We start from the raw sequence: 55,859 nt of genomic DNA on the forward strand, positions 1-55,859 counted from the left end.
CTGTTCGCGCTGTAGGACGCCGCCGACGACCTGGTCCGGCCGCTTCAGGATCGGCCGGTTCGGGTGGACCGCGAGACCCTCACCCTCGGCTACGCCGGCGTGTACTCCTCGTTCCTCCGCCACGCGGAGGCAGCGTCCGAGCGTTACGGCATCGACGTGCGCACCCTCCTGCTCGAGGTCGGGCGGCGCGCGCTCGTCGGCGGGCAGGAGGACATGATCGTCGACATCGCCCTCGACCTGCTGGGGGAACGTGCCGGCAGCCCGGCGTGACCTGGGATCCGCATACGCGCGGGGGCGGGTCTGTCACGAACGACAGACCCGCCCCGGTCGCTGCGCCGTCAGACGGCGTCGGTCCTCTTGGGTGTTCCCCAACTGCTGACGTCCACCACCGTTCCCGTCACGGTCGCGGAATCGTCACGGCACGCGAGATAGAGGTAGGCGCCCACGTAATCGTCGGGTTCCACCTCGATCTGCAGCGCGCCGTTGTCGCGCACCATCTGCCGGATCGGAATCGCATCGGCCACCGAGCGGTCGGCGAGCCCCATCGCGCCGGGCCCGCGCAGGTCGGTGGCCATGCCGCCGGGAGCGACCGCATTGACCCGAACCTCCGGGGCAAGTTCGTACGCCAGCTGCCGCACGAGTCCCACGCCGGCATGCTTGGACGAGACGTACAGCGGCCCACCGCCGCCCGGGAAGAAGGCCGCGTTGGACAGGGTGAAGATCATGCTGCCGCGGGAGGACTTCAGGTGCGGCACTGCGGCCTTCGCACCGAGCAGATAGCCCTTCACGTTGACGGAGAACAATTCGTCGAACCCGGTACCGAGTTCTTCCGGCGATGCGTCGAGCAGCGAACGACCGAAGTCCCAGACCCCGGCGTTACCGACGAAGGTGTCGAGAGCACCGAACTCGCGCACGGCGAGATCGGCTGCTTCCTTGTTGTCGGCGAACGAGGTGACGTCGCCCTCCAGGGTGCGCACGCTGGTCCCGAACGCCTCGCGCAGTGCGGTCAGCTTCGGCTCCGACCTGTCGAGCACGGTCACGCGACCGCCGTTCTCGACGAACCGTCTCACCAGGGCGCGGCCGAGTCCGGATCCGCCGCCGGTCACGAGAATCGACCTTCCGTCAAGCCGTCCCACTACGGGCTCCTTCCTTCAGTTCGTACGAGTCGGGAAGTCCGACGTGGATGTCGCCGCTCTCGGTACGGACCGGGTGCGTGCGGACCGCGGTCGTCGCGGGCGGACTCAGGGGCCGGCCGGTTCGGAGACAGAACTTCGCCATGTGGAGCGGGCATTCCACGACACAGTTCTCGATCCATCCGTCGGCGAGGGAGTACGTCTCGTGCGTGCACGTGTCGTCGACGCAGAAGTACTCCCCGTTCGACCTGAACACCGACACCGGCGGACGCGAGTCGAGCCGCACCGCGTCGTCGTCGTCGAGGTCGCCGACCGCGCAGACACGAACCCACCGCGTGTTCTCACTGGATGATTCAGCCGTCATCGTCGGATACCTCACAGGAAGATGCTGATGCTGGGGGCGAGGATCGTGGTCTGCTCGAGGACGATCCGGCGCTCGCGGATCTTGAAGGGCAGGGCGCCGCTGTGGTGGCGCAGCACATCGAAGCGCTCACCGACGAACCAGTCCTGGTGCCGCTCGAGCCGGCTGCGGTAGACCCAGAAGTTGCACACCACGTCGAGATCGCCGTCCTCGCGGTGCGCGACACGGACATTGGTCAGCAACCGCCGGGTGCGCGACGGTGGCTCCTCCGACCACGACAGGCCCGAGGTCAGCCGCCGGACCCTGCCCCGCAGAAAGGGGAAGTCGTCGTCGATGAACGCGCCCTCGTCCGGGCCGGAGATCTCGGCGTCGCGTTCCCGGAACGTGCGGGTCATGCGGGTGGGCGCCCAGTAGTGCACGTCCTCCCCGAAGAACTCGAGCCATTCGTGGTAACGGTGGTTGTCGAGGTGTTCCGCCTCGGCATACAAAAATTGCTCGACCGCGTGCTGCAGATGCACGTCGGCGCGCTGGACGGCCGCGGGCAGCCCGTCGGCGCTGCGGGTTTCGGTGGTCATCGGCTCTCTCCTGTGTGTTCGGAGCGCTTGGCCTCGTCGGCCCGGCGGAGGATCTCGTCCCACGGCAGGCCGTCGACGAGATCCAGCCACCGCCCGTAGAACCCGCGGGCGGCGGTTTCGCTATAGACATCGTTGGACAGGCCGGGAAGACCGTGACTGTCTCGTTCCTCGAATCCCATCCCCATCTGGACGTTGAACTCGGTGCTGCGCGACTTCCAGCCTCGCAACACCTGCTGAACCTCGGTCCAGTTCTCACCGTCATCGGTCTCGAAGACCCCGGCCGGGCTGAAGGACCGCTGGGTGCCCCGCCGCATCCCCTCCTTGGCCTCCGGCGACGCGTCCTTCGGGACGAACGTCCATGCCCACACTTCGATCTGTCCGGGACCGCGCGGATGCCACACGCGCATCGTGTTCACAGGTCCGAGCCAGGAGAAGTTCGGGAAGATCAGATTGTGCCCCGAGACCTTGACGGCGCGGTCGGCTCCGACCCGCCGGAAGACTTCGTCGCGATGTGCGGTCTGCCAGGCGCTGTACTCGGGACCTGCGTGCAGGTCGGGCCCGAACTCGGGGAGCCAGAAGCTCCCCGATCCGTGGCCGTCGCCGGCGAACTGCCGGCCCGGCGCGTCGGGCGGTGGGTTGAGCAGACCGTGGAAGGCAGGATCCTCGTGCAGGGCCAGCATCGCCGACGAATGCGAGATCGCCGCGTGATACATGTCGCTGGCGAACTGCTCCGCCGGCAGCTTCCAGTTGCAGTCGATGACCCACTTCGCGGCGCCCTTGACGAACTCGACACCGTTGTCCCATCGATCGATGGTCGCGTCGAAGTAGTACGCCATCTCGCCCAGATACTCGACGAAGTCCGGCACGTCCTCCGACCAGGTGCCGAAGTGGAACCCCCGGTAGCTCGCGATGCGGGGGACCTTCGTGGCGCCCCAGGAGGACTTGTCGATCCGGTCACGGTATCCGCGTTGCTGCTGCGGCACGTTGATCAGGTTGCCCTCGAGGTCGTACGACCAGCCGTGGTAGGTGCACGTGAACGCGCGACTCGTGCCCTCGTCCGATCGGCAGATGCGCATTCCCCGATGCCGGCACTGATTGAGGAACGCCTTCACCGAGCCGTCTCGCTGGCGCACGACCAGAACCGGATCCTCACCCATGTACGTCTGGACGAACGACCCGGGTTTCGGCAACTGACTGTCGTGCGCGAGGAAGAGCCAGGTGCGGCCGAACACCCGCTCGAGCTCCAGTTCGTAGATGCCCGGGTCGGTGTAGATGGTGGGGTTGAGCCGGCCGCCGGCGGGATCGACCAGCGCATGGATGTCACTCATCGTCGGCCCCCACTGCCACGGCGCTGGGGACGTCGGCAAGGACCTGATGGCCCCACGTGCTGGCCGAACGGTAGTGGCCGACCGTCCACGAGTCGTCGTCCACGAGTCTGCCGTTCCATCCGTACTCGATCGCGAACCCGGACGGTGTGGCCAGATAGAACGAGGTCATCTCGTCGTTGGTGTGTTCCCCGAGGGCGCGGACGACCTGCCCTGGCGTCTCCATCGCCAGATCGAGTGCACGGCCGACGGAGTCGAGGCGGCTGAGCTCGAGCATCACATGGCCGATCCCCGGTTCGAAGCCCGGGAGGGCGGCGAGCGCCACCGTGTGGTGACGCGGATTGCAGTGCAGGAAGACTGCATTGGTCGGGCCGAAGGCGATGGTGTCGCTGGGGCGGAAGCCCAGCATCGACTGGTAGAACTCGGCGGATCGCTGCGCGTCGGATGCGAAGAGGAACACATGCCCGAGGCCGAGATCGCCGGTGACGAAGTCGATTCCCCGCGGCGACACGAAGGGAGTGTGGTCGTGCGGATGGCCGAACACGACCTCGATCGGATTGCCGTCGGGATCCGCGAAGGCGATGAGCCGCTGCACATTCCGTGCACGTGCCAGATCGACGTCCTCCGAGACCGGGACCGAGTTCTCGTCCAGTCGGCGCACCAGCGCGTCGAGGTCCGCACTGGTCCGCGTCTCGAACCCGAGGGCGATCAGGGCGTCCGCCCCGGGGGGACCGTCCTCGACCGTCAGCCGGTACTCACGCTCGTCGAACCGGAATCGGGCCTCAGTGGGGTCGTCGGACGGTACGAGTTGGGCTCCGACGATGCGGGTGCCGAACTCCCTCCACTCGTCGACGGGGCCGCGCACCCGCAGGTATACAAGAGCCTTCACAGTGCTCACGGGATTTCCTTTCGTTGACATCTCAGATCCGACCGCGCAGGAACAGCGTGCTGAGCTGGACGAACCGATCGGCCTGTTCGATCTGCGCCCAATGACCGCAGTGCGGCATGACATGCAGGCGCGCGTTGGGGATTCGCCGGGCGAGCCATTCGCTGCTCTCGGCGGGGACCACCGAGTCCTCGCGGCCGTGGACCAGCAGGACATCATTGCGGATCCGCCGCAGCGATGTCTCCGGGACACGTAGGCCCGGAAGCCCGGGACCGGATTGCGGAAGCCCGAAGGTGAGGAGATGGGATCGGCGCACGTCCGGACGCAGCGCCGTCTCGAGCCGATCCCGGGCGATGGCATCGATCTCGTCGCCGAACAGGTCCGGATCGTGGAGCATGTACGAAATCAGCTGCTTCATGCTCTCGAGCGTGGGGTCGTTGTAGAACTCGATGAGCTTGAGCAATTCCCCGGTCGGGGCGGTGTTGCCGCCGCCACCGGCTCCCATTCCGATGACCTTCCCGATCCGGTCCGGGGCGACGGTCAGCATGTTCAGGGCGACGACCCCACCCAGCGAGTTCCCCACGAGGTGCACGCTGTCGAGGCCGAGGGCGTCGACCAGCGCCAGGTTGCTCAGTACGAGCTGCCGGACACGTCCGCTCGGGGGGAGCTCGGCCGGGTGACTCGAGTCGCCCCAGCCGACCTGGTCGATCACAAGACAGTCGTAGTCGTCCGCGAAGGCGGAAACGGTCGCGGCATAGTTCGACAAACCGGTGGCACCGGGCCCCGATCCGTGCAGGAACAGAATCGTCTCCCCGGTGCGCGGGCCGGCTCTGTTGAGCCGGATGCGGAAACCGCCGGCTTCGACGTCCGAAGTCTCCATTGTTGTCGTCATCGTCATCCTCTCTGCGTCCGGGTGTGCCCAGATTTCACCCCGGGCCGGAGCGGGCGGGGCCACGCCACGCCACGGGGCATTTGAAACGCCCCGGCCCGGGCGAATCTGGTTATGGAATAGATTCAGGTCGAGTCTGTTTCGGGATCACCCGGTGACGTCGATGTCGCGCCGGGTGTCCGGGCTCCTCAGCTCTCGGACCAGCCTGCGCAGGTCGGTACCGACGAACCGCAGTGTCTCGTCCGGAACTTCGATCCTGTTTTCCGCCAGAATTTTTGCCGATCGGACATCGCGCGGCTCGTCCAGGGCGGCTGCGGCGGCAACGCGCCCGTCGCGCACCCAGAAGGCCACGAATCCGGGTTCGGTGGTCGAGTCGCGGACAACCACGCGGTCGCCGGGCCGCCCGCGCCCGTACATCTGCAGCGTGTGCTGGTACTGGTGCGACCAGAAGTAGGGGATTTCGCGGTTGACGGTCGCGTTCCCCGCCATCGAGGCTCCGACGGCCGCACCGTGCCGGCGGGCCACGTCCCAGTGCTCGATCCGACCCCGGTGACCGAGGTGCGGGTTGACGTGCGCGGCGATGTCTCCGGCCGCCCAGATCCACGGGTCGCTGCTGCGGCCCAGGTCGTCGACGGTGATGCCGTCGGCGCAGGCTACTCCCGCCTGTCTCGCGAGCCCGTCGTTGGGGACGACACCGCATCCGACGACGACGGTTGCCGCGTCGAGACGTTCGCCGGTCGACAGCCGCACCGACTCCACTGCGCGCGAGCCCGCGAACGCGTCGACCGTACGGCGCGTCAGGATGCGCACTCCTCGTTCCGTGTGCAGCCGGCAGATGCGCCGGGCGATCTCCGGGCCGACGGCCGCCAGGAGGGGTAGCTCGCCGAGTTCGACGACGGTGACGTCGATTCCGCGGTCCACCGCGGCCGCAGCGACCTCGAGACCGACGAACCCTCCGCCCACGACGACGAGCGGCCCACCCGCCCTCAGCCGGGAGGACAAGGCCGCGGCGTCGGCCGCATCCCGCAGCGTGAGGATGTTTCCGAGGGCGGCCCCGGGAACGTCCAACCGCCGTGCCGCCACGCCGGTGGTGAGCAGCACCCGGTCCGCGACAAGCTCTTCCCCGTCGGATGTTTCGATGCGCCGGTCCGACGGTCGAAGCCGGCGCACTCCGACACCGAGGCGCAACTCGATGTCCAGGCGCCGGTACTCCGTCTCGGCCACTATCTCCCGCAGTGTCCGATCGGAGAGGTACTCCTTCGACAGTGGCGGGCGTTCGTAGGGTGTGTGAGGGTCGGCGTCGACGACGGTGATTCGACCGGCGAATCCGTTGTCTCTCATCGCCGACGCCGCGGCCAGGCCGGCGGCGCCGGCGCCGACGACGACGTGGTGCTCATTACGGGTCAAGGTGCCATCTCCTTCACGGAGCGGTTGGGAGGTGCCCCACTCCGCAGGCATGTTGTACGGATCACAGTAGGTTCGCGCGGACACCGCCGTCCATCGACTGTTCCGTGCGCCGGAACTCCAACCGGACGATCCCGTGAAGTGTGATGCCGCTTAGCATTTCTCTCATCTGCGGACCCGAATCGGCACGGCGAATCCGCCGGAGCACGGCCGTGGTCGAGCGTATGCTCACCGCCATGCCTGTCGAACGATCCGGGCGCGCTCAGTACACCGACATCCTGACTGCTCTTCGCGACATCGTCGCGGCCGACAGTGCCGACGACGTGGTGCGGGCGGCACTCACCTCGGCGCGCGCCACCGCGCGTGCCGACGCGGCGTTCTGGATGGACGCCCGCGAGGACGGTCTCCACATGGTGGCCGGGTCGGGTCTGAGTCAGCCCGAAGTCCATGCCCTGAGCCACATACCGCCCGACCGGGGGCTCGGAGGCGAGGTGCTGCGCAGCGGCGGACCGGTGTCGACACCCGACTACAGCGCGGACCCCCGGGCGATCCCCCGGATGCGGCAGCTGCTGGAACGAGAAGGACTGGTCTCGGCGGCGGCGGTGCCGGTGAGCGGAGCCGCACACGTCGACTCGGTGCTGTATGTGGTGTCGCGCGCACGCCGCCCTGTCGAGTCGGAGGAGCTGCGCGCGCTGGCCGGTCTCGCGTCGATGGCCGGGGAGCTGCGCGAGCGGGCCGTGGAACGAGCACGCGCCGCGCAGTACATGCGGACGCTCGAGGACGACCGCGAGCGGTCCCGCGCCGAGCGGGAGCTTTACCTGGCCACGGCCGAATCGATGCTCTCCGGTGCCGGCCTCGACCACTGTCTCGAACTCGCAGGCGACGCGTGGGGCGCATCGGTGCACCTCGAGGGGCCGAACGGCCGCCCGCCGCAGCCGGGCAACCCGACCGTCGACCGAAGCCGCACGACGGGGTGCGTGCGGCAGTTCCGCGTCCCCGGAACGGACAACGCAATGTTGACCCTGCGTGGGGCCGCCACCGGGGACGACTCGGTGCGCGTGCTGGCGGCTCTCGTCGGGATGGACCTCGCGCGGCACCGTGCCGCCCTCGAAACCGAGATCCGCCTCACCGATCACTTGGTGCGGAGCCTGCTGGACGGGTCGAAGGACGAGCTGCGCCGGCTGTGGCATCGGGCTCTGCTGGTCGGGCTCGATCTCGGCGTCCCTCGAGCGGTCGTCGCTGTGGGAGGTGACCGACACGTGGATCGGGCACTGCTCGACACCCTGGGTCGGCGGGTGCGGTCTCGGGTCCCCGACGCGCAGCTGACCACGTTCGAGGGCGACGCGTTCGTGCTGTGGCCCGTGCGCGGCGACGCGGAATCAACCGTCCTCGCAACGCACCTCGCTGCGATCGTCGAGGAGTGCCGTCCACACGTGCTCGGCGCCGGCATCGGTCCGGTCTGTCGCCGGGCCGAGGACTATCCCGCGGCCGTGCGCGAGGCCCGCTTCGCGCTGCGCGTCGGTGTCCACGGACGACGCGAACGCGCCGTCGTCACCGTCGAGTCTCTCGGAATGTACCGCCTCTTCGCGCACGTCGGCGGGGTCGACGCGCTGGCGGCCGCGGCGGAGGAATCGTTGGCTCCGGTGCTCCGCGCCGACACCCGCGACGGCTCCGACCTGCTGCACACACTGCAGACGTATCTGGAGAAGGACCGGCGAGCGGCGGAAACGGCCCGTGCACTGCACGTGCACGTCAACACATTGCGCTACCGCATCGAACGCGTCTGCAAGCTGCTCCGCGTCGATCTCGACGACCCGGATGCTCGCTTCTTCCTGCTGCTGGCCCTGCGGTTGAGCACCGTCGTGGGGCGCCGGGACGGCCGCTGACGCGGGCCGCGCGACCGCGCTCCTACGGGCCGGCGCCGCGGTCGGCGCCCTGGGCGACGATGTCGGCGCGCAACATCCGGTAGAGGGCGCCGATCTTGCGTTCGAGGTACGCCGCGTCCCCCCCGGACTCGATGACGGCGCCGCGCACGAAGGTCACGCTGGTCAGAGCGAGTTCGACCGCGAGCGCGCGCGGGTCCACCACACCGGCCTCTTGCGCGAACGGCTCGATGACGTCCACCAGCTGGTCGCGGGCATAGCCGGTGGCCTTCGCCACCACAGCGGCGAGTTCCGGGTCGGCCGCCCCGTGCCACACGATGTCCGCCTCGAGCTGGAAGTACGAGATGTGTTCGGCGATGGTTGCGGCCGCGGCCGACCAGTACGCGCGCATCGCCTCCTCGGTGGATCCGGAAATATCCACCGCTCGAGGAAGATTGGCGAAGAACTTCCGGCTTCCCCGCTCGATCACCGCGGCGAGCAGGCCGGACTTGCTCTTGAAGTGGTGATAGATCGATCCGACGGGAAGCCCCGATGCACGCCGGATGTCCGCGATGGAGGTCCGGTGGTAGCCCTGAGCCGCCATCAATTCCTCCGCGACGTTCATCAGGTGGTCGCGACTGTTCTGTGAAATTGCCTCCGCGCCGGCCATGGATCCGGTCCCCGCCTCCCTCGACTCGTCTAGGCAGATACGTAACGCGCCCCGAGCGACCGGCCGATCGCGGCCGACGCCTCCCGCAACGGCGAGACGAGTTGCTCTCCGGTGCCGTACCCGCTCGGAAACGCCACGGAGATCGCCGCGACCGCGTCGCCGCCCACCAGGACGGGAACCCCCACGCACGCCAGGCCTTTCGCAGATTCCTCGCGATCGAGCGCGTACCCGGAGATGCGGACGCGCTCGAGACACGTGCGCAGGTCGTCCGGACGCACGATCGTGCTGGGTGTGCGCGGGACGAGGACGGGAGATCGCGACGGCGCGGGGCCGATGGGTGTGTGTGCGAGCAGCGCCTTGCCGACCGCCGTGGCATGAGCCGGCAGCCTGCCACCCACCGAGGCCGGGGTCGATGTTGCACCACCGGTCATCTTCGCCAGATAGACCACGTCGTTGCCGCGCAGGACTGCAAGGTTCACGGTCTGCCTGGTGGCCCGGTGAATTCGTTCGAGGAACGGCAGCGCAGCGTCACGGAGTTCGAGCTCGGCGGAGCAGAGTCCCACCGAGAACAACCGCAGTCCCACCTGATACCGGTCGTCGATACGCTCGACGGCGCCCACCTCCTGCAGCATCGCGAGGAGACGGTGCGTCGTGGACTTGGGCAACCCGCTTCCGCGCGCGAGTTCGCTCAGCGTCATGGACCGTCGGGACTGAGTGAATACACCCAGGATCTCGAATGCCCGCCCGAGCAACGATGCGGTAGCCGCACGATCGTCCGGCGCCGAAACACTGCGGCATTCCAGTCCGGGACGAGGATCTCCTGCCATAACGCCTCCAAGCTGGCTAGAACGATCGTTCCAATGAGGCTATCCACCGACCGGCACCCTGTCAACGAATCACGCCCGCCGCACCGCCGGCGCCCCTCGGGGGCCGCGTCCACGCGCCCGCCGCCTCGAGTCGATGCCCACAACACCCGGCCCGATCGCTGGACGAGTCATCCATTGAGCACCGATCCGGGTCCGGCCACAGTCGAAGCCATGACATCCGAATCCCCCTCTCCCCCGGACCCGACCTCGGCGCCACGAATTCAGGTTGTGGTCGTCGGCGCCGGCCCCGTCGGACTCGTGGCGGCCCTCGCCGCGCACTCACACGGCCTCCGGACGACAATCCTCGAGGCTGAGGACAGCAACCGGCTCCGACCCGGAAGCCGCGCGACCTACCTCTACCGCGAGACGCTGGACCAGCTCGACGCCTTCTCCCCCGGCCTGGGCGCGCGGCTCGCCCGCGAGGGCGTGACCTGGCCGCGTATCCGTTCGACGTACCACGGCCGCACCGTGTACGAACGGACCTTTCCGCGCGCGCCCCACGGCGCGTTCGGCGCCAGCCTCTCGCAGCGGCTGCAGGAGCGGGCGATGCTCGAACACGTCGAGAAGGCCGGGATTCCGATCCGGTGGAGCAGCCGGGTCGGCAGCCTGTCGTCCACCGAGAACGGGGTCACCGTCCACCTCGTGGACGGCAGCACGATCGACGCGGACTACGTCGTAGCCGCCGACGGTGCGCACTCCGCGGTACGCACGTCGCTGGGAATCGACATGGAGGGTCCGCGGTCCGACGCGTCCTTCGTCATCGTGGACGTCGACGAGGTTGCCGACGACCCGCTGCCCCTCGTGCGGGAGTTCCACTACCGGCACCCGGCGGTCGAAGGACGCAACGTCCTCGTCCTGCCCTTCCAGGGCGGGTGGCGTCTCGACCTCCAGGCACGCCGAGACGACGACGTCGAGGCCCTCCAGTCGGCCGACGGCGCCGCCGCCTGGGTCGCGGCCATCCTCGGCGAACGCTACCGCGATCGCATCGCGTGGGTCTCGCGCTATCGATTCCACCGCGCGGTCGCCGCTCGATTCACGGACCCGCACAACCGGGTGTTCCTCGCGGGTGAAGCGGCGCACCTGTTCGCACCGTTCGGCGGCGGACGCGGATTGAACTCCGGAGTGCGCGACGCGCAGGCCGCGATCGAGGCGTTCGCCGCCGCAGCTCGCGACGGTGGGGACGCCGCCGCCCGGGAACAGGTCGGCGCGGCGGGCGAGACACGCCGCCGTGCAGGGCATTTCAACGCCGATGCCGCCGGTGGCGCGCTCGCCCAGATGGAGGCGAACACCGTGTTCGACCGTGCCGCACAATGGGGTGCGGCGTTCGCCGCGCGCTGGTGGAGCCGGCCGGGAATGTGGCTGGACAGCCGGGTGACGTCCGGTTCCGCCGCGCGCTTCTCGCCGTCCACTCGATTCTGACCATCACCGCACGCCGAGGACCATCATGATCGATCAACCTCATCCCAGCCCCGGCACCTCGAACACCAGCCTTTGGGACGTGTTCGCCCGCCGCGCCGCCGCCCACCCCGATCGCGAGGCCGTCGTGCACGGTTCGTTCCGCTGCACCTACGGCGAACTGCGGGATCAGGCCGAACGCACCGCCGCCGGTCTCGAAGCCCTAGGGGTGCGCCCCGGCGACCGGGTCGGCATGCTCTCGTACCCGCGTCCCGAAGTCGTCGCCGTCTATCTCGCGTGCGCCCGGTTGGGCGCCATCTTCCTCGGGATCGGGACGCGGGTGAACGAGAAGGAACTGGACTATATCCTCACGGACGCCACGCCCTCCGTCCTTGTCACCGTGGAACGATTCGAGGGCACGCAATTCGGTGCCCTCGTCGATCGGGCCGCGGAATGCCACGCCATTCACGCCGTCGTTCATCTCGGTGACGAGCCGGGCGGGCCAGTGCCCTTCGAGGCGGTTCCCGCACGATCCGTCGCGCGGCCCGTCGATCCCGACGCCCCGCTGTCCATCGTCTACACGTCCGGGACGACGGGGGACCCGAAGGGCGCCGTCGTGACCCATCGCGGCATCCTCACCTTCTCCGCGCTCCTGCGCCACACTCCCGTCGAGGCGCCACGCATCCTGTCGCTCATGCCGATCGACCACATCGGTGGTCAGGGCAACGAAGTCGTGTCCGCCATTCTGTCCGGCGGCACCCTCGTCCAGCTGCCGCGCTTCGAGGCCGGCGCCGCCCTCGCCGCGATCGAGCAGGAGAAGGTCACCCTCTGGCAGGGAGTCATCCAAACCATGCTCAACAGGCTCATGGCACACGATCGGTTCGAGACCGCGGACCTCGGCTCGCTCGAGCGATTGTGGTGGGTCGGACCGTTGCCGGTGAGCCTGGCGGAACGGCTCGCCGCCCGGATCCCCGTCGTCGGCGCCTCCTACGGCATGACGGAAGTCGGGTGCATCACCATGACCGATCGCGACATCACCCCTGCAGAGGCGACCCGCACCGTCGGCAAGCCGCTCGACGACATCGAAATCCGGATCGAACCGATCCCGGGGCACCGCCCCGGCGAACCCGGCGAGATCCTCGTACGACGCAACCCGTTGATGCAAGGGTATTGGGGAAAGCCCGACAAGACCGCCGAAGCGATCACGCCGACGGGATGGCTCCGCACCGGCGATCTCGGGTACTTCGAGGACTCGGGAAACCTTGTCCTGGCCGGTCGTTCGAAACTGCTCATCCGCTCGGGCGGCTACAACATCTCACCGATGGAGATCGAGCAGGCCGTCGAGAACCACCCCGGCATCCAGCTCGCCGCCGTGGCCGCCGTGCCGGATCCCGACTTCGGCGAGGCCGCCCACATGCTTGCGGTCCCGGCACGCGGGCACGCCCCGACCGAGGAAGAGGTGAAGAAGTTCCTTCGCGAGCGTCTCAGCTCGTACAAGATCCCCAAGAGCGTGCGGTTCTGCGACCAACTCCCGTTCCTGGCCAACTCCAAGCTCGACCGCCGGGGCGTGCAACAGATGCTCGACCCGAGATCCGACAGCCCCGCGCCCGTCCCGTCCCAGGAGGAACGATGATCGTCTTCGGCAGCACCGCCGATCTCACCCAGCACGTCGGCACACATCTGGGCTCCAGTCCGTGGGTGACGCTGGACCACCAGCACATCCGCGGATTCGGTGAGGCCACACACGACTTCAACTGGATCCACTTCGACACCGAGCGCGCCGCGGCGTCCCCGTTCGGATCGATCATCGCGCACGGCTACCACACGTTGGCGCTGATCGGCGGGCTCATCCAGCAGACCATCGATACGTCCTTCTGCGCCCTCGGACTCAACTACGGCCTCAACAGAGTTCGTTTTCCGGCCGCGGTTCCGGTCGACTCACGGGTACGGCTGGACCTGCACCTGGCCGAGACCGTGCCGTTCGACGGCGGCGTCGACGCCGTCTACCGGTGCGTCATCGAGATCGAGGACGGCGACAAGCCCGCCTGCGTCGCCGAGGTGATCTTCCGCTACTACGACTGATACCCGCCGCCCGTCACCCCTGCCTTCGGAGAACCAATGCCTGTCTTTCACGACGGTCTCGCCGAGACCGCTCCTCCTCGTGGCCCGGTCGTCGAAACCGACGTCGTCATCGTCGGGTCCGGCCCCGCCGGCGCCTCCGCCGCACTGTTCCTGTCCACGCTCGGCATCGACAACATCATGATCACCAAGTACCGGTGGACCGCCAACACGCCACGCGCTCACATCACCAATCAGCGGACGATGGAGATCTTCCGCGACGTGGGCATCGAGCAGCAGGTCCTTGCGGAGGCGTCCCCCCACGCCATCATGGGTGACACCGTGTTCTGCACCGCCCTGGCGGGCGAGGAACTCGGGCGGATCCTGGCGTGGGGAACCCACCCCGCCCGCGAGGCCGACTACGTGCTCGCCTCGCCGTCCCTCAACTGCGACATTCCCCAGACGCATCTCGAACCGATCCTCGTGAAGAACGCCACGGTCCGCGGTACACAGACGCGGTTCTCGACCGAATACCTCTCGCATTCCGAGGACGCCAGCGGGGTCACCGTCCGTGTTCTCGATCGGCTCGACGGCCGCGAATTCGACATCCGGGCCAAGTATCTGATCGGGGCGGACGGCGCCCGCTCCACGATCGCAGCCTCCCTCGACCTGCCGTTCGAGGGCCGGATGGACATTGCCGGTTCGATGAACATCACGTTCCGTGCCGACCTCACCGACCTCGTCGCGCACCGCCCCTCGGTGCTGTACTGGGTGGTACAGCCCGGCTCGGACGTCGGTGGCATCGGCGCCGGACTCGTCCGCATGGTGCGCCCGTGGAACGAGTGGCTCGCGGTGTGGGGCTACGACATCGAGCTGCCGCCACCGGAGATGAACGACGATCACGCCCGGGAGATCGTCCGCACCATGATCGGTCGCGACGACCTCGACGTGGAGATCACGGGCTACTCGCTGTGGGGCAACAACGAGATGTACGCCACGCACATGCAGTCGCATCGGGTCTTCATCGCCGGCGACGCGGCCCACCGTCACCCACCGAGCAACGGCCTCGGCTCCAACACCTCCATCCAGGACTCCTACAACCTCGCCTGGAAGATTGCCGCCGTGCTGGAAGGACGCGCCGGTCCGGGACTCCTCGAGACCTACTCGGTCGAACGTGTCCCTGTCGCCGAGCAGATCGTCAGGCGGGCCAACAAGTCCAGTCGGGAGTTCGTGGGAATCTTCGAAGCCCTCGGCACAACTCGGGCGACGACGGTCGAACACATGCAGGCCGAACTCGCCGAGCTCCGGGCCGACACACCCGAAGGTGCCACCAAGCGGCAGGCGCTCGCGGCGGCGATGGAGCTCAAGAACTACGAATTCAACGCCCTCGGCGTCGAGCTGGGGCAGAACTACGCCGGCTCCACCGCGGTGGCCGGGGACGGGAGCGCCCTGCCCGCCCCCGCGCGGGATCCGGAACTCTACTACGAGCCGCACACGTATCCTGGTGTGCGCCTGCCGCATTGCTGGGTGGGCAATTCGACGAGCAAGATGTCCACTCACGATCTGGCGAAGTACACGCAGTTCACTCTCTTCACCGGCAAGACCGGCCGGGCGTGGGCCGGCGCGGCGGCGAAGGTCTCGGAGGAACTCGGCGTCGACGTGGTCCCGATCGTGATCGGAGCCGGCGAGCAGGTACAGGACCTGTACTTCGACTGGAACACGCTGCGGGAGGTGGCGGAGGACGGTGCGGTCCTGGTCCGGCCGGACACCCACATCGGCTGGCGCGCACACCGCATGGCGGACGACCCGGTGACCGCACTGCGCGACGCCATGCTCCGCATCCTGCACCGGCAGGCGTGACCGATGGGACTGTCGTTCACCCACGAAACCCGTCCGCAGCGCGTGGTGTTCGAAGCCGGAGGCGCACACCGTCACCTCGCGACCGAGATCGACCGGCTCGGCGCCGCGCGGGTCATGCTCGTGGCGTCGGCGGCGGAAGACACCCTCGCCGACCGCATCGTCGGGGACCTGCCGGTGGTCCAGCACTGGTCGGAGGTCCATCCGCACGTCCCCGTCGAGGTTGCGCGACGAGCACGGCGGGCCGCAATCGACGCCGAGGCCGACGCCCTCGTCAGTATCGGCGGCGGATCGGCCGTCGGCCTGGCCAAGGCCGTCGCGATGACCACCGGCCTACCGATCGTGGCCGTGCCGACGACCTACGCCGGTTCGGAAGCGACCGACGTGTGGGGGCTGACCGACAACGGCGTGAAGACCACCGGCGCCGACAACGCGGTCCTGCCGACCTCGGTGATCTACGACTCCGAGCTGACCGTCACCCTGCCGGTCGATCTCAGTGTCGCCAGCGGTCTGAACGCGCTCGCCCACTGCATCGACTCGCTGTGGGCCCCGCGCGCCGATCCGATCAATGCCGCGCTCTGCCTCGAGGGCGCCCGTGCCCTCGCCACCGGCCTGCCGGAGGTTGTCGCGGACCCCGGCGGTATCTACGGCCGCGACCGCTGCCTGTACGGCGCGTACCTCGCTGCCGTGGGGTTCGCGTCGGCCGGCGCGGGCATGCACCACAAGATCTGCCACGTCCTCGGTGGCGCGTACGGTCTGCCGCATGCGCAGACCCACGCCGTCGTGCTGCCCCACGTGCTGGCCTTCAACGCCGCGTCGCTCCGCATGCTCGGCCGGCGCCTCGCCGGCGCGCTGGGATCCCCGACCCCGACGGATCCCGATGCGGCCTCCGCTGCGCTCGACGAACTACGGCGGCGCTTGAACGCTCCGACGTCTCTCGCCGAGCTGGGGATGCGCGAGGCGGACCTTCCCGACGCGGTGCAGCGGTGCCTCGCCGCCGTTCCCGACACCAATCCCACACCCGTCACGCCGCAGAACCTGACCGAGCTGCTGTCCGCGGCGTGGTCGGGTCGGCAGACCCGGAGGACTCCGTGAAATCCCCATCCGATCACCAGGCGTTCCACCCGACCGCCCACCCCCTCGACACGGCGCCCTCCGTATCGCCCGAACAGGCACGGCGCGAGCAGGACCTCGTCGACCGGGTCGTCGCGTCGTTCGACGACACCGGTTCGCCGCGCCTGCGTCAGCTCATGCAGGCGCTCGTCCAGCATCTGCACACGTACGTGCGCGAGGTACGGCTCACCGAGCAGGAATGGAGTACCGCCGTCGGCTTTCTCACCGAGTGCGGACACATCACCGACGACAAGCGCCAGGAGTTCGTCCTCCTGTCGGACGTCCTCGGGGTCTCGATGCAGACCATCGCCGTCAACAACGAGGCCATCGGCGACGCCACCGCGTCGACCGTGTTCGGGCCGTTCTTCGTCGAAGGGTCACCGCGCATCGAGACCGGCGGCGACCTGACGTTCGGCGCGAAGGGCCAACCGTGCCGAGTGCAGGGCACCGTCCGCGACCTCACCGGCCGGCCTGTGCCGGGCGCGCGCCTCGAGGTGTGGGAGGCCGACGAGGACGGACTGTACGACGTGCAGTACCGCGACGATCGGGTCGCGGCTCGCGCTCACCTGTTCACCGGCGACGACGGCCGGTACAGCTTCTGGGGACTGACCCCCACCCCCTACCCGATTCCGCACGACGGTCCGGTCGGGCGGCTGCTCGAAGCCGCCGGGCGGTCACCGATACGCGCGTCCCACCTGCACTTCATGGTGTCCGCGCCGGGACTTCGAACGCTCGTCACCCACATCTTCGTCGACGGCTGCGAATACCTCGACCGAGACAGCGTGTTCGGAGTCGAGGACTCGCTCGTCAAGGACTTCGTCCAGCACTCGGCCCAGGAGCCGCCGCCAGACGGACACGACCTCGCGGGGCGCAGCTGGGCGAGCGTCGATTTCGACATCGTGCTGGCGCCCGCCGAGTAGGCCGGCCGTGGCGATACCGACCCTCTCCTCCGAGCTCGTGCGGCGCGCGCCTAGACGCGGACGGTGACGTCCGGGTTCTCGGGGATGCGGATCCCGGCCTCGGCGAGACGCTGCGCCGCGTCCTCCGCGGTGGACGGCCGGCCGGTGGTGATGTAGCTGCCGGTCGGCACCACGGAGTGGACGATGGTGTCCGGGTAGACGTGCACGAGGTTGAAGCCCTGGGCACCGTCGTGGCCGCGCTGGCACCCGGCCGGAACGTTGAGGTCCTGGGTGTAACACGTCGAGGAGGCCACGGATACCGGGATGTCGGCGAAGGTCGCGGTCGTGGTGTAGTGCAGGTGCCCGGCGAGGATGGTGCGCACGTCGGTGTCGCGCAGCACCTCGGCGAGGCCGGCCTGGTCGCGCAGCTCGACGAGCACGGCCTGGTCGAACACGCTGGGCACCGGCGGGTGGTGCATGGCGAGGATGGTGCCGAAGCGCGCCGACGTCTCGAGTTCCTGCGCCAGCCAGTTCAGCTGTTCCTGCGAGATCTCGCCGTGGTGGAAGCCGGGCACCGAGGTGTCGAGGGTGATGATGCGCAGGCCGTTGACGTCGTATACGCGGTCGATCGGGCCGGTGGACGGCGCCTGATCCAGCAGCAGTTCGCGGAAGGTGGCGCGGTCGTCGTGGTTGCCCATGGCCCACACGATCTGCGCGCCGAGTGCCTGCGCGACGGGCTCGACGAGGCCACGCAGCTTCGAGTAGGCGTCGGGCTGGCCGCGGTCGGCGAGGTCACCGGTGAACACGAGCGCGTCCGGCTGTACCTGGGAGGCGCGGATGTCGGCGAGAATCTGCCGTACCCGGGCGTCGGCGTCGACCGTCCCGTAGAGCAGTTCGTCTCCGCCGACCAGGTGGGTGTCGGTGATGTGCAGCAGGGTGTGCGAGGGCCTCGGGTATTCGGCTATTCGCTCGGCCCCACGAGGGCTGCCCATGATCTCTCACTTCCGTTCGCCGACGTGCTCAGGGGCACACGTCGAGTATGACCATAGTCGAACGGGTTCGGGTTGCCCTTGGGCACCCCGGAGTCGACGCGACGGCGAACAGGGCGGAAACCTCGGGTGCCGTCAGGCGAGGTGCGCCCCCAACGGCGTGGATTCCGGCTGGTCGAGGCGCCAGAACATGCCGCCGTCGCACGATTCGACGTCACCGCTGAGGTAGCTGGCGACGGCGACGGCGGCGGTGGTCGGATCGGGAAACCGTCGGCCCTCCATCGGACCGGCCGTGATCTCGAGGACGCCGGTGGCGGGGTCGAACCGCCCCTTGACCCGGTAGCCGTCCCAGTCGGCGAGCACCGGCAGCCGCGGGTCCTCGGCGACCTCGGGTTCGGCCGCCCCGCGTGCCTTGCCCGAGGCGCTCGCCTTGCGCGCGCGGTTGCGGGCGAGCCGCTCGGCCTCGGCCTCGGCCGCGTCGTCGTCGGTGTAGCGGGTGGTGTCCTTGGCCGGCGTCAGGCCGAGCAGGTCCCAGCGGTCCTTGCCGTGGACGACGCTGCTGAGCGGGATGGCATGGCTTCCCGTCCGGGTCCGACCGCGCGCATCGGCCATCCAGATGTCGACCTCGGCGGCGATCCCCGCCACGACCTCGTCGGACGGCAGCACGAAGTACGTCACCGGAGTGCTCCCCAGGTCCACGAAGACCCAGAACTGCGAGCCCGTGTCGTCGGCGTCCGGCAGGGCGTCCTGCCGTCGCGCCTGCCAGTCCCCGTCGATCTTGGCGCGGACGCGCACGATGCAGCTGTCCCCGTCGACGCCCCACACCTGGACCGGGTTGCGCGGCAGGTGCTCGAGCCGCTCGGCGCGGCCCCCGCGCTGGATGACCTCGGAAATGAAGGCTTGGATCCCTCGACCTGCCGTATCTTGCACTCGACTGCGTCCATTTCTGTGCTGCGCCCCGTACGCATCGGTGAGCTGTGTTGCGACGGGGTCCCGCGGCACGACTCGAGTTTCTGTACTCCAGAGTACGGGCAGGGGTTCGGCGGTAGCCGGACGAGTCGGCCTTCGGTGGGTCGACCCGGGTGCCGCGACGACGTCCGCCCCGCGCCGGCAAGGGGTAATTTTGCTGCCATGAGCACGTCATGGCAGGACCCGGAGGCTGTGAACCTGATGCTCGACGACTGCGACACCTGGGCGGTGGTCGGGCTCTCCGGCAATCCCGGCCGGACCGCGTATCGGATCGCGCGCCTGCTGCAGGAACGTGGCAAACGGATCGTCCCCATTCATCCGAACGCGCCGACGGTGCTCGGCGAGCAGGGCTACGCGTCCCTCGCCGACGTCCCGTTCCCGGTCGAGGTGGTCGACGTGTTCCGCCGGTCGGAGTCGGCGGGCGAGTTCGCCGACCAGGCCGTCGCGATCGGCGCGAAGGGCGTGTGGTTCCAGCTCGGCGTGGTCGACGAGGACGCGTTCGCGCGCACCACCGAGGCCGGGGTGCCGATGGTGATGGACGCGTGCCCGGCGATCGAGTGGGGCAGGCGGCGCGGCTGAGCCCGCTGCCGCGCCGACCGAGCGGAGGGATCAGGACGCCAGGACCCGGGCCTTCTCGGCCTCGAACTCGGCCTCGGTGAGCGCGCCTTGTGCCCTCAGCTCGGCGAGATCCTTCAATGCGGCGATCCGGTCCGTCCCTCCCGAGGCCGCCGGGGCGGGGGCGGGTTCAGGCGGGTACTGCGCGTAGCCGTCGTCTGGAGCCTGCTCCTGCGCCGCCCAGCGTTGGCCCTGCCGCCGGGACACACGGTTGGACACGGCGGTGGCGGTTCCGGCCACCACGGCGGTACGGGCGACTCCGCGAAGAAGTCCGGGCATGGCGTACTCCTCGGGTGCTCGAATGGTATGTCGATTCGAATTATTCTGTTCTACTTCAGCTTTCAGATCCAAGCGCGTCCAGAGACGACAGGATGCTCTGCACCGGGATGCGGCCCGAAGCGACGAGCTGGGCGCCGTTGCGACGCAGTGCCCGCGCGAAGGGCGCGGCCCAGGTGTTCTCGTAGACCAGGACGGCTGCCGAGCAGCCCGGCTCGAGCGCGGCTCCGGCTTCCTCGAAGTCGGTGTCGTCGAGCAGACCCGAGGCGGCCTCCGCGAACAGGGTCACGTCGATCTCGCCCTCGAGCCCGACCTCGGCGATGTCGATCCCGGCGACGGAGCCATCGGGGTCCTTGCGGACGAACGCCAGGTCCAGCACGCGGATGATGCCGCGCTCGACGAGGTCGCGCAGGAGCGGTAGCGCCGACCCGTCGGGAGGACGATCGGCAGGAAACTCGATGACGAGATAGTCGATCGGGCCCATCTCGTCGATGTCGGAATCGGTCACCAGGAGCCTCGTTTCAGCGACGGAACCAGTCTTCGGCGGGCGGATCGGGGAGAAGCCGACGCCGCCGGCTGCGTCGGGTCGACGCAGCCTCGGAAGAGGACGGCGAACCACCCCACCACCAGTTTCGACGATAGTCCGCGCACGGCAACCCGCATCAGCTTTTGCACCTGTGGCATCGGGACACCGACCCGCCCCTGGCGCATGCCGGTCTCGTGATCGCTTCGAAACGGAAAAGGGGTCCGAAGCCGCTGCTGAGAAGCAGAACCGAAGCGCACACTGAGCGATACCAGTCCCGCCTCGGAAGGGGAGCATCATGTCTCAGAACGTGCGTGCCGATCAGGAAGGCATGTCCGTCAAACAGGGCATCGCCGCGGGGACGTCGATCGGCGCCGCGGTCATCATGGCCACGATCGGCATCCTGCAGTTCTTCCAGGGGATTGCGGCGGTGGCCGAGGACGAGGTGTTCGTCCAGGGCCAGGAGTACACCTTCAAATTCGACCTCACCACCTGGGGGTGGGTCCACATCGTCTTCGGTGTGGTGATGGTGGTCGTGGGCATCGCCTTGATCACCGGCGCGACGTGGGCACGAGTGTCGGCAATTGTCCTCGCTGCGCTGTCGATCCTGGCGAACTTCCTGTGGCTGCCGTACTACCCGTGGTGGTCGATCCTGATCATCGCGCTCGACGTGGTGGTGATCTGGGCGATCTCGACCTGGAACCCGCGAGCCGACTACTACTGACCCGGGCGGTGCCGCCGGACCGATATCTGCCGAGGCGCCGGCCGTCGCCGACCTGCAGAAGGGACATCGGAGATGACGATGGACACCGGCCGGGCCGACAAGGACACCCCCGGCCGGCTGAGCAGCGACGAGCACGCCGAGCTCGGTTCCCCGGTGGACGGGGACGAGACGTTGCAGATCGAGCTGGTCATCGAACGGCTCGTCGCCGTCTTTCCCGCTGTGCCGCCCGCCGACATCGAATTCGTGGTGCGGACCGTCGAAAAGCGGTTCACCGACGCGAAGATCCGGACCTTCGTTCCCCTGCTGATCGAAAAGTCGGCCTGGCGCGAAATCGGGAACGGTTCTCGCTCCTCCCGGACCGGTCACACATAGGCGGACAGCAATGACACCACAGGGACCCGGAACACAGGATGATTCGGTGTCGAGCGCGCCCGACACGGCGAACAACGGTGTAGGTCTCCCCGATTCCGGGCATCGCAACGCGACCGTCGAGGCCGCGGCAGGAGACGACGAGAGCCGATCGCCCGAGACCGTGGGCCGCCGGAAGTTGCTGTACGTCACCCTTCCGGGGTGCTGGGGCGCACTGATCTTCGCGTGCTTGTCGTTCACGCCGTCGCTGCTACCACGCGGGGGCCTGCTCCAGGGCATGATCTGGGGCATTACTGCCGCGATCGGCTACGGGCTGGGGGTGTTCGCGGCGTTCGTGTGGCGCGCATTCGCCGACCGAGGTCCTCGACATCCGCGGCGCGGCTCCTGGCAGGTCTTCCTCATCGGCGCGACGGTGCTGCTCGTCGGCTTCTTCGGCTTCGGTCAGTACTGGCAGCACGAGATCCGCGTGTTGATGGGGGTCACCGAGTACAACGTCGCGCTCGTGGTTCTCTCCCCCGTCGTGGCTGCGGTGATGTTCTGCCTCCTCCTGGCGGTCGGGCGCGGCGTCCGGGGCTTGTATCGCTGGCTGGCCGCTCTGCTCAACCGGTGGATCGGACATCACGCGGCGGCCGTGGTCGGGTGGCTCGCGGTCGTCGGGCTTGTCTATGCGGTCGTGTCGGGTGTGCTGCTCGGTGGCCTCGTCGGGATCGCCAACTCGGCCTTCTCGGTGCGGGACACCAAAACCCCGGAGGGCATAGAGCAGCCCGCGACCAGCCTGCGTTCGGGCGGACCGGGATCGGTGGTGCCGTGGGATTCGTTGGGGTGGCAGGGGCGTAGCTTCATCGGCTCCGGTCCCTCCACGGAGGAGATCACACAGTTCACCGAACGTCCGGCCCTGGAGCCGATCCGAATCTATGCCGGTCTGGCGTCGGCTGACGACTCCGAATCCCGGGCAGCGGCGGCGGTCGAGGACCTCAACCGTGCCGGAGGTTTCCAGCGGGGGAATCTACTGGTGGTAACCACCACGGGAAGCGGGTGGGTGGACCCGGCGCTGGTGGATGCGTTCGAGTACCTCACCGGTGGCGACGGGGCGACCGTAGCGATGCAGTACTCCTACCTGCCTTCGTGGATCTCCTACTTGGTCGATCAGTCGAAAGCCCGTGAAGCCGGTCGCGACATGTTCGACGCGGTCTACGACACCTGGTCGAAACTGCCCCAGGACAACCGGCCCCGGCTGTTCGTCGCCGGAGAGAGCCTGGGCTCGTTCGGCGGCGAAACCGCCTTCAGCGGGGAATACGATCTGCGCAACCGCACCTCGGGAACGCTGTTTGCAGGGCCTCCCAACTTCAATACCCTGTTCCGCGAGTTCAGCGATCGGCGTGCCCCGGACAGCCCGGAGATCGAGCCGGTCTACCAGAACGGGCGCACGGTGCGGTTCACCAACGATCCCCAGACGGAGATTCCTCCTGCGGACACGCCCTGGGACGGCAGTCGTGTCCTGTACCTGATGCACCCGTCCGACCCGATCGTCTGGTGGAGTCCGGACCTGATCCTCGGCGAACCGGACTGGATCGGTCAGGCGCCGGGCCGGGATGTGCTCGAGGAGATGTTCTGGATCCCGTTCGTGACGTTCTGGCAGGTCACCGCGGACCTGCCGTTCTCCACCGGTGTCCCGGGCGGCCACGGCCACAAGTACACCTCCGGGTACGTCGACGGGTGGAACGAGGTCATGCAACCGACAGGGATCACCCCCGAGCAACTCACCACCCTCCGGACGATCATCGAAGCCGGCGAATAGGGCAGGAGGAAACGCCCCGGGGTGCGCCTCGTTGTGTATCGACGAGGTGGAGAGGTGATGCGATCGCCTGTCCGAGTGTGCTCCATGACCACCGCGGCGTAATGGGTGGTGTGGCTTTTTGCAGCCGGGCCGGACGATCCGCCGGGCGTCCGGCGACGCGACCCGTCCGGCCGACGAACGTGGTGCACGCCTTGCGGTGTCGCTACCGCAGTGCCTGCTCGATGGCGTCGCGGGTGCGTAGTGCCGTGCTGCCGTACTCCTCGAACAGTTCGGGGGTGAGCCGGGACGACGGACCGGAGATGCTGAAACATGCACGGGCCGTCCCCGTGCGGTCCCGCACGGCTACGGCGACGGCCGAGATGCCTTCGTGGAGTTCCTGTTCGGTGGTGGCGTAGCCGCGCTCGCGGATGAGGCCGATCTCGTCTCGCAGCCGGCCCGGATCGGTTTCCGTGCGATCGGTGACCTTGGCCGGAGTTGCGGCCAGATATGAGGCGATCCGCTCGTCCGGCAGGGTGGCGAGATACGCCTTGCCGGTGGCTGCCGCGTGCAGCGGCAGCCGGGTGCCGAGCGCGAGGAAGGCACGCAGTTGATGGGGGCTGTCGAGCCGTTCGACCAGGACGAGTTCGTCGCCGTCCGGAACCGCGAGGTGGATCGTCTCGCCGACGGCGGACTGCAGAGCACCGAGCTCCGGTAGCACGGCGTCGCGCAGATGATCGCCGGCTGCCACCGCGCTACCGACAGTGAAGGCGCGACCGGTGATGGACCACCGGCCCTCTCCGGGGGCGGGCCGTACCCAGCCGGCCTCGTGCAGGGTCTTCAGGCAGCGCTGCACCGTGCTCTTGGGGACATCGAGGCGCCGAGCGAGTTCGCTGAGCCCCACCGGCTGACTGTCCGCGACCGCTTCGAATACGCGCAGTGCGGTGAGCACGCTGTTCATCGTGTCCTTCCCCCGGTGCCGCGCAACCTTGACGGTACCTGTGCCCACTTGTAGTTTCGAGGTGGTCCACATCGTAGCACATCGGTCCATAATGCGGACCACTGATCGAAAGAAGCACACATGTCCGCTCCACTGCTCACCGCGCTGCACGAGGGATGGGACGACGCCGCACCCGCGGTGACGATCGGGGACACGTCGTTGTCGCGGGAAGCTCTGATCGGAGCCGCCACGGCGGTTGCCGACAGGATCGCCGGTGCGCAGCGGGTGGCCGTCGACGCGCGCGCCGAGCTGAGCACCGTCGTGGCCGTCGTGGGCTGCCTGATCGCCGGCGTCGCCGCCGTTCCGGTCCCCCCGGATTCGGGCGAGCTCGAACGCCAGCACATCCTCACCGACTCCGGCGCCGAGCTGTGGCTGGGCACTCCCCGGCCGGACGTCGCGCTCCCCGCGATCCCGGTCGACCCCCAGGCACGCTCGTCGACCAGCCGGCCCGAACCGCCGGCCGACGCCCCGGCCCTGATCGTGTACACCTCGGGCACCACGGGCGCACCGAAGGGCGTGGTCCTGTCGCGGCGAGCCGTCGCCGCGAGCCTCGACGGACTGGCCGAGGCGTGGCAGTGGACCCCCGACGACGTGCTTGTCCACGGCCTGCCACTGTTCCACGTGCACGGCCTCGTGCTGGGCGTGCTCGGCGCGCTGCGGATCGGTTCGCCGCTCGTGCACACCGTCCGCCCGACGCCGGAGGCCTACGCCGCCGCGGGCGGATCGTTGTACTTCGGCGTACCGACGGTGTGGTCCCGCGTGTGCGCGGACCGCGACGCGGCCCGCGCGCTCGCCGGGGCGCGGTTGCTCGTCTCGGGAAGCGCACCGCTCCCCGTGCCGGTGTTCGACGAGCTCGTCGCCCTCACCGGGTCGGCGCCGATCGAGCGGTACGGCATGAGCGAAACGCTCATCACCGTCAGCGCCCGGTTCGACGGCGAGCGCCGGCCGGGCTGGGTGGGGCTACCGCTGGCGGGGGTGCGGACGCAGCTGCGCACCGAGTCGGGCGCCTTGGCCCCTCACGACGGAGAATCCTTGGGACAGCTGGAGATCGCCGGACCGACGCTGTTCGACGGCTATCTGAACAATCCGGCGAAGACCGCCGAATCGCTCACCGACGACGGATGGTTCAAGACCGGCGACATCGCCGTCGTCGACCCGGATGGCTTCCACCGGATCGTGGGCCGGGAATCGGTGGACATGATCAAGTCCGGCGGATACCGGATCGGGGCCGGCGAGGTGGAACAGGCTCTGCTCGCCCACCCCGGCGTGCGCGAGGCGGCCGTCGTCGGCGAGCCCGACGTGGACCTCGGACAGCGCATCGTCGCGTACGTGGTCGGAGACGCGAACGACGGTAAGTCCATCATCGACTTCGTCGCCACCTCGCTGTCGGTGCACAAGCGTCCCCGTGAGATCCGGGTCGTCGATACGCTGCCGCGCAACGCGATGGGGAAGGTACAGAAGAAGGCGCTGCTCGCGGGAGAATCGTGATGGACGCCGCGTCCGTCCACCTGCGGGTGACCGGCCGGGTGGAGACCGTGACGATCGACCACCCGGCCCGGCGCAACGCCCTCACCACCGCGATGCTCGACCGCTTCGAGGACGTCCTGACCGCCCTGCAGTCGGATCACGACGTCCGGGTGCTGGTGCTGACCGGAGCCGCGGGCGATTTCAGCGCCGGAATGGACATCCGCGGTCTGCGATCCGCGCGGGAGCGGGGGATCGAGCTCGAGCATCGGATGACGGCCGCGGAGGAGCGTCTCGCGGCCTTCCCGAAGCCCACCGTGGCCGCCGTCGAGGGCTACTGCGTCGGGGGCGGGATGCAGCTTGCCCTGGCGTGCGATCTGCGGCTGGCCTCGGAGTGTGCGCGCTTCGGCGTCACGCCGGCCAAGCTCGGTATCGTATACCCTCCTCGGACGGTGGCTCGCCTGGTGCGAACCCTCGGGCCCGCCGCCGCGAAGCGGCTCGTCTTCACCGCCGAGTTGATCGACGCCGATGCCGCGCTGCGCATGGGCCTCGTCGACGAGGTCACACCCTCCGGCGGCCTGGCGGCACGGGCAACCGAGCTGGCGCATCTCGTGTCCACCCGCTCGGCGATCTCCCTCGCGGCCGCGAAGGAGATGATCGACGCGGCCGGTGGACACGACATCGACGAGGCCGTGACGCGCAGATGGTCACAGGGGGCGAACCCGGACGCCGCCGAAGGAATCGACGCCTTTCTGGCCGGTCGCGCGCCACGGTTCTCCGGTGACGGGCCTGCCGTGACACAACCGGCGGGATCAGTCCTGCCGCCGCGTCTTCGGTGATCGCTTCGACGCAGAAGGCGGCGCGCCGGGAGCAGCGTCCTGACCGTCGTCGGTGAACATCACCGTCGGATTGATGGTGGCGAGGTCACGACTGGCCGCCTCGTAGAGCCCTGTGAGGATGTGCATGGAGCGAATCGCATGCTGCAGTTTCACGGTCACATCGGCCAATTCGACGAGGTTGGACGCCAGCACCTGGCGGCGCAGGGCGGCGTATCGATCCGTCACCTCGCGACCGGCGGGGGTGACGGCGAACACCGACGACGTGCCGGACTTGGTGCGTTCGAGCAGTCCCAGGCTCACGAGCTTGCGCAGGTTGTACTGCAGGTTCGGTAGATCGTCGCGATTGGTGAGTTGAGCGATCGTCGCAGTGTCCTTCGGACGTTCCTGCATCCGGACGACGTGCAGGGCCACCACTTCGTTGAAGGCAAGGTCGAGATCACCGGCGACGTGCATGGCTTGCACGGCAAATCGCTCGAAACCGCGTTGGGCCTGCAGGACCGCGAACTCGAATGCCGTCAGCGCTTCTTCGTACGGGTCCTGGGCAAGGTGCCAGCGCCGCCCCGGGTCCAGGGGCGCCGGCTCGCCGGACGCGGTGGGTTCGGTGGCGTTCATGTGACCGGTCTACTCCCTCGTCGTGCGGTGCGGCCGCCGGGCGGCCCTCTTCCACCCCCTACTCAACACCGCGGCCCGACAGGCCGCAAAACCGTCCATGGATTTTTCGTGCAATCTCTATTGACTCTCCACGGATATTGCGTAGTGTGATGGGCGACACGAACAACGCCGCTCTCCCGAGCCGGTCACGTCGGATCCCCTCTCCCTCCCCGCGCCGTCGCGCGTGGGCCCAACCATGGAGGTCGTTCATGTCCGCATCCCCGTACAGCGGATCCTCCGCCGGGGTCACCCGGCACTACGCGCCCTACGTCCAGGCCGACTGGGGCTACGCCAACCACTGGTATCCCGCCCTGCTGTCGCACGAACTCGAGGACGGCACCGCCAAGGGCATAACCATCGGCGGCCACGACATCGCCGTCCGGCGGTCGTCCGGCAAGGCCTACGCAGTGTCGGACCGGTGCATCCACCGCGGCGTCAAGCTCTCCGCCAAGCCGATGTGCCTGTCGGAGGGCACCATCACCTGCTGGTACCACGGCTTCACCTACGGGCTCGAGGACGGCAGCCTGACCACCATCGTCGGCAACCCCGACGACTCGCTGATCGGCAGGGCCAAGATCCGCACCTACCCCGTCGAGGAGGTCAACGGGATCATCTACGTCTTCGTCGGCGACGAGGACTACGGCACGCCGCCGCCGCTCAGCTCGGACCTGCCGATGCGAGTGACCAACGACCCCAACGGCACTCCCGTCCCGCACCTGCTCGACGAGGGCATCGTCATCCGGGGTATCCACCGCAAGCTCGTCGGCAACTGGCGCCTCGCCGCCGAGAACGGCCTCGACCCCGGCCACCTGCTCGTGCACTGGGACAACCAGATCCTCGTCGCGCTCGACCGCGCCCTGCCGCTGGGCGTGAACGCCCTGACCGACTCGGCCACCGAGGAGATTGACATCGAGGACGGCCCCAAGGGCGTGATGAACCGGTACGACCGGCCGGACCTGTACCAGCCGGTGTTGGAGAACCCGAAGGTGAACATGAAGGCGCGCGGGACGGTGCCGCACTACTTCCGCACCTCGCTGTGGGTCCCGGGTGTGCTCATGGTCGAGCACTGGCCCATCACCGACCACGTGCAGTACGAGTTCTACGTCCCGATCGACGATCACCACCACGAGTACTGGGAGGTCATCGCCACCCGGGCCTCGTCGGACGAGGAGATCGCCGAGTTCAACTTCAAGTACGACAACTTCATGCTGCCGCTGGCCCTCGAGGGCTTCAACAACAGCGACGTCTTCGCCCGCGAAGCCACCGAAGAGCACTACACCCGCTTCGACGGTTGGAACAACGAAGTGCTGTGCGACATGGACTATTCCATCATCGCGTGGCGGAAGATGGCGGCACGGCATCCTCGCGGCTTCTTCGAGTCCCCCTACCAGGACGAGGACTGACCATGACCATTGCTCCGATCGAGGCGTTGCCCGACACCCCGGCCGGCACCACCAGCCGTGTGCGCCTGAACTACACCGACACCACCAGAGAGATCGACGTTCCGGCCGGAACCACCGTCCTCGAGGCCGCGGAAGCAGCGGGTGCGCGCCTGGTCAGCCAGTGCCGCATCGGCACGTGCGGAACCTGCGTCGGGCGAGTATCGACCGGAGCACTGGCCATGCCCGAGGGCCGGGTCTACCCGCTGCGGGCCGAGGAACTCTCCGAGGGCATGCGCCTACTCTGCCAGGCGCATGCCCTCGGAGAGACCGAGGTCGACCTCGACTACCCGGCCGCCATGCTCGACGAGCACCCGGTCGTCACCACCACGGTGAAGGTCACCGGGCTGACATGGCTGGCCGAGACGGTCGTGGAACTGGCTGTGCGCCTGCCCAAGTCGATCCCCTTTTCCTTCCGGTCCGGTCAGTTCGTCCGGTTCCGCATCCCCGGAACGGACGAATGGCGCTCGTACTCGATGGCGTCGGGCGAGCGGCACAAGCGGCGACTGGCGTTCACGATCCGCGTGCTACCCACCGGCGCGATGTCGGACTACCTGCGCACGGCGGCCGCCGTCGGCGACGAACTGGACCTGGAAGGACCGATGGGTTCGTTCGGCCTGGAGGAACAGCCGGGACCGGTGCTGATGATCGCCGGCGGCACGGGCCTGGCACCGATGCTGTCGATGCTCGAGTCCCTCCAGACCGCGAGGACCCGCAACTCCGTTCGGCTCGTGTTCGGGTGCGCCCGCCAGGGGGATCTGTTCCACCTCGACGAACTCGACGCTCGGCGCAGCTTCATGCCGAACCTGGACGTACGCGTGGTGCTCGACGAGCAGACCGATCGTCCCGACGTTCTCGTCGGCAATCCCGTCAGCGTCCTCACCGCCGAGGACGTGGCCGACGCGAATACCTCGGCCTACCTGTGCGGCCCGCCGGCGATGCTCGATGCGGCACGCGAGCGCCTGCAGCAACTCGGCATGCCGCGCGAGCGGATCCACGCCGAGCACTTCCTCCCCAGCTGAAACCTACTGTGCGGCAGCGCTGCTGCACCCATCACAGATTGCGACACCAGCATGAGTGTTTCCCGACTCGGCGCACTGAGCGTCGACGTAGCGGACCTTGACTCCTGGCGGTACCTGCTCGTGGACCTTCTCGGCCTCGAGGCACGCCCGAGAACCTCCGACGACGAGCCGCTCCTGATCCGCCTCGACGAGCACCATCATCGAATTGCGCTGCACCCGGCCGCGCAGGACCGCATCCGCCGCATCACCTGGGAGGTCGACAGCCCGGAGCAGCTGCACGCACTCGCCGACCGCGTACGGGCCGAGGGTGTCGAGGTCGAGTGGGTACCCACCGGCGACCCTGAGACCCGCAGCGCGGTGGCGGCGTTCCGCTTCGACGACGCCGACGGCTTCCCCAACGAGATCCGGTTCGGGCCGACCGTGGACCACCGTCCGCTGAAGCAGGGCGGGCTCGTCAGCGGATTCGTCACCGGGGAGCTCGGTCTCGGGCACGTGGTCCTGATGTGCAGGAACTATCCGGCGGCCGTCGACTTCTACACCCGGGTGCTCGGGTTCCGGCTCTCGGACTACATCGTGTGGGACGGCGCCGACGCCACCTTCCTGCACTGCAATCCCCGCCACCACAGCCTCGCCCTGATGAACGAGTGCTTCCACTTCCGCGGGGGCGACTTCAACCACCTGATGATCGAGGTGGCCTCGCTGGACGACGTCGGCCGTGCCTACGACCGCATCAACGACGCCGGCATCGACCTCAAGATGACCTTCGGTCGTCACACCAACGACGGGGTGACCTCTTTCTACGTCGCGACACCGTCGGGCTTCGGCATCGAGATCGGCTACGGCGGCGACCTGGTCGACGACCGCTGGGTGGTCAAGACCTACCGCTCGCCCTCGCGGTGGGGACACGAGCCGCAGAAGGCGAGCCGACCATGACCGGAACCACCTCCCTTCCCAGCTCCGGAGTGGAGGCGCCCACGTCGAGCGTCGCTGCCGTCGAACGCTGCCTCGACCGGATCGACGAGCGCGACAGCCTGATTCACGCGTGGGCCTTCCTGGACCCCGAGCTGGCCCTGGCCCAGGCCCGCGCACGCGACGGCGAGGACCGCCGCTCGATGCTGCACGGCATCCCGGTCGGGGTGAAGGACATCATCGACACCGCCGACCAGCCGACGGGCTACGGTTCGGAACTGTGGCAGGGACACCGGCCCGACCGCGACGCCGAGGTGGTCCGGCGCTTGCGGCAGGCCGGCGCGGTGATCCTCGGCAAGACCACGACCACCGAGTTCGCCACCTACCGCCCCACCGCCACCCGCAATCCCCACAACACCGCCCACACCCCGGGCGGCTCGTCGAGTGGATCCGCCGCCGCCGTAGCGGACGGCCAGGTGCCGCTGGCTCTGGGAACCCAGACCGCGGGCTCGGTGTTGCGGCCCGGCGCGTTCTGCGGCGTGTTCACACTCAAACCGACCTACGGCCGGTGGCCGTTCGACGGCGTGCTGCCGGTGGCTTTGACCTTCGACACCGTCGGCGGCTTCGCCCGGCACCCGGCCGAACTCGCCGCCCTCGACGGGGTTCTCGCCGATCCAGGCCCCGAACGGACACTGCCCGCCGCCGCCGATCTGCGCATCGGGGTGCTGCGCCCACCCTGGGCCGACCGGGCCACACCGGCGGCCGCAGCGATGCTCGAGCACACCGTCGAGGCCCTGCGCGCGGTGGTCACCGACGTCGTCGACGTACCGGTTCCCGAGGAACTCGCCGCCCTCGACGAGGCCCACACGCTCATCATGGCCACCGAAGCGTCTGCTGCACTGGCCGACCGCATTCGCCGTCCCGGCCAGGTCAGCGACCAGCTCACCCGGTTCCTGTCCGACGGCCGCGATGCCCCGGCCGGTACGGTCCAGAACGCCCGGGTCGTGTTGCGTCAGGCTCGTCGCTTCGTCGACAACGCCCACCGCCGGGTCGACGTGCTGCTGACCCTCGCCTCGACCGGAGAGGCTCCGACCGGCTTCGCGAGCACCGGAGATCCGATCTTCAACAAACTCGCCAGCACCGCCGGCGTCCCCGGGGTGGGACTGCCGACGGGGACGGGAACCGATCACCTGCCGCTGGGCATCCAGCTGATCGGGCCCGCCCACAGCGACCAGTCCCTCGTCCACCTCGCCACGTGCCTGACCGATCGGTTCGGAATCGCCACGCGGTGCCCGCTCCCGGAGGAACTGCCATGACCATCTCGATCGGACACAGGCAGGAGGTGCCGCTCGACGCGGAGCGGCGCGCGATGTACGAAGCCGTCTGCGAGCGGCTCGACCCCGACCGCTTCCGCGATCTGCTCGTCTCCCTGATCAACATCCACAGTCCCACCGGCCGCGAGCGCCAGGCGTCGGAATTCATGGCCGACTACCTGACCAAGAGCGTCGGCATCGACGCCCACTACCAGCCGATGAGCGAACACACCGGCAACGTGCTGGGGGAACGCCGAGGCACCGGTGACGGCAGCAGACTGCTGCTCTACGCGCCCATCGACACCCACATCGACCCCGAGGCCGACGTGCCCTGGGTGGGCCCCGCCTTGCGACCGGACATGCTGCCCCGCGCCGTGGTCGACGGCGACCTGGTCATCGGGCTCGGCGCCTCGAACCCCAAGTGCATGGTCGCTGGTCTCACCGAGGTCGTCCACGCGGTGGTCGACGCGGGCGTGCCACTGCGTGGCGACCTCGCCCTCGGGTTCGCCGGCGGCGGGATGCCCGTCTCGATGAGCACGCGCGACAACGTGGGCATGAGCAGTGGTGTGTTCCACCTGCTCACCCACGGGGGGATGCCCGATCACGCGGTGGTGTTCAAGCCGTGGTGGGCGGTCTACCCTGAGGAGCCGGGCATGTGCTGGTTCAAGGTGTCGGTGCGCGGAACATTCGGCTACGCGGGCATCAGCCGGGGAACCCCCGGCTTCCGCTCCTCCATCGTGCCCGCCGCCACGGTTATCCAGGAGATCGAGGCCTGGCTTCCCGAGTACACCGCCCGCAACACCTCCGGATCGACCATCCCCGAAGGATGGATCGCCGCGGTCCGCTCGGGAAACCCGGACAAGCCGGCCTTCCCGTCCGCGACCACGGAGATCTATCTCGACGTACGGGTGAACCCCCGCACCACCCCCGCCGAGGTGCGGCACCAGTTCGCCGAACTCATCATCCGGATCCGTACCGCCCACCCCGACATCGAACTGGACTGGGAGATGTACGGATCCCTGCCGGGCGGAATGACCGACCCGGACAACTGGATCATCCAGTCGTGCCGCCGCGGCTGGGAGGAGGTCGAAGGCCGCCCCTACGAGACGACCCCTCTGCTCGGCGGCCAGACCGACGGCACCCTGATCCGACGGCTCGGAATACCCTGCGCCCGAATCGGATACCCCTGGCCTCCCGCTGCCGCTCCGGCCGAACTGAACGAGGGCCTCGGCGGCATGGGCGTCGCCTCGATCAACGACGTCATGACCGCCACCCGCGCGGTCGTCTACGCGGTAGTCGACACCCTTACCCGCACCCGAGAGGAACTCGACCTGTGAACAGGATTCTCAACATCGTCCCCGTTCCCGTCCCACCGGAAGCCCTCGAGGCCTTCGCCGCCCAGATCCCCACATCCGTGGTGCATCCCGGGTTCGAGAACGTCTTCGTCTGCGCCCGCGCCGGCGGCACCACACTCGACAGCGCCTACGAGACGACCCTGGCGGATGCGTTCGTCCTCGAGGCGGGGTGCCGCGCCGAGGAGCAGGGTTATGCCGCCGTGTGCGTCAACTCGATGAGCGACTCGGCGCTGGCCGCGCTGCGCTCCCGGCTGACCATCCCGGTGGTGGCCCCGAGCCAGGCCTCGATGCTGCTCGCCGGCTTGTTGGGCAAGAAGTTCTCGGTCGTCACCATGTGGCCGCAGTGGCACGAGCTCTACCACAAAGCGGCACGGGAGCACGGGCTGACCGCCAAGCTCGCCTCGGTGCGCGACATCGGTGTCCCTCCGAACACCGCGGAGCTGCTGGCCGGCAAGGAGGACTTCGTCTTCGAGGCGCTCGAGCGGCAGGCCCGCGCAGCGATCGACGAGGACGGTGCGGACGTCATCATCCTCGGCTCGACGACCATGCACCAGAGTCACGCGTACCTCGAGAAGGTCCTCGAAGTACCGGTCCTCAACCCCGGCGTCATCGCCTACAAGATGTGCGAACTGCTTGTCCAGACCGGGCTCAGCCACAGCAAACGCGCCTATCCCTCGCCGAGCCTGATCCAGGACGAGTTGTTGTCCGGGGCCATCGCCGCCCTGTCGAACTGAACGGAAGAACCATGACGAACACCACCAACCCGGAAATCGGGCAGAGCATGCGAACGGGTACGTTCGCGACCAACTACCACGATGTCGGCTCCGGAGAGCCGGTTCTGCTGCTCCACGGTTCCGGCGCCGGCGTCTCCGCGTGGGCGAACTGGCGGGGACTCATTCCCGTGCTGTCGGAGAACTTTCGGGTGATCGCCCCGGACCTTGTGGGCTTCGGATACACCTCCCTACCCGACCCGGTCCACTTCTCCATCTTCGACACCTGGATCGACCAAATCCTCGCCCTGCTCGACGGCCTCGGGATCGACAAGGCGCACGTGGTCGGCAACTCGTTCGGCGGGGGCCTGGCCCTGAACCTGGCCACCAAGCATCCCGACCGGCTCGACCGGATCGTGCTGATGGGCGCCGGCGGTGTGCAGATCGACTTCACCGACGAACTCGACGCCCTGTGGGGATACACCCCCTCGGTGGAGAACATGAAGAAGATCATGGACATCATGGCCTACGACCGGTCGCTGGTGACCGACGAACTGGCCGAACTGCGGTATCAGGCGACGATCCGACCGGGCGCCCAAGAGGCGTTCGAGAAGGTCTTCCCGCCCCCGCGCCAGCGGTGGCTCGACGCACAGATCGTCCCCGACGAACAACTGGCCGCGATCGCCCACGAGGTGCTGATCCTGCACGGCAGGGAGGACCGGGTCGTGCCGCTGGACGCCTCCCTGCACATGTTCCACACTATCCCCAACGCGCAGTTGCACGCGTTCGGTCGGTGCGGGCATTGGACGCAGATCGAGCACGCGGCCCGTTTCCACTACCTCGTCGACCAGTTCCTCCGCGAGGCGCGGGTCTCCGCCGAGGCAGGCGTCTGATGTCGGGCCGCACCGCCACAGTCGACGCGATCGAGAAGGTCGCGAGCACCGGCAGGCCGGGCTGCATCGCGGAGGCTGCCGCCCGGCTCCGGACGGCCGAACGCGACTGCACCCCGTGCGCGCCGGTGCGCGAGTTGATCGGCACGGCCGATATCGAGACCGCGTACGCGGTCCAGTCCCGCATCGTCGCCGAGTTCGTCGATGCGGGACGGATCCTCTCCGGCCGCAAGATCGGACTGACCTCCGCTGCGGTGCAGGCGCAACTCGGGGTGGACCAGCCCGACTTCGGGGTGTTGTTCGCCGACATGGACTGCTCCGGCGGACGGCCCGTGGACGTCACCCGGCTGCTGCAGCCGAAGGTGGAGGCCGAAGTGGCGTTCGTGCTGGGGTCCGACATCGACGTGCCCGTCGACGAGATCACCGTCCGCAGCTACGTCGAGGCCGGCGCGCCGGCGCTGGAGATCGTCGATTCCCGGATTGCAGGATGGGACATCACCCTCGGTGACACGATCGCCGACAACGCCTCCTCCGGTCTGTATGTCCTCGGCGACCGCATTCCGCCCGGCGAGTTACCGGACCTGGCGGCGGTCCGGATGTCGATGACCGAGAACGGCACCGTGGTTTCGACGGGGACGGGCGCGGACTGCCTGGGCAGCCCCTGGGCGGCTCTCGCCTGGCTGGCGAATGTCTCCCGCTCACTCGGCGCGCCACTGCAGGCCGGTGAGGTCGTGCTGTCCGGAGCGCTGGGGCCGATGGCGACAGTCACCCCCGGCAGCACCTACTCGGCCTCTATCGGCGGACTTGGCTGCGTCTCGGTCACCTTCACCCCGGGAGCGCCCGCATGAGCGTCAAGGTCGCCATCATCGGCTCCGGCAATATCGGCACCGACCTGCTGATCAAGATCAAACGATTGGCCACCGGGGAACTCGAAACGGTCGCGCTGGTGGGCATCGACTCCGCCTCCGACGGCCTCGCCCGGGCGAAGCGTCGTCGCCGCCATCTCGCGCGTCACCCCGGTGCACTGGGCCGAGATCGTGGCCTCGATCGCGTCGAGGTCGGCCGGTCCGGGCACCCGCACCAACATCGACGAGTTCACCGAGACCACCGCCGCGGCGATCGAGCAGGTCGGCGGCGCGGCCCGGGGCAAGGCGATCATCATCCTGAACCCAGCCGAGCCCCCGATGATCATGCGCGACACCGTGCTCGCCCTCGTCGGTGAGGACCGCCGCGACGAGATCGTCGCTTCGGTCGAGGCGATGGTCGCCACGGTCGCCGCCTACGTGCCCGGGTACCGGCTCAAGCAGCAGGTGCAGTTCACCGAGGTGACCGAGCCGATGACCACCCTGACCGACCACACCGGCCCGCTGTGGAAGGTGGCGGTGTTCCTCGAGGTCAAAGGTGCCGCGCACTATCTGCCCGACTACGCCGGCAACCTCGACATCATGACCTCCGCCGCGCTGCGGGCCGCCCGCGCGATCGCGACACGGAAAGCACAGGTATCGGCATGAGCACAGCAGGAGATCGTCCGACCGCGAACGACGGTGCGGCCCTGTACATCCAGGATGTGACTCTGCGCGACGGCATGCACGCGATCCGGCACCGCATCACCCCTGACACCGTCGCCCGCATCGCCGGTGCACTGGACGCGGCCGGGGTCGATGCGATCGAGGTCTCGCACGGAGACGGGCTCGCCGGCGCGTCGTTGACCTACGGCCCCGGAAGCAACACCGACTGGGAATGGCTCGAAGCCGCGGCGTCGGCCGTCCACCGCGCCAAGCTCACCACGTTGCTGCTCCCGGGGATTGGCACGATCCACGAGCTGAAACGGGCGTACCAGCTCGGTGTGCGCTCGGTGCGGGTGGCAACTCACTGCACCGAGGCCGACGTTTCCGCCCAGCACATCGCCACGGCGAAAGAGCTGGGCATGGACGTCTCCGGATTTCTGATGATGTCCCACATGGCCCCGGCCGATCATCTGGCACGTCAGGCCAAGCTGATGGAGTCGTACGGCGCGGACTGCGTGTACGTCACCGACTCCGGCGGCCGGCTGACCATGGACGGAGTGCGGGAGCGGGTCCGCGCCTACAGCTACGTCCTCGATGGGGACACCCAGATCGGAATCCACGCGCATCAGAACCTGTCTCTGGCGGTGGCGAACTCGGTAGCGGCAGTGGAGGAAGGCGTGATCCGGGTCGACGCGTCCCTCGCCGGACAGGGTGCCGGCGCAGGCAACTGTCCGATCGAGCCGTTCGTCGCGGTCGCGGATCTGTACGGCTGGAAACACTCCTGCGACCTGTTCGGTCTGCAGGATGCGGCCGACGATCTGGTCCGCCCCCTGCAGGACCGCCCGGTCCAGGTCGACCGGGAAACACTCACCCTCGGATACGCCGGGGTCTACTCGAGCTTCCTGCGGCACGCCGAAACCGCCGCCCACATCTACGGGCTCGACACCCGCGCGATCCTCGTCGAGATCGGACGGCGTGGCCTGGTCGGCGGGCAGGAAGACATGATCACCGACGTCGCACTCGATCTGCGCAATAGATCGGGGAACTGACACGGCGCAGGGTCGACGCCCGAATCGGCCCACCCCTTCCATCACTCCGGCTGGAGAACCCATGAACATCGCCATCGTCGGCGCCGGCGTTGCCGGGCTGTGCTCTGCAAAACTGCTCACCGAGTTCGGCTTCGAGGTCACGGTCTTCGACTCCACCCCCGACGTGGGTGGCGTGTGGAGCCGAACCCGGAGATACCCGGGCGTCACCACCCAGAACAACAAGGGGACGTACGCCTTCTCGGACTTCCCGATGCCGTCGCACTATCCCGAGTGGCCGACCGGCGAGCAGGTCCAGCAGTACCTGGCCGACTATGCCCGGCACTTCGGGCTCGACCGCTACATCCGGCTCGGGTGCGAAGTGGTGTCCGCAGACCTCGACGAGAATGCCGGCAGCTGGACGCTAACGGTGCGCGAGACCGGCACCGGCGCGGTCACCGAATCCCGGTTCGACCAGCTCATCGTGGCCAACGGAATCTTCTGCGACCCCTTCGTGCCCGAGTATCCGGGCCTCGAGGACTTCGCCCAGGCGGGTGGCCGCGTGTGCGCCGCGTCGGACTTCCACGACCTCGACGACGCCGCAGGCAAGGACATCGTGGTGGTCGGATACGGCAAGTCGGCCTGCGACATCGCCGAAGCGCTGAGCGAAGCCGCTCGGTCGACCACCGTGGTGGCGCGGGAAGTCACCTGGAAGATGCCGCGCAAGCTCGCCGGCGTGGTCAACTACAAGTACATCCTGCTCACCCGCCTCAGCGAGGGCCTGTTCGAGCACCTCGACCAACGCGGCTTCGGTCGGTTCCTCACCGGCTCGGGCCGGTTCCTGCGCAACGCGTTGCTCGGCACGGTGGAAGCCGTCACCAAGCGCCAGCTCCTCCTCGGGGAGCTCGGACTGCTGCCGGAGGGGTCGTTCGAACGGATCGTGCGGCACGCGGTGGGCCTGGCCACCGAGAACTTCTACGAGAAGATCCGCGACGGCGTCATCGACCTCCGTCGCGGAACCACGATCGTCGGGCTCTACGACAAGGACGGCCGGCCCACCGTGGAACTGTCCGACGGCACGGTGCGCTCGGCGGACGTCGTCGTCTGTGCCACCGGATTCACCCAGCGGGTTCCGTTCCTCCGCGAGGACCTGCAGCGGCGTGTCACCGACGGCAACGGCAACTTCGAGCTGTACCGCCAGATCATGCCCCTCGACGTTCGCCGGCTGTTCTTCGTCGGCTACGGTTCGTCGCTGTTCAGTCCGCTCAGCGCGGAAGCGGCCGCGATGTGGGTCGTCAGCTTCCTCAAAGGTGGCACCGAGCTCCCCTCGCTCGATGCACGCCGTACCTTCACCAAGAAGCGACTCGACTGGATGATCGAGCGAACCCAGGGCAAACACGCCCGGGGAACGAACATCATCCCGTTCTCGCTGCGGCACATCGACGAGGTCCTCGACGAGATCGGGGTGAACGTCGGGCCGCTGACCCGGTTCCGCCAGTGGTTGCTTCCGGCTGATCCCGGCTCGTACCGGACCTCGGTCGCGAAGCTGCACAAGAAGCTGAAGTCCACCGCCCCGGCTCGCACCGCGTGACGTTGCTGCGGTGCATCTTTTGGGCGGCCACCGCAGCCCAAAAGATGCACCGCTGCGGCGGTCGTCAGGTCGGACCGCCGGCGAGCGCTGTGGCGACGGCACCGCCGAGTGCAACGTTCCCCCGATAGACCTCGACGTTCACATCGAGGCTGCGGCCGCCGGTCGCACGGTGGAAGTGGTCGAGCAGGAACGGCGTGGTGTCCTTGCCGACCACTCCGGCCGCCGCGGCCCGCTCCTCGGCCTCGCGCAGCACCCGCGCATGCAGCGCGGGGTCGAGCTGGGCGTCTTCCGATACCGGATTCGCAAGCAGGACGCCGGCTTTCAGTCCGAGTGCGTCCCGGGCACGGACAAGGGCGGCGACCTCGGCCGGCGACCGGACGGAATATTCGAGCGGGCAGCCGCTGTCGCGGATGTAGAAGCCGGGAAAGCTGGTCGTGCGGTAGCCGACGACCGGAATGCTCAGGGTCTCGAGCCGCTCCAGCGTGGCCGGGATGTCGAGGATCGACTTGACGCCGGCGCTGACGACGAGGATCGGCACGGTGGACAGGGCGACCAGGTCGGCGGACTCGTCGAAGGTGCTCTGCGCGCCACGGTGCACGCCGCCCAGCCCGCCCGTCGCGAAGACCTCGACACCGGCGCGGTGTGCGAGCAGCGCCGTGGCGGCGACGGTGGTGCCGCCGGACAGTCGCCGCGCCACGGCGATCGGCAGGTCGCGCACACTCAGCTTCGTCACCGTCTCCGCCGTCGCGAGGTCGGTGATCTCGTGGGTGGACAGCCCCACGGTGGGAACGCCGCGGAGCACGCCGACGGTGGCGGGGACGACGTCCGCCTCCCGCAGTCGCGCCTCCGCCTCGAGCGCCACCTCGAGGTTGCGGGGACGCGGCAGGCCGTGCGTGAAGATCGTCGATTCCAGGGCGACCACCGGCCGACGGGCGGCGACAGCGTCGCGCACCTCGTCCGATATCCGAATCATCGGGTCCATGCGGCTCCTCTCGTTGCGTGCAGGGTAGCGGCGGGGGCGAGCGCCGCTGAGCGTCCGGACTGTGTCCTCAGAGCAGTTCGCGGATTCCGCACAGCGGCAGATGGATCCACCCCTCCCGGACCGCGACGGCGCGCTGCGCCGCATCGGGCCGGGTGGTTCTTCCGAGCGCTGCCGCTCGGGCGACGAGGCCGGCGACCACCGCATCGAACGCGTCGTCGGAGGCCACACAGAGGTCCCGGAAGCCGCCGAGCCTCAGTCCCGGAAGGGCTCGCTCCAGTGCGGCCACCAATGCGGCCCGCGCCTCGCGGTTCTTCGCGCTCTTGTACCCCTTGAACGGCAGGCCCCAGCCCTGCAGCGCGGCAGCGGGATACACCTCGACCACCGTTCCGTCGACGCGGTCGACATCCACCCCGACGGCATCGAGTTCGGCGAGCAGACCCGCACACCGGAGCGCCACATGCGCGATGAGATCCGCGGACACGCTCAGCGGGACGATTCCCGTCCCGGCATGCACCACGCGGTCGGTCAACCGCCGCACCAACGGGAGGCGTCCGGTTCGGCTGCTCAGGGCGCGTTCGCGCGAGTACTCGAGGCGATGGTGCGCGCCGACGAAGTCCACGAACGCGTCGGGCCACCCGAACGGCGCATCGATGCCGCTCCGGTCCGCGGCGGCCACCGCGTTCACGACATCCGGGTCGGTCGCGCCGAGCCGCAACTCCTGCACCGTCGCGGTGCCGTGCTCCCAGGCGACGGTGACGACCGCCGTCTTCGCCGGCTCCGCCGCGAGGTCGACCCCTACCGTCTTCACGGACGTCACGGTATCCGCTGCCCGTCCCCGGAGCCTGCCACCCGTACTGTGCACCGTGCGTCCCCTTTGTCCCGCCACAACGGGTGCAGGCACGCACTCGGGGGAGCAAGCCGCCGGCACGGTACCCGGCGCCCACACGATCGGCGGGCCCGCAATCGTGGACTACGTTCCGCATCCGTGCCACGGTGGAGGCGGATATCTCTTCCAGGAGGTGCAACACCATGGAGCACACCCAGCAGAACAGCGCCGCACAGGAATGCCCGGACTGCCATGCGCTCGCCGCGGACCTCGCGGCGCACAAGCAATGGCACTCCAGGGTCGTCCACGACCTCGCCGTCGCCGTCGAGAAGGAAGTGGATCGACGGACCCGAACGGCCTGACCGCCCCCCGTCGGCCGCGCAGCTGGACTGCGGGATCGGCGGACGGTCGCGCAATCCACGTCGCCATCACGGTGCGCGACGGAATTCGGCTGCCCCGTCAGCGAGTGATTGTCAATCGGTTCGCACGGGCTGTACCCGAAGAGTCACAAGGCGAAGCCCTCCATCTGCCCTGTCGGCTGCTGATGCCCGAGTCGCAGTCGGGCGGTGACCGACGATCTTCGTCGGTTGGGTCGCTGGGCGGGGAGCACGTGCCGGTCGGGCCTGGGCCGCACGAGCGTGGCGCTATCGCGTGGCGGTGCATACTGCGCGCTCGAGGTCCCCCAGCGATTCGTCGAGCAGGCAGACGAGCCGATCGAGATGGGGAGCGGCGTGCCGGTCGCCGACGACACCGAGGTCGAGCCGGCCGTCGGTGCCGGTGAGGGTGATGCTCAATCCCTGTCCGGGGAACAGCGCCGGCACCGGGTAGACGCCGCTGAGGTGTGCGCCGTTCCAGTACCGGGGACGGGCCGGACCGGGCAGGTAGGAGATGAGCACGTTGAACGGGGGCGGGATCTCAGCGGTGAACCGGCGCACGGGTTCGAGCGCGAGAGGGCTGAGCGCCAGTGCGCTCAGCACCAGGAACTGGGTGCGGCTGAGCGCGCCGACCAGACGATCGGTGTGGGTGAGTGCCGCGGCGATGCGGGCCAGGCGCACCGCCGGGTCCGGTTCGTCGGTGGCCAGCTCGACCACCATCGCTCCCGAGCCGGGTTCGTGGCCTCCCGGCCCGACCGCAGCCTGCCCGAGGTCGAGCGGCACCGGCAGCAATGCCGTGAGCGGTGTGTCCGGCAGGGCGTACCGATCGTGTAGGTAGGCGCGCAGGGCGCCGGCGCACATACCCAGTACGACGGCGTCGACGCTCGCGCCTGTCGCGGCGGCAACCGTGCGCAGACGCGCAATCGGCCACGAACGGATCGCCAGCGTCCGGGCCCGGCCGCCGTCCATGTTGAACATCGTCGGTGGGCTCTGCAGGGGCAGCGTCAATTCGTGCCTGCGCAGCCCTTCGGCGGTGAACCGGGCCAGGGCCGGCGCCATCGACACGAGTTCGCGGCCGGCTCGCATCCCGGAGCCCAGCAGCGTCCCGGCAATCGAGCGGTGCAGGGGTGCAGCTGCCGCCGCATCGGGGTTCCACGGTGGCGGGCAGTCACGGGCGTCCGGATCGCTCGACAGGCTGCGGAAGAGCATGCGCAGGCCGGCCGGCCCGTCGGCGAGGGACAGATGGACCTTGGCATACACGGCCAGGCGGCCGTCGTCGAGACCTTCGATCAGGTGCACCTCCCACATCGGATGCTGCGGGGCGAGCGGGATCTCGTGGATCTGCGAGACGAGTGCCAGCAGGTCTGCCATCGACCCACTGCCGGGCACGGCCGCATGACGCACGTGGTATCCCAGGTCGATCTGCCCGACCCGGGTCCACCACGGATATCCCGCCCCACGAACGGGCCGGATCGGGCGTCGGCGCAGCGCCTCCGCCACGTCGGCGCAGGCGCACATCTGCTCGATCAACCGCCGGGCCGCGTTCTCCTCCGCGTCGGGTGGCGGATCGAACAGCGCCAGGGCACCGAGGTGCATCGGCCGCGACGGCGTCTCGAGCAGGACGAACAACGCCTCGGGCAGGCTCATCACCGACATCGCCGACTCTCCTCCACCTACGGACCTCGCGGTGCAGCGGCGCGCGGACCGCCGGCTGTGCGTCCTACGGTCGAACCCCCGAAGCTTCTGCACTGTCGATACTGCAACGTTGTCGCCGTCCTCGGAACCCCGATCGACGAATCCGAACCGGACCGTCCCCAACGGGAGGATCATGGGGACCACACGACGAGGGAGGAGTGGTCGATCATGAGCGACCCCGGTCCCGCCGATACCGACGAGCGTCCTCCGGACTCGGAGGAGCTGACGGCGGCGAGCGCCGCCGCCTCGGCCGCCCGCTACCTGGCCGAGCTGACCACTGCACGACCGCTGGCAGCCACCTCGGTGGAGCCGAGCGAGGAGCCGTGCGGTCCACGCGCCGAGGAATCCGGGCAGATGCGGGGCGGTGTCGGCGATCCGGACGTCAAGCCGCGTAGGCACGGAAACCCATTGCATGGCAACGCCATCCACGGATGCTAGGGGGATTGCCTCGTCGACGCAGCTGGCCGCGACCGTGTACAGGGGCAGCACGTGGGCCGCAGTGCGGTCACCGCTGCCTCACCGGGCTGTCCGTCAGCGGAAGGCGTCGCCCTTCGTCGTGAGCGCCTTGACCCGCTCGACGATCCTGTCCTGCAACTTCTTCGGCGTGCGCCAGCGCATGGCGAGGCGGTCGTAGTCCATCGCGTGCTCGGCGACGATGTCCTTGAGCTGCTCGACGTCCAGCGGCGCCAGCTGCGCGCGCAGGCCGGCCTCGCCGCCGTCGCGGAACGCGGCGAACGGATCGAAGGGCCCCGGGGCGCGTGTGCCCCGCCGAGCGGCGGGGGCCTTCCGCGGTGCCGGGGCAGCGGGCGGTGTCGCCTCCCCCGTCGCGGTGAGCGCCGAGGCGAGGGCGTTCGCGAACCGCGGGGTGCGGGCGGCTTCGTCGGCGATCACCTGCACCAGCCGCACCAGGGCGGTCGCGGCGGCGGGGCTCGATCCCTGCAGCCGCAGCATCGCGGCGCTCGCCTCCCCGATCTGCAATCGGAGGCGGGCCTCGTCGCGGTCGACGGTGTCGGTCACAGCAGCACCTGCGCATTCATCAGGATGTCCTCGGTCAGCATGCGCAGCGCGTCGAACTGCCCGGAGTTGCCGTACTTGCGTTTGAGGGTGCCGTACGGGACGAACTCCGCCGACTGCGCGATCTGGTTGGCCTCGGGGATCCACGCCGGGACGACATTGGCGATCCGGTCGTCGCGCTGCAGCTGTTCGATGATGCTGCGGTGCAGGTTCGACGCACTCCGGTACTTGGTGATGACGAGGCCGATCTCGCGGATGGGATGCCCCGTCCGCTCGGCGAACGCCCGCACCCGGGTCTGCAGCTGCGGAATCCCGTAGGTCGAGAGGATGTCGGGGATGGTCGGAATGAGGTAGCCGTTCGCCAGCCGCAGGCCGTTCTGGGTGAGCATGCCGAGGTTGGGCGGGCAGTCGACGAGGATGTAGTCGTACCGGTCGGCGATCGGGGTGATCGCGTGCAGCAGCACCTCGAGGGGCCGGGTGGACTTCGGGTCGGCTTACTGCTGGTGGCTCAGTCCCTCCTGGATGTCCATCAGATCCAGCGACGAGGCGAGCAGGTCGACGTTCTTGACGGCGCGCACGGGTGAGACGTCGCGCTGGAGGGCCTTCTCGAGGTCGAAGGCGGGGGCGTCGGGATCCACGGCGCCGCGGAACAGCGTGGCGAGGGTGCGGTCGAGCTGGTTGAGCTCCTGCCAGCGCTCCTCCCCGATCATCATCGTCGTGAGGTTGGTCTGCGGGTCCAGGTCGATCAGCAGCACCCGCTGCCCGAACTCGGCGGACATGAACTCCGCCAGGGCGGCCGTCGTCGTGGTCTTGCCGACGCCGCCCTTCAGATTGATCGTCGCGATCACCCGCGCCACACCACACCCCCAGCACTCGCTACTCGTTCGCTCAGCAAAGTACACCGGGACCCGGACGAATCCGGCGTCGGGCACCGGCGCACCCCCTAGATTCGAGGCATCGGCGACGGGAGCCCGCGCATGCGAGAGGGACGGTGGAGGCGCTGGTGGCCGCTCGCGGCCGCGGCGGCACTCGTCGTGCTGCTCGCGGCGACGAACGCGGTCCCGACGTGGCCGGGACTGATCCACCTGGTGGCGTTGCCCCCGCTGGACCAGTTCGCCGACCTGCGGCTCCTGCTGTCGCGGGCGCCGTCGTGGCCGGTGTTCCTGGTGTTGCTCGCCGCGGTGTCCGCAGCCCGGGTGGCCCTCATGGCGTGGCTGCTGGGCGGCCTCGACGTCCGTCGCCTGCGGTTCGCGGCCCTGTTCTACACCGTCGCGTTCGGGCCGATGCTGCTCGCGGCGTTCGCCGACGCCACCGCCTACGCCGTCCTGTACTCCCGGCTGTTCTGGCCGGCCGTCGCCCTGGTCGGGGTGCTGATGCTCACGCTCGGCCCGGTGCCGTGGCAGGGCGGACCCCGGTTGCGCGAGGCCGTTGCGCTGACCTGGCGGCGGGGGCTGCGTGTCGAGGTGATGTTGCCGTACTGCGCGCTGATTTTGGCGCTGGGTGCCGTCGCCGAACGGGTCCCTGTCCTGACCGTGCCGCTCGTCCCGGTCTCGGCCGTCGCGACCGGCCTGGCGATCCGGGCGATGGATCGCCCGGCGCTGCGCCGGCCGGGGGCGGTCCTGACCGCGCTCGTCGCGGTGCTCGCCGCCGCATCGCTCGCGTTCGTCGCGACCCGCGGGTACGACGAGCCGGAACCCGGCCCGCCGCAGCCGGGTTCGCTGTTGATCCTGTCGGGGATCAACTCGGCGTCGGGGCGGGGCGCGATCCACGCGACGGACGTGCACCGCCTCGGTTATCGCTGCGAGCAGGTGTACTACTTCTCGTATGCCGGACCGGGCGACGGGCAGCCGCAGCGGGACGCGACCTGCCCGATCCGCACGGGTGCCCCGTATGGGCCGAGCGACACCCAGCGTCCGTTCCACGAGCAGGTCGATCTGTTCGTCGAGCAGGCGGCCGCGCTGCCTCGTCCGCTGGTGGTGGCCGCGCATTCGCACGCCGTGTGGGTGGTGTGGGAGGCCGTCGCCACCGGGCGGGTCGACGTCGATGCGCTGCTGCTGGTCGGCCCGTTCCCGAGCACCCCGACCGGCTATCCCCCACCGCACGTGAACGCGCCCGGCCGCGTCTTCGGCGACCTGCTGCGTGCCGCCGCTCCGGCCACCGACCTGGTCCGGTTCCACTTCGACCCGGACACCCCCGCCGCGCGGGAACTGCTCGGCACGGCGGGAGCCGCGGAATCCATCCTCGCTCAGCCGCTTCCCGCAACGGTGCGTGCAACGAGCCTCCCCGCGGCCACCGATCTGCCCCTGATGCCGGACGGCTGGCGGCTCGACGTCGAGCGAAACGGGTGCCCGGCCCGCGTCGCCCACCCGTACCTGCCCAAATCGGCGGCATTCGAGGACGCGGCGATCCGCTTCCTGAACGGCCGTCCGCCCCCACCGTGCCCGCCGTGGCGGGACTGGGGTGCCGTGCTCATGCGGCCGTTCGGGGTGCCGGCAGGGCAAGCCCTGCGGTAATCCCGGATTCCCCGCCGACGATCGCCGCCGAGGGGGATATTCGGAGGAGGCCACCACCTGTAACGAACAACGGCATCGCCGGAAGCAGCGCGGTGCTCACGACCAACGACTGCGGAGTACCCATGACACTGCTTCCCCGCCCCGGTCTGTCGACGATCGTGACAGTTGCCGCCGCTGCATTCCTGTCCGTGTCGATGCCCCCGAACGCGCTGGCCTTCGCGCCCGACATCCACGGGGCGATCCTGCGGGCAGCGCTGCCCCCGGCCACCGGCGACGAGGGCCTCGATGACCTGGCACTCGCCGAGATCACCGGGAGCCTTCTCACCGGCACCGGAAACGAAGGGAGCGACCTGTTCCAGGACGACGCCTTCCGGCACTTCGACAATGCCGCGGGGCCGGCGGATGTCTGCGACCGCGCCCGGGACGCGTGGAACTTCTTCATGCCGGCCGTGATCGCCGGCGCGCAACCCACCGGCCCGCCGGAGTTCCGCACCTCCGTGAACGGCTTCGCGGCCCGCAGCGCCTTCGGCGGCCTGACCCACGCACTCGCCGACTTCTACTCACATTCGAACTGGGTCGAGCTGGCCGTCGCCGCGAACCGGGCACCGGGGCTCGCCCCGCTCTTCCCGACGTGCGATCCCGCCGCTCTTCCGGCCGGACTGCACACCGGATACTTCGAGCTGACCCCGGCGAACGGCCTCGACGGCTGCCCGAGCGTTCCGCCCCCTCCCCCGGCCGGGTCGACCGTCCCGCCGAGCGAGGGCCCGCCCGCACCGCCGGCACCGTTCGAGGAATGTCACCTGACCCTGAACAAGGACGACCCGGGCACTCTCCGCGGCCGTGAGCCGGTCCCCGGACAGGACGGAACGACATACCATCAGCTCGCGGTGCACCTCGCTGTCGAACACACCACCGCGCTGTACCGGGAGGTCCGTGGTCTCGTCGCCGATTCTGTCCCCGACGGCGTCGACGGAGAGTGCATCGTCGACAATCTGTTCCGGGCCGCGCGGTTCGCACCCTGCGTGGTCCCGAATCCCACTTCCGTTTTCCCCGAACGTGTTTCGGTAGATCCGGTCGGCATTGCGCCGGGTCCGCCGGCATAGGGTCGAGACCGGCTGCACCGAGCAGGGCCCCGGTGTCCGTACCTCACCTCATCGCTGCCACGGCGGCCGTGGTGAGACCGGCCAAGCCGGGCAGCACCAGTCCTGCGAGGGCGAGCGCATCCGGGTCGGGTGGATACCGGGGATGGGGAATCGCGATCACCCGCATGCCGGCCGCGGCCGCCGACCGCAGCCCGTTGCTGGAATCCTCCACCGCCGCACACCGAGCCGGGTCCATTCCGAGTCGCTCGGCCACCGTCAGGTAGATGTCGGGTGCCGGCTTCCCACGCGCCACACCTTCGGTGGACAGCGCCACGGTGAACACGTCGCCCAGCGCGGCGGCGTCGAGCACGACGTCGATCAGAGCCTGCGGGGACGAGCTGGCCAGGCCGAGCGGCCACCGCGCCGCCATCGCGCGCACCGCCTCGACCGCACCCGGAATCAGCGGCAGCCGGTCGGCGTAGCGGGCGCCCATGCGATCGATGACCAGCGCCGCCACGTCGTCGGGCGGCAGGTCGACACCGAGACCGTCGCTGAGATACCTCGCCCACTCCGGGGTGCTCATGCCCATCAACCGGCTCTGCGCGTCGTCCGTCCAGCGTCCCCCGTGCTCGGCCACGACCTGCCGGCGCACCTGTTCCCACAGCGGTTCGGAGTCGACCAGCACCCCGTCCAGGTCGAACACCACCGCTTCCACACCACCGTTGTCGGACACAGGCCCAGTCTCGGCCACACCGGTCCGCAGGCACGACTCCGACACGCAGCCGATCGGCGGCACGACCAGCCGTCACGCCGCGGGGAGGTGGGCCTCGTGATCTCCGAACCCGCCGAGTGCCGGACACCCGGGGGGTTGCACGCGCAGAATCGGATCCGACATGAAGTCGCGGCGGGAGGAGCCCCGTGGACATCGGAGTGGTATTCCAGTGCAATCCGCCGGCGGCGCGGGTCGTGGAGCTGGCCCGGCAGGCGGAGACGCACGGCTTCTCGCACGTCTGGACGTTCGACTCGCACCTGCTGTGGCAGGAGCCGTACGTCGTCCACAGCTTGATCCTCGCCGCGACGCGCACGGTGATGGTGGGTCCGATGGTGACGAATCCGGCTACCCGCGACTGGACGGTCACGGCCTCGACCTTCGCCACGCTCAACGGCATGTTCGGCAACCGCACCGTCTGTGGGATCGGTCGGGGCGATTCGGCGGTACGCACCCTCGGCGGCGCACCGGCGACGCTGGCGACGCTCCGCGACGCGATCGAGGTCATCCGCGAGCTCGGCAACGGCCGCGGCGCCCGCGTGCGGGACGTGACGGTGCGTTTCCCGTGGGCAGAGGCGTCGTCGCTCGAGGTGTGGGTGGCCGGTTACGGGCCGAAGGCACTCGACCTGGTCGGCCAGGTGGCCGACGGGTTCATCCTGCAACTCGCGGATCCGGAGATCGCGAAGTGGACGATCGCACGGGTCCGCGCGGCCGCCGAGGCGGCCGGTCGCGATCCGGCGGCGGTGACGATCTGCGCGGCGGCACCCGCATATGTGACAGACGGATCCGGCACCGCCCTGGCGCATGCCCGCGAGCAGTGCCGCTGGTTCGGGGGGATGGTCGGCAATCATGCCGCGGACATCGTGGCACGGTACGGCACCGACAGCGACGTGCCGGAGGCGCTCACCCGCTACGTCGCCGGGCGTTCGGGGTACGACTACAACGAGCACGGCCGCGCCGGCAACCCGCACGCGGAGTTCGTGCCCGACGAGATCGTCGACCGCTTCTGCATCGTCGGCACCGCGGAGGAGCATCTGAACCGACTGAGGGAACTGGAGGAGATCGGGGTGGACCAGTTCGCCGTGTACCTGCAGCACGACGCGAAGGCGTCGACCCTGGAGGCGTACGGGGAGATCGTGATCCCGGGGCTCGCGCCGCGGCCCGTCGCGACGACCGCCGAGCCGGCCGGCGCGTCCCGGCCGGCGAGCGAATGAATCCTTCGTCCTCGTAGTCGACGAGACGATACATCCGCTCGTTGCGAGCGTCGCTCGGCTTCTTCGGATCACGCGTTCGGCACCGCATCGGCGCGTATCGTTCTCCGATGTATGCACGTGTTCGTCGTGAGGGGGACGACCGTGAGCGAAACCGTAGGTCTGGTGGTGTCCGGCGCAGGCGCCCGGGGAGCGTACGAGGCCGGCGCGATCGCATCGCTGCTGCCGGAACTTCCGCGGTCGGAGCGCCCTCCGATTCTGGTGGGAACCAGCGCCGGCGCCCTGAACGTCGCCGGATTGGCCGCCTTCGCCGGAGACGGATACAAGGCCGCCACCCACAAGATCGTGAGCCTGTGGTCGACGGTGGGACTGGACGATGTCTTCGGGCCCGTCGGCACGCTGGTCGGCACCGGCCTGCGTTACCTCGGTCAGGCCGCCGGTCTGGACGTCACGCTGCCGAGCCTTCTCGACACCGAGCGCATGCGCGACATGCTGGAATCACTCATCTGTTGGGAGGACCTGCACGCCAACATCCGCAGCGGGGCCATCGGGGCGGTCGCGGTGACCGCCACCTCGGTCGCCACCCGCGGCACCGTGGTCTTCGTCGAGAAGCACTCGTCCGTGCCGCTGCCCGACTACGACGAACATCGCAACATCACCTACGTCGAGACGGAACTGTCCGTCGAGCACGTGCTGGCATCGGCGGCGGTGCCGGTGCTGTTCCGGCCCGTCCGGGTCACCGAACCGGCGGCGTGGACGGGCTGGTACGTCGACGGCGGCCTGCAGCTCAACACCCCGCTGAAGCCGGCCGTCGCCCTCGGCGCGGACACCCTCGGAGTCGTCGCGACCCAGCCGCGGCACTGGATCGAACGGCCTGCCGCCGACCTCGCGCCCGGCGACGACGAACCACCCGACGTGTTCGGTGCCGCCGCACTGGTCCTGCGCGCCGTCCTCTCGGACCGCATGATCGAAGACCTGCACCAGCTCGAGGTCCGCAACGACCGGCTGATGCGCATTCGTGCAGCCGGAGTGGACAGCGCGGACGTGACATCGGATCGGGAGATCGGGGTGCGGTTCGCGGGCCCGTCGCTCGAGCAGGCGTACGACCTCGGCCGGCTCGCCTACGACGTGTACAGCAGGAAGGCCGCGGGCGTCGGTGGTCTGCGCCATCCGTGGCTGTCGGTCCTGGGTCGCCTCGCCGGAGGAACACGCGAGGACCACGGTGACCTGCTGAGCTTTCTGCTCTTCGACCCGGACTTCACCTCCGCCGCAGCCGAACTCGGTATCGCGGCCACGCACGAACAGCCGCCGTCCGAGCGAATGTATCGCTCATCTCGGTAGTCCGACGGAACGATACATTCGCTCGGCGCGCGCGACGGTGGCGGGGCGCGCGGCCGTGACGGCGCGCGGGTGAAATAGCGCGCGCCGTCGCCGCATCAGGTTCCCGGCTTCGCCGTGAGCAGCACCTTGAGCGCACCGGTCTCACCCGCGCGGCCGAAGACGTCGTAGGCCTCCTCGAACTCGTCGAGTGCGAACCGGTGGGTGATCATCGGCGAGGTGTCGAGTTTGCCGCTGCGGACCAGGCCGATCAGGGTCGGCGTCGAGTACGTGTCGACCAGGCCGGTGGTGATGGTGAGGTCCTTGATCCAGATGCTCTCGAGGTGCAGGGTGGCCGGCGCACCGTGGACGCCGATGTTGGCGACATGGCCACCCGGCCGGACCAGTTCGACGGCCTGCTCGAACGTCGCCGGCACTCCGACGGCCTCCATGGTGACGTCGGCGCCGAGGCCGCCGGTGAGGTCGCGCACCACCGCGGCGACGTCGTCGCGCCCGCCGTTGACCACGACGTCGGCGCCGAACGTCTTGGCGGCCTCGAGGCGGCTGTCGGCGAGATCGACCGCGACGACGTGGCTCGGGCTCAGCAGCCGGGTCGCGAGGATCGCGGCGAGACCGATCGGCCCGGCGCCGACGATGACGACGACGTCGGCGGGCCGCACGCATCCGTTGAGCACGCCGACCTCGTAGGAGGTGGGCAGGATGTCGGCGAGCATGAGCATCTGCTCGTCGCTCACGCCCTCGGGTACGCGGTGGGTGGAGTTGTCGGCGAACGGGACTCGCACGAGTTCGGCCTGGGTGCCGTCGATGAGGTGGCCGAGGATCCAGCCCCCGCCCCCGAGGCACTGGCCGTAGCGGCCCTCACGGCAGAAGCGGCAGCGCCCGCACGAGGTGATGCACGAGACGAGGACCCGGTCGCCGGGCGCGAGGTTCTGCACGCCCGGCCCGACCTCGACGACGGTGCCGACGGCCTCGTGTCCGAGGATGCGCCCGTCGGTCACCTCGGGGACGTCGCCGCCGAGGATGTGCAGGTCGGTGCCGCAGATGGTGACCGCGTCGACGCGGACGATCGCGTCGGTGGGGTCCTGGATTCGGGGATCGGGGACGTCCTCCCAGGAACGCTTTCCCGGACCGTGAAACACCAGTGCCTTCATTGCTTCGGGCCTTTCGCCGATCGGTGTCTGCCGGGTTCAGCGTCTCACCCGTAACGCCGTCGGGAAATGGCCATTGGGCCTCGAATCGGGCGGGTGGAGGTCACACCGGGGCGATCAGTGGCCGGAGACGATCGTGAGCCGGTCGGAGTCCGCCGCCTCGACCAGCGCGTCGGGGGTGCCGTACCCGTCGACCTCGACGACGGGTGCCCGGTCGACGGCGGCGCGGACGACGTCGTCGTCGGACATGAAGACGATCAGGCCCTGCCCCGCGGCGTCGGGAAGGTTCTCCCACACGGTGCCCGTCAGGCCGAGGTCGCGGTTGATCGAGCTCATCAGCAGGGGCAGCGAGAAGCGGTACATGCGGTCCCACGACCCCGGCGACAGACCGGCGTCCTCGGCGACGGAGGCGAGGGTGCGGGGTTCGCCGGTCAGCAGGACCGTGTCGAACTCCGCCTCGAGGATCGGATCGTCCTGCACCCGGACCGTGTCCGCGGACCCGCCGCAACCGGCGACGGCGAGCACCGTCGCCACCAAGAGCATCCCCGACCTGCGGGCCGTGCACGCCGGCACCGTGGATCTCGGCACCGTGCATCTCGGCACACTGCGCAGCACCCGGTCACCCCCAGTCGATTTCGCTCGAGAACGCGTGAAAGCTACAGCACCGCCCGCACGGGAAGCAGCGGCGTCGGGCGACGTCGGAATCACCGAGGAACTGCGCTGTGACGGCTGACAATCGGCGCGGGCGGTCTCACTCTCGCGCGGTGAGCTCCGCGATGTCGCCCCTCAGCTCCGACCGGAGCGAACCCATCAGCTCTGCGGCGATCCCGAACTGGTCGCCGACGAAGTGGGTGTTGTCGGCGGACAGCTCCCGCGCCCCCGATCGGCCGATGAGGGAGTCGATCCGCTCGTCGAGGCTCGCGGTGCGGGCCTCGACCTCGGCGGTGCGCAGCTGGACCTCGGCGACGGTGAGCAGCTCGCCGATGCGGGCCAGTGCCGCCACCCGGTCGAGAAGCTGATCCCACACCGGTGCGAGTGCGGCGATGCGCGCGTCGACGGCCGCGCGAGCGGACGGCGCCGCGCGCCGGGCGTCGGCGAGTTCGGCGAGCAGGCCCCGCAACGTCACGGCGTCCACGGCGATCTGCGTCAGCTCGTCGGCGAGATCGAGCTGGGACCGCTGCACCGCGAGGTGGTCCGACCGCCAGGCCGTGGAGCCTTCGATCCGGTCGTACAGGGTGCCGGCGAGGAACAGCAGGGTGTCGTACCGGTCGACGAAGTGATCGTCGCCGTCGGGCACCTGCCGGCCGAGGGCGTCGGCGGCGCGACGTCCCGCCGCGGCCGCCGCGGTGCCGTCGGACCAGCGCGTCACCCGGTCCACGGCCACGCCGAGCACGGCGCCGCGCACCTGATCGGTCGTTCTCTCGGGGATCGGCGCGGGCGTGCGCTGCAGCGCCGCGAACAGGGCGTCGCGCTGGTGCGGGTCGAGGTGCACGCCGTCGCGCCGTTCCCGCCGCACGGCCCGCACGCCCTGCGCGTAGTGCCGGCCGGACACGGTGAGCGTGTAGTGGGCGTTGCGCAGCCGCTTGGCCAGCTCCCCCGCCCGGTACTCGAACACCAGCCGGGCGGCGCCGGGGCGCAGGTCGGCGGCTCGCGTCGTGAGGCGGGCGTGCTCGTCCGTGAGATGGCGCAACGCGCCGAACCCGCCGAGGGTGGGCAAGCCGCGGCCGATCCGGCGGCGCCGGGCCAGGATGTCGCGGGTCTCGTCGTCGAGGTGGCCGGCGGCCAGGCAGAGAGCGGCGGCGTCCGACAGCGGGGCGTGCCGGCCGTCGAGCCGGTGCTGCTCACACCAGCGGCGCACCTGCGCGGCCATCCGCGCGCGGCGCTGCTCGGCCGGTTCGAACCCGACCGGGAACTGCGGGTCGTCGGACATCGGGACCTCCTCGTGGCGTCCGGACCCCTCCACTGTTCCAGAAATCCCGGGAGCGCGACGGGAGCGCCGGTCAGGCGAGGAACTCGGTGACGGCGTCGACCGCGGCGCGCTGGGCCCTGCCCTGCCCGGCCGGGGTGCCGCCGAAGGCGATGCCACCGCTCCACTGGGCGTCGCCGGGGAACATGCCGAGGCGGATCAGGTGGCCGGCGCCGTCGACGGACAGGTGCCGGTCGCGACCGTCGCCGCGCCGGGCGAGCAGTGCGCCGGCCATGTCCGTGGACGGCCACAGCTGGTCGTCGGTGCCGGTGATGCACAGGATCGGGGCGTCGATCTTCTCGGCCCGCAGGTGGGCGGGGTCGGGTGCGTCGCGCAGTCCCGCGCGGTAGGCGTCGGACAGGCGCAGCAGCGACGGCCGGTGCCGGGCGACGTCGCGGCCGGCGCGCCAGGCGTTGCGGATCATCTGCGGCATCAGCGCGGAGCTGGGCAGCGGCGCCCAGGGCTGCGGCTCGCCGCCCAGGGTCCACGACGGGGTGTCCGGGATCTCCCCGTCCGGCCCGAGTCCCTGCCACGAGACGGAGCTGGGGCTGACGAGCACCAGCGCCCGCAGCGACGTGCCGTCGGCCGCGACGGCGGCGAGAAGTCCTTCGGCTCCCCGGGAAATACCCACGGCGGCAACGTTGTCGGTGTCGATCTCGGGCAGGGCGGCGAGGTGGCGCAGCGCGCCGGTGAAGCGCTCGAGCGGAACGGACGCGACCTCGGTGTTCTCGTCGAGCCACGAGTAGGCGAGGGCGACGTGGCCGTGGGAGGCGAGGGCGGCGATGGTGGCGCGCTGGGAATCGACGCCGCCCTCGGATCCGCCGACGCACAGCACCGCCGGCCATCCGCGCGGCGGAGCCGGGCCGTCCGGGCGGGCGAGCAGACCCGGCCGTCCGGCGACGTCGAGGTCCTCGACGGTCACGCCGGGCGCGGCGTCGGTGCGGATCACCGTGCGTCGCGTGGTGTGCGGGCCGTCGGTGACGGTGAGCGTGACCGGCCACCGGCCGGGCGGGGGGACGAACAGGTCGGGTACGCGGTCGGGCTCGTCGAACCGCATGTCCCACAACGGTTCGTCGACGACGTCGACGCTGCCGTCGTAGCTACGGTGCGAGCGCCAGCGGGCGCCGGACATGTCGGTGCCCTCGGCGGTGACGGTGATCGTCGCGTCGGGCCGCGATCCGGCGAGGGTGAGGCGGAACGGCTCGTCGTGCCGCGACTGGCGCGGCACGACGAGGTGGACCCGGGGCGAGTCGAGGTCCGGGGGTGGTGCGGTCGGGGACGCGGGTTCGGGACTCGGGTTGGCGGTGGCGGCGAGCGCGGAATTCGTGTCGAACCACTTGGGAAACAGGGCCGAAACCAGTCCGGCGGCGCCCAGCACGACGAAGGGGACGACCCAGTATCCGACGACGGAGAGCGCGTCGGTCTCGTCGCGGACGGTGGCGGAACCGTCGACGAGCGGCGGGATCAGCGAGGACACGGTCATCACGGCGAACGCGGCGGCCCACATCCACGTCATCGCGGTGGTGATGTACCGGAAGCCGCTTGATTCCGCGGTCGCGGGATCAACTGTCTCGACGGCGTATTCGCGCACGAACGGTCGTCCGGCGAGGATGCCGCCGAGGACGACGAGCAGCAGTCCGAGATTGCCGACCGGTTGCAGCCAGCGTTCGAGGACGGCGTCGTCGAGCGTGAG

53 protein-coding genes and 3 pseudogenes (1 of these 56 running past the window's edge) are annotated in these 55,859 nt (G+C 69.4%); 31 read left to right on the top strand and 25 right to left on the bottom strand.

Annotated features, from left to right (window positions below; all coding sequences use genetic code 11):
* Window positions 1–15: 15 nt before the first annotated feature.
* Window positions 16–270, top strand: a pseudogene (locus ACWPOB_RS23135) (4-hydroxy-2-oxovalerate aldolase); the annotation flags it as partial.
* Between the two features lie 68 nt (window positions 271–338).
* On the opposite strand, the gene hcaB reads toward ACWPOB_RS23135, so the two are convergent.
* The 7 genes from hcaB to ACWPOB_RS23170 form a co-directional block, all read right to left on the bottom strand.
* Window positions 339–1,136: a 3-(cis-5,6-dihydroxycyclohexa-1,3-dien-1-yl)propanoate dehydrogenase gene (gene hcaB, locus ACWPOB_RS23140; protein WP_455402243.1), complete on the bottom strand. Its 798-nt coding sequence runs from the start codon at window positions 1,134–1,136 to the stop codon at window positions 339–341.
* On the bottom strand, window positions 1,123–1,497 hold the full coding sequence (locus ACWPOB_RS23145) for a bifunctional 3-phenylpropionate/cinnamic acid dioxygenase ferredoxin subunit (RefSeq protein ID WP_100055204.1): 375 nt from the start codon (window positions 1,495–1,497) through the stop codon (window positions 1,123–1,125). Before ACWPOB_RS23145 ends, hcaB begins: the two co-directional genes overlap by 14 nt.
* Before the next feature lie 11 nt (window positions 1,498–1,508).
* Window positions 1,509–2,069, bottom strand: a complete 561-nt coding sequence (locus ACWPOB_RS23150) for an aromatic-ring-hydroxylating dioxygenase subunit beta (protein WP_072634834.1) — start codon at window positions 2,067–2,069, stop codon at window positions 1,509–1,511.
* Entirely contained in the window at window positions 2,066–3,397 is a 1,332-nt protein-coding gene (locus ACWPOB_RS23155; protein WP_100055203.1) for an aromatic ring-hydroxylating oxygenase subunit alpha, read from the bottom strand. The genes ACWPOB_RS23150 and ACWPOB_RS23155 overlap by 4 nt, the downstream gene beginning before the upstream one ends.
* Window positions 3,390–4,292 (bottom strand): VOC family protein, encoded by a 903-nt coding sequence (locus ACWPOB_RS23160; RefSeq protein ID WP_455402244.1) that lies wholly within the window; start codon window positions 4,290–4,292, stop codon window positions 3,390–3,392. The genes ACWPOB_RS23155 and ACWPOB_RS23160 overlap by 8 nt, the downstream gene beginning before the upstream one ends.
* 22 nt (window positions 4,293–4,314) lie before the next feature.
* Window positions 4,315–5,172, bottom strand: a complete 858-nt coding sequence (locus tag ACWPOB_RS23165) for an alpha/beta fold hydrolase (RefSeq protein ID WP_044475720.1) — start codon at window positions 5,170–5,172, stop codon at window positions 4,315–4,317.
* Window positions 5,173–5,316: 144 nt separating this feature from the next.
* A complete protein-coding gene (locus ACWPOB_RS23170; protein ID WP_455402245.1) occupies window positions 5,317–6,576 on the bottom strand; it encodes an NAD(P)/FAD-dependent oxidoreductase in 1,260 nt (419 codons plus the stop codon).
* Window positions 6,577–6,809: 233 nt separating this feature from the next.
* Between ACWPOB_RS23170 and ACWPOB_RS23175 the strand changes: the two genes are divergently transcribed.
* Window positions 6,810–8,459 carry a helix-turn-helix domain-containing protein gene (locus tag ACWPOB_RS23175; RefSeq protein ID WP_455402246.1) on the top strand — a complete coding sequence of 550 codons (1,650 nt, stop codon included), beginning with the start codon at window positions 6,810–6,812 and terminating at the stop codon, window positions 8,457–8,459.
* A 22-nt stretch (window positions 8,460–8,481) separates the two neighbouring features.
* Here ACWPOB_RS23175 and ACWPOB_RS23180 read toward each other — a convergent pair whose 3' ends face one another.
* Complete coding sequence (locus ACWPOB_RS23180; protein WP_455402247.1) at window positions 8,482–9,105, bottom strand: TetR/AcrR family transcriptional regulator; 624 nt, start codon at window positions 9,103–9,105, stop codon at window positions 8,482–8,484.
* Window positions 9,106–9,134: 29 nt separating this feature from the next.
* Entirely contained in the window at window positions 9,135–9,932 is a 798-nt protein-coding gene (locus ACWPOB_RS23185; RefSeq protein ID WP_455402248.1) for an IclR family transcriptional regulator, read from the bottom strand.
* 210 nt (window positions 9,933–10,142) lie between these two features.
* Here ACWPOB_RS23185 and ACWPOB_RS23190 point away from each other — a divergent pair, with 210 nt between their 5' ends.
* Genes ACWPOB_RS23190 through ACWPOB_RS23215 form a run of 6 tightly spaced genes read left to right on the top strand, consistent with a single transcriptional unit; the run spans window position 10,143 to window position 17,314 of the window.
* Entirely contained in the window at window positions 10,143–11,390 is a 1,248-nt protein-coding gene (locus ACWPOB_RS23190) for an FAD-dependent oxidoreductase (protein ID WP_455402249.1), read from the top strand.
* A gap of 25 nt (window positions 11,391–11,415) precedes the next feature.
* The gene (locus tag ACWPOB_RS23195) at window positions 11,416–12,999 is read left to right on the top strand and encodes a class I adenylate-forming enzyme family protein (protein ID WP_455402250.1); all 1,584 of its coding nucleotides are present in this window, start codon (window positions 11,416–11,418) and stop codon (window positions 12,997–12,999) included.
* Window positions 12,996–13,448: a MaoC family dehydratase gene (locus tag ACWPOB_RS23200; protein ID WP_006933084.1), complete on the top strand. Its 453-nt coding sequence runs from the start codon at window positions 12,996–12,998 to the stop codon at window positions 13,446–13,448. The genes ACWPOB_RS23195 and ACWPOB_RS23200 overlap by 4 nt, the downstream gene beginning before the upstream one ends.
* Before the next feature lie 36 nt (window positions 13,449–13,484).
* On the top strand, window positions 13,485–15,284 hold the full coding sequence (locus tag ACWPOB_RS23205) for an FAD-dependent oxidoreductase (RefSeq protein WP_455402251.1): 1,800 nt from the start codon (window positions 13,485–13,487) through the stop codon (window positions 15,282–15,284).
* Window positions 15,285–15,287: 3 nt separating this feature from the next.
* On the top strand, window positions 15,288–16,376 hold the full coding sequence (locus tag ACWPOB_RS23210) for a maleylacetate reductase (protein WP_455402252.1): 1,089 nt from the start codon (window positions 15,288–15,290) through the stop codon (window positions 16,374–16,376).
* Window positions 16,373–17,314 (top strand): dioxygenase family protein, encoded by a 942-nt coding sequence (locus tag ACWPOB_RS23215; protein WP_455402253.1) that lies wholly within the window; start codon window positions 16,373–16,375, stop codon window positions 17,312–17,314. The genes ACWPOB_RS23210 and ACWPOB_RS23215 overlap by 4 nt, the downstream gene beginning before the upstream one ends.
* Window positions 17,315–17,364: 50 nt before the next feature.
* Here the strand turns inward: ACWPOB_RS23215 and ACWPOB_RS23220 are convergent, their stop codons facing one another.
* A complete protein-coding gene (locus ACWPOB_RS23220) occupies window positions 17,365–18,285 on the bottom strand; it encodes a phosphodiesterase (RefSeq protein WP_455402254.1) in 921 nt (306 codons plus the stop codon).
* Between the two features lie 132 nt (window positions 18,286–18,417).
* Window positions 18,418–19,212 carry a hypothetical protein gene (locus ACWPOB_RS23225; protein ID WP_455402255.1) on the bottom strand — a complete coding sequence of 265 codons (795 nt, stop codon included), beginning with the start codon at window positions 19,210–19,212 and terminating at the stop codon, window positions 18,418–18,420.
* 201 nt (window positions 19,213–19,413) lie between these two features.
* Between ACWPOB_RS23225 and ACWPOB_RS23230 the strand changes: the two genes are divergently transcribed.
* On the top strand, window positions 19,414–19,830 hold the full coding sequence (locus ACWPOB_RS23230; protein WP_455402256.1) for a CoA-binding protein: 417 nt from the start codon (window positions 19,414–19,416) through the stop codon (window positions 19,828–19,830).
* Window positions 19,831–19,860: 30 nt separating this feature from the next.
* On the opposite strand, the gene ACWPOB_RS23235 is transcribed toward ACWPOB_RS23230, so the two are convergent.
* The gene (locus ACWPOB_RS23235; RefSeq protein WP_455402257.1) at window positions 19,861–20,145 is read right to left on the bottom strand and encodes an SHOCT domain-containing protein; all 285 of its coding nucleotides are present in this window, start codon (window positions 20,143–20,145) and stop codon (window positions 19,861–19,863) included.
* 55 nt (window positions 20,146–20,200) lie between these two features.
* A complete protein-coding gene (locus ACWPOB_RS23240) occupies window positions 20,201–20,650 on the bottom strand; it encodes a DUF6325 family protein (protein WP_455402258.1) in 450 nt (149 codons plus the stop codon).
* Between the two features lie 313 nt (window positions 20,651–20,963).
* Between ACWPOB_RS23240 and ACWPOB_RS23245 the strand changes: the two genes are divergently transcribed.
* The 3 genes from ACWPOB_RS23245 (at window position 20,964) to ACWPOB_RS23255 (ending at window position 23,556) form a co-directional block, all read left to right on the top strand.
* Entirely contained in the window at window positions 20,964–21,389 is a 426-nt protein-coding gene (locus ACWPOB_RS23245) for a DUF7144 family membrane protein (protein WP_100055193.1), read from the top strand.
* A gap of 72 nt (window positions 21,390–21,461) precedes the next feature.
* Window positions 21,462–21,761 carry a three-helix bundle dimerization domain-containing protein gene (locus ACWPOB_RS23250; protein ID WP_455402259.1) on the top strand — a complete coding sequence of 100 codons (300 nt, stop codon included), beginning with the start codon at window positions 21,462–21,464 and terminating at the stop codon, window positions 21,759–21,761.
* Window positions 21,762–21,771: 10 nt separating this feature from the next.
* Window positions 21,772–23,556, top strand: coding sequence for an alpha/beta hydrolase (locus tag ACWPOB_RS23255; RefSeq protein ID WP_455402260.1), 1,785 nt, complete (start codon window positions 21,772–21,774; stop codon window positions 23,554–23,556).
* 202 nt (window positions 23,557–23,758) lie between these two features.
* Here the strand turns inward: ACWPOB_RS23255 and ACWPOB_RS23260 are convergent, their stop codons facing one another.
* Window positions 23,759–24,493: an IclR family transcriptional regulator gene (locus tag ACWPOB_RS23260; protein WP_100055209.1), complete on the bottom strand. Its 735-nt coding sequence runs from the start codon at window positions 24,491–24,493 to the stop codon at window positions 23,759–23,761.
* A 120-nt stretch (window positions 24,494–24,613) separates the two neighbouring features.
* Here ACWPOB_RS23260 and ACWPOB_RS23265 point away from each other — a divergent pair, with 120 nt between their 5' ends.
* Together ACWPOB_RS23265 and ACWPOB_RS23270 are read left to right on the top strand one after the other, a co-directional pair.
* On the top strand, window positions 24,614–26,020 hold the full coding sequence (locus ACWPOB_RS23265; protein WP_455402261.1) for an acyl-CoA synthetase: 1,407 nt from the start codon (window positions 24,614–24,616) through the stop codon (window positions 26,018–26,020).
* Window positions 26,020–26,835 carry an enoyl-CoA hydratase/isomerase family protein gene (locus tag ACWPOB_RS23270; RefSeq protein ID WP_455402262.1) on the top strand — a complete coding sequence of 272 codons (816 nt, stop codon included), beginning with the start codon at window positions 26,020–26,022 and terminating at the stop codon, window positions 26,833–26,835. The genes ACWPOB_RS23265 and ACWPOB_RS23270 overlap by 1 nt, the downstream gene beginning before the upstream one ends.
* Here ACWPOB_RS23270 and ACWPOB_RS23275 read toward each other — a convergent pair.
* The gene (locus tag ACWPOB_RS23275; RefSeq protein WP_455402263.1) at window positions 26,809–27,447 is read right to left on the bottom strand and encodes a winged helix DNA-binding protein; all 639 of its coding nucleotides are present in this window, start codon (window positions 27,445–27,447) and stop codon (window positions 26,809–26,811) included. The genes ACWPOB_RS23270 and ACWPOB_RS23275 overlap by 27 nt on opposite strands.
* Before the next feature lie 248 nt (window positions 27,448–27,695).
* On the opposite strand from ACWPOB_RS23275, the gene ACWPOB_RS23280 reads away from it, so the two are divergent.
* From ACWPOB_RS23280 to ACWPOB_RS23330, 11 genes and pseudogenes are all read left to right on the top strand, one after another.
* A complete protein-coding gene (locus ACWPOB_RS23280) occupies window positions 27,696–28,889 on the top strand; it encodes a Rieske 2Fe-2S domain-containing protein (protein ID WP_165039839.1) in 1,194 nt (397 codons plus the stop codon).
* 2 nt (window positions 28,890–28,891) lie between these two features.
* Entirely contained in the window at window positions 28,892–29,947 is a 1,056-nt protein-coding gene (locus ACWPOB_RS23285) for an FAD-binding oxidoreductase (protein ID WP_455402264.1), read from the top strand.
* Window positions 29,948–29,998: 51 nt separating this feature from the next.
* Window positions 29,999–30,880: a VOC family protein gene (locus ACWPOB_RS23290; RefSeq protein ID WP_100055187.1), complete on the top strand. Its 882-nt coding sequence runs from the start codon at window positions 29,999–30,001 to the stop codon at window positions 30,878–30,880.
* The gene (locus ACWPOB_RS23295) at window positions 30,877–32,172 is read left to right on the top strand and encodes an amidase (protein ID WP_455402265.1); all 1,296 of its coding nucleotides are present in this window, start codon (window positions 30,877–30,879) and stop codon (window positions 32,170–32,172) included. The genes ACWPOB_RS23290 and ACWPOB_RS23295 overlap by 4 nt, the downstream gene beginning before the upstream one ends.
* Window positions 32,169–33,506, top strand: coding sequence for a M20 family metallopeptidase (locus tag ACWPOB_RS23300; protein ID WP_100055185.1), 1,338 nt, complete (start codon window positions 32,169–32,171; stop codon window positions 33,504–33,506). The genes ACWPOB_RS23295 and ACWPOB_RS23300 overlap by 4 nt, the downstream gene beginning before the upstream one ends.
* Entirely contained in the window at window positions 33,503–34,258 is a 756-nt protein-coding gene (locus ACWPOB_RS23305; RefSeq protein ID WP_100055184.1) for an aspartate/glutamate racemase family protein, read from the top strand. Before ACWPOB_RS23300 ends, ACWPOB_RS23305 begins: the two co-directional genes overlap by 4 nt.
* A gap of 11 nt (window positions 34,259–34,269) precedes the next feature.
* Entirely contained in the window at window positions 34,270–35,127 is an 858-nt protein-coding gene (locus ACWPOB_RS23310) for an alpha/beta fold hydrolase (protein ID WP_100055183.1), read from the top strand.
* Window positions 35,127–35,972 carry a 2-keto-4-pentenoate hydratase gene (locus tag ACWPOB_RS23315; RefSeq protein ID WP_455402266.1) on the top strand — a complete coding sequence of 282 codons (846 nt, stop codon included), beginning with the start codon at window positions 35,127–35,129 and terminating at the stop codon, window positions 35,970–35,972. The genes ACWPOB_RS23310 and ACWPOB_RS23315 overlap by 1 nt, the downstream gene beginning before the upstream one ends.
* Window positions 35,969–36,635, top strand: a pseudogene (locus tag ACWPOB_RS23320) (acetaldehyde dehydrogenase family protein). The gene ACWPOB_RS23315 and the pseudogene ACWPOB_RS23320 overlap by 4 nt, the downstream one beginning before the upstream one ends.
* Window positions 36,632–37,681 (top strand): 4-hydroxy-2-oxovalerate aldolase, encoded by a 1,050-nt coding sequence (dmpG, locus tag ACWPOB_RS23325; protein ID WP_455402267.1) that lies wholly within the window; start codon window positions 36,632–36,634, stop codon window positions 37,679–37,681. The pseudogene ACWPOB_RS23320 and the gene dmpG overlap by 4 nt, the downstream one beginning before the upstream one ends.
* Before the next feature lie 61 nt (window positions 37,682–37,742).
* Window positions 37,743–39,248 carry a flavin-containing monooxygenase gene (locus tag ACWPOB_RS23330; protein ID WP_455402268.1) on the top strand — a complete coding sequence of 502 codons (1,506 nt, stop codon included), beginning with the start codon at window positions 37,743–37,745 and terminating at the stop codon, window positions 39,246–39,248.
* Between the two features lie 64 nt (window positions 39,249–39,312).
* Here ACWPOB_RS23330 and ACWPOB_RS23335 read toward each other — a convergent pair whose 3' ends face one another.
* Entirely contained in the window at window positions 39,313–40,230 is a 918-nt protein-coding gene (locus ACWPOB_RS23335; protein WP_455402269.1) for a pseudouridine-5'-phosphate glycosidase, read from the bottom strand.
* Window positions 40,231–40,297: 67 nt separating this feature from the next.
* Entirely contained in the window at window positions 40,298–41,038 is a 741-nt protein-coding gene (locus ACWPOB_RS23340) for a DUF429 domain-containing protein (protein WP_455402270.1), read from the bottom strand.
* Window positions 41,039–41,259: 221 nt separating this feature from the next.
* Here ACWPOB_RS23340 and ACWPOB_RS23345 point away from each other — a divergent pair, with 221 nt between their 5' ends.
* Window positions 41,260–41,418 (top strand): hypothetical protein, encoded by a 159-nt coding sequence (locus ACWPOB_RS23345; RefSeq protein ID WP_165041520.1) that lies wholly within the window; start codon window positions 41,260–41,262, stop codon window positions 41,416–41,418.
* Between the two features lie 282 nt (window positions 41,419–41,700).
* Here the strand turns inward: ACWPOB_RS23345 and ACWPOB_RS23350 are convergent, their stop codons facing one another.
* Window positions 41,701–43,086, bottom strand: coding sequence for a wax ester/triacylglycerol synthase family O-acyltransferase (locus tag ACWPOB_RS23350; RefSeq protein WP_455402271.1), 1,386 nt, complete (start codon window positions 43,084–43,086; stop codon window positions 41,701–41,703).
* Window positions 43,087–43,293: 207 nt separating this feature from the next.
* Between ACWPOB_RS23350 and ACWPOB_RS23355 the strand changes: the two genes are divergently transcribed.
* A complete protein-coding gene (locus ACWPOB_RS23355) occupies window positions 43,294–43,563 on the top strand; it encodes a hypothetical protein (RefSeq protein WP_455402272.1) in 270 nt (89 codons plus the stop codon).
* 93 nt (window positions 43,564–43,656) lie between these two features.
* On the opposite strand, the gene ACWPOB_RS23360 is transcribed toward ACWPOB_RS23355, so the two are convergent.
* Both ACWPOB_RS23360 and ACWPOB_RS23365 read right to left on the bottom strand, forming a co-directional pair.
* Window positions 43,657–44,142 carry a hypothetical protein gene (locus ACWPOB_RS23360; RefSeq protein ID WP_455402273.1) on the bottom strand — a complete coding sequence of 162 codons (486 nt, stop codon included), beginning with the start codon at window positions 44,140–44,142 and terminating at the stop codon, window positions 43,657–43,659.
* Window positions 44,139–44,996, bottom strand: a pseudogene (locus tag ACWPOB_RS23365) (ParA family protein). The gene ACWPOB_RS23360 and the pseudogene ACWPOB_RS23365 overlap by 4 nt, the downstream one beginning before the upstream one ends.
* Before the next feature lie 120 nt (window positions 44,997–45,116).
* Between ACWPOB_RS23365 and ACWPOB_RS23370 the strand changes: the two are divergent.
* Together ACWPOB_RS23370 and ACWPOB_RS23375 are read left to right on the top strand one after the other, a co-directional pair.
* Entirely contained in the window at window positions 45,117–46,652 is a 1,536-nt protein-coding gene (locus tag ACWPOB_RS23370) for a hypothetical protein (RefSeq protein ID WP_455402274.1), read from the top strand.
* Window positions 46,653–46,774: 122 nt separating this feature from the next.
* The gene (locus ACWPOB_RS23375; protein WP_455402275.1) at window positions 46,775–47,755 is read left to right on the top strand and encodes a hypothetical protein; all 981 of its coding nucleotides are present in this window, start codon (window positions 46,775–46,777) and stop codon (window positions 47,753–47,755) included.
* 43 nt (window positions 47,756–47,798) lie between these two features.
* Here the strand turns inward: ACWPOB_RS23375 and ACWPOB_RS23380 are convergent, their stop codons facing one another.
* Entirely contained in the window at window positions 47,799–48,467 is a 669-nt protein-coding gene (locus ACWPOB_RS23380) for an HAD family hydrolase (protein WP_100057272.1), read from the bottom strand.
* Window positions 48,468–48,652: 185 nt separating this feature from the next.
* Between ACWPOB_RS23380 and ACWPOB_RS23385 the strand changes: the two genes are divergently transcribed.
* Window positions 48,653–49,717, top strand: coding sequence for a TIGR03842 family LLM class F420-dependent oxidoreductase (locus ACWPOB_RS23385; protein ID WP_455402276.1), 1,065 nt, complete (start codon window positions 48,653–48,655; stop codon window positions 49,715–49,717).
* A 162-nt stretch (window positions 49,718–49,879) separates the two neighbouring features.
* Complete coding sequence (locus ACWPOB_RS23390) at window positions 49,880–51,055, top strand: patatin-like phospholipase family protein (protein WP_455402297.1); 1,176 nt, start codon at window positions 49,880–49,882, stop codon at window positions 51,053–51,055.
* Between the two features lie 95 nt (window positions 51,056–51,150).
* Here the strand turns inward: ACWPOB_RS23390 and ACWPOB_RS23395 are convergent, their stop codons facing one another.
* From ACWPOB_RS23395 to ACWPOB_RS23410, 4 genes are all read right to left on the bottom strand, one after another.
* Entirely contained in the window at window positions 51,151–52,203 is a 1,053-nt protein-coding gene (locus tag ACWPOB_RS23395; RefSeq protein ID WP_455402277.1) for a zinc-dependent alcohol dehydrogenase family protein, read from the bottom strand.
* Window positions 52,204–52,317: 114 nt separating this feature from the next.
* Window positions 52,318–52,743 carry a hypothetical protein gene (locus tag ACWPOB_RS23400; protein ID WP_455402278.1) on the bottom strand — a complete coding sequence of 142 codons (426 nt, stop codon included), beginning with the start codon at window positions 52,741–52,743 and terminating at the stop codon, window positions 52,318–52,320.
* A gap of 208 nt (window positions 52,744–52,951) precedes the next feature.
* Window positions 52,952–54,130, bottom strand: a complete 1,179-nt coding sequence (locus ACWPOB_RS23405) for a hypothetical protein (RefSeq protein ID WP_455402279.1) — start codon at window positions 54,128–54,130, stop codon at window positions 52,952–52,954.
* A gap of 70 nt (window positions 54,131–54,200) precedes the next feature.
* A protein-coding gene (locus tag ACWPOB_RS23410; protein ID WP_455402280.1) for an acyl-CoA thioester hydrolase/BAAT C-terminal domain-containing protein crosses the window boundary here: on the bottom strand, window positions 54,201–55,859 show its 3' portion. The gene runs 195 nt beyond the window's last position; the window shows 1,659 of its 1,854 coding nt (coding positions 196–1,854); the start codon falls outside the window, past its right edge; it ends in the stop codon at window positions 54,201–54,203.

The sequence above is a fragment of the Rhodococcus sp. 2H158 genome (genome assembly GCF_053764755.1).

What these genes read in the sequence shown, in the direction of transcription:
- ACWPOB_RS23145 (WP_100055204.1), bottom strand. Translation starts at nt 1,497, where the DNA reads ATGACGGCTGAATCATCCAGTGAGAACACGCGGTGGGTTCGTGTCTGC.
- ACWPOB_RS23150 (WP_072634834.1), bottom strand. Translation starts at nt 2,069, where the DNA reads ATGACCACCGAAACCCGCAGCGCCGACGGGCTGCCCGCGGCCGTCCAG.
- ACWPOB_RS23155 (WP_100055203.1), bottom strand. Translation starts at nt 3,397, where the DNA reads ATGAGTGACATCCATGCGCTGGTCGATCCCGCCGGCGGCCGGCTCAAC.
- ACWPOB_RS23165 (WP_044475720.1), bottom strand. Translation starts at nt 5,172, where the DNA reads ATGACGACAACAATGGAGACTTCGGACGTCGAAGCCGGCGGTTTCCGC.
- ACWPOB_RS23175 (WP_455402246.1), top strand. Translation starts at nt 6,810, where the DNA reads ATGCCTGTCGAACGATCCGGGCGCGCTCAGTACACCGACATCCTGACT.
- ACWPOB_RS23180 (WP_455402247.1), bottom strand. Translation starts at nt 9,105, where the DNA reads ATGGCCGGCGCGGAGGCAATTTCACAGAACAGTCGCGACCACCTGATG.
- ACWPOB_RS23185 (WP_455402248.1), bottom strand. Translation starts at nt 9,932, where the DNA reads ATGGCAGGAGATCCTCGTCCCGGACTGGAATGCCGCAGTGTTTCGGCG.
- ACWPOB_RS23190 (WP_455402249.1), top strand. Translation starts at nt 10,143, where the DNA reads ATGACATCCGAATCCCCCTCTCCCCCGGACCCGACCTCGGCGCCACGA.
- ACWPOB_RS23195 (WP_455402250.1), top strand. Translation starts at nt 11,416, where the DNA reads ATGATCGATCAACCTCATCCCAGCCCCGGCACCTCGAACACCAGCCTT.
- ACWPOB_RS23200 (WP_006933084.1), top strand. Translation starts at nt 12,996, where the DNA reads ATGATCGTCTTCGGCAGCACCGCCGATCTCACCCAGCACGTCGGCACA.
- ACWPOB_RS23205 (WP_455402251.1), top strand. Translation starts at nt 13,485, where the DNA reads ATGCCTGTCTTTCACGACGGTCTCGCCGAGACCGCTCCTCCTCGTGGC.
- ACWPOB_RS23210 (WP_455402252.1), top strand. Translation starts at nt 15,288, where the DNA reads ATGGGACTGTCGTTCACCCACGAAACCCGTCCGCAGCGCGTGGTGTTC.
- ACWPOB_RS23220 (WP_455402254.1), bottom strand. Translation starts at nt 18,285, where the DNA reads ATGGGCAGCCCTCGTGGGGCCGAGCGAATAGCCGAATACCCGAGGCCC.
- ACWPOB_RS23230 (WP_455402256.1), top strand. Translation starts at nt 19,414, where the DNA reads ATGAGCACGTCATGGCAGGACCCGGAGGCTGTGAACCTGATGCTCGAC.
- ACWPOB_RS23235 (WP_455402257.1), bottom strand. Translation starts at nt 20,145, where the DNA reads ATGCCCGGACTTCTTCGCGGAGTCGCCCGTACCGCCGTGGTGGCCGGA.
- ACWPOB_RS23245 (WP_100055193.1), top strand. Translation starts at nt 20,964, where the DNA reads ATGTCTCAGAACGTGCGTGCCGATCAGGAAGGCATGTCCGTCAAACAG.
- ACWPOB_RS23250 (WP_455402259.1), top strand. Translation starts at nt 21,462, where the DNA reads ATGACGATGGACACCGGCCGGGCCGACAAGGACACCCCCGGCCGGCTG.
- ACWPOB_RS23255 (WP_455402260.1), top strand. Translation starts at nt 21,772, where the DNA reads ATGACACCACAGGGACCCGGAACACAGGATGATTCGGTGTCGAGCGCG.
- ACWPOB_RS23260 (WP_100055209.1), bottom strand. Translation starts at nt 24,493, where the DNA reads ATGAACAGCGTGCTCACCGCACTGCGCGTATTCGAAGCGGTCGCGGAC.
- ACWPOB_RS23265 (WP_455402261.1), top strand. Translation starts at nt 24,614, where the DNA reads ATGTCCGCTCCACTGCTCACCGCGCTGCACGAGGGATGGGACGACGCC.
- ACWPOB_RS23270 (WP_455402262.1), top strand. Translation starts at nt 26,020, where the DNA reads ATGGACGCCGCGTCCGTCCACCTGCGGGTGACCGGCCGGGTGGAGACC.
- ACWPOB_RS23275 (WP_455402263.1), bottom strand. Translation starts at nt 27,447, where the DNA reads ATGAACGCCACCGAACCCACCGCGTCCGGCGAGCCGGCGCCCCTGGAC.
- ACWPOB_RS23280 (WP_165039839.1), top strand. Translation starts at nt 27,696, where the DNA reads ATGTCCGCATCCCCGTACAGCGGATCCTCCGCCGGGGTCACCCGGCAC.
- ACWPOB_RS23285 (WP_455402264.1), top strand. Translation starts at nt 28,892, where the DNA reads ATGACCATTGCTCCGATCGAGGCGTTGCCCGACACCCCGGCCGGCACC.
- ACWPOB_RS23290 (WP_100055187.1), top strand. Translation starts at nt 29,999, where the DNA reads ATGAGTGTTTCCCGACTCGGCGCACTGAGCGTCGACGTAGCGGACCTT.
- ACWPOB_RS23295 (WP_455402265.1), top strand. Translation starts at nt 30,877, where the DNA reads ATGACCGGAACCACCTCCCTTCCCAGCTCCGGAGTGGAGGCGCCCACG.
- ACWPOB_RS23300 (WP_100055185.1), top strand. Translation starts at nt 32,169, where the DNA reads ATGACCATCTCGATCGGACACAGGCAGGAGGTGCCGCTCGACGCGGAG.
- ACWPOB_RS23310 (WP_100055183.1), top strand. Translation starts at nt 34,270, where the DNA reads ATGACGAACACCACCAACCCGGAAATCGGGCAGAGCATGCGAACGGGT.
- ACWPOB_RS23315 (WP_455402266.1), top strand. Translation starts at nt 35,127, where the DNA reads ATGTCGGGCCGCACCGCCACAGTCGACGCGATCGAGAAGGTCGCGAGC.
- dmpG (WP_455402267.1), top strand. Translation starts at nt 36,632, where the DNA reads ATGAGCACAGCAGGAGATCGTCCGACCGCGAACGACGGTGCGGCCCTG.
- ACWPOB_RS23330 (WP_455402268.1), top strand. Translation starts at nt 37,743, where the DNA reads ATGAACATCGCCATCGTCGGCGCCGGCGTTGCCGGGCTGTGCTCTGCA.
- ACWPOB_RS23335 (WP_455402269.1), bottom strand. Translation starts at nt 40,230, where the DNA reads ATGGACCCGATGATTCGGATATCGGACGAGGTGCGCGACGCTGTCGCC.
- ACWPOB_RS23345 (WP_165041520.1), top strand. Translation starts at nt 41,260, where the DNA reads ATGGAGCACACCCAGCAGAACAGCGCCGCACAGGAATGCCCGGACTGC.
- ACWPOB_RS23350 (WP_455402271.1), bottom strand. Translation starts at nt 43,086, where the DNA reads ATGTCGGTGATGAGCCTGCCCGAGGCGTTGTTCGTCCTGCTCGAGACG.
- ACWPOB_RS23355 (WP_455402272.1), top strand. Translation starts at nt 43,294, where the DNA reads ATGAGCGACCCCGGTCCCGCCGATACCGACGAGCGTCCTCCGGACTCG.
- ACWPOB_RS23370 (WP_455402274.1), top strand. Translation starts at nt 45,117, where the DNA reads ATGCGAGAGGGACGGTGGAGGCGCTGGTGGCCGCTCGCGGCCGCGGCG.
- ACWPOB_RS23375 (WP_455402275.1), top strand. Translation starts at nt 46,775, where the DNA reads ATGACACTGCTTCCCCGCCCCGGTCTGTCGACGATCGTGACAGTTGCC.
- ACWPOB_RS23395 (WP_455402277.1), bottom strand. Translation starts at nt 52,203, where the DNA reads ATGAAGGCACTGGTGTTTCACGGTCCGGGAAAGCGTTCCTGGGAGGAC.
- ACWPOB_RS23400 (WP_455402278.1), bottom strand. Translation starts at nt 52,743, where the DNA reads ATGCTCTTGGTGGCGACGGTGCTCGCCGTCGCCGGTTGCGGCGGGTCC.
- ACWPOB_RS23405 (WP_455402279.1), bottom strand. Translation starts at nt 54,130, where the DNA reads ATGTCCGACGACCCGCAGTTCCCGGTCGGGTTCGAACCGGCCGAGCAG.